The sequence below is a fragment of the Brumimicrobium sp. genome (assembly GCA_023957385.1).
In the GTDB taxonomy this organism is placed as follows: Bacteria; Bacteroidota; Bacteroidia; order Flavobacteriales_D; family Crocinitomicaceae; genus Brumimicrobium.
On record JAMLGZ010000001.1, the window covers coordinates 1,384,115 to 1,441,785 of the forward strand.

A 57,671-nucleotide genomic window follows, 5' to 3' on the forward strand; every position below is an offset into this window, starting at 1 on the left:
GTAATATGCTCCTTGTGCTAAACATCCTGTATATATTTGTTCTATCTTCATCATCACATTTTTAAATCAGTACAAAGCTACACTTTTTGTAAATTTAACCACACCTCATTTCCACTTCTTGGTTTAATTGAATTATAACATTCTTCCAATTTGTCTATATTGAACAATTGAAGTGGAATCATAGCACGATATTCTTCGATGTCTCCACCAAAAGGAGGACCCGATTCAAAGTGAACGTTAAATAAAACTCCACAAAGTCTTCCTTTTTCTTTTAGCAATTCAGCTATTTTTTTAAAATATTTAGGGCGAAATGAGAGTGGGAGTGTACAAAAGAATGTTTGTTCAAAGATTAGATCAAATTGACCTTCAAATTCCCAGAAATCTCCCTCAATTACCTTCACTTCAGGATTATTTTTAAATAATTCTTTATTTTTTTCTACAACTAAAGGGGCAATATCTAATATCGTTATAGACTTAAATCCTTGCTCCAGTAGATAATGAGCTTCGTGAGCATTTCCAGCACCTGGTATGAGTATGTCAATATTCTTATTAGTGAGTTGATCAATGTAAGTTTTAATCGGTGTAGATGGATAGCCAATATCCCATCCGATATGATTCATCTCATAGCGTTTATTCCAAAATTCTTTGTCTAATATACGTTCTTCTTCCATTCGATTTCTCTTTAATTTTTAAAGTTAACAATTAAATTTTTAAAAGAAAACTTAGAGATAACTGGAAAAATTTGAGTTAACAAAATTTAAATTTTTATAAAAAGAATATTTCACTTAAATTTGAGGGCTAAATAAACTACTATTTAATATAATATGATAAAAAAAACGTTTTTCCGTATTGCACTGATTTCCTTTTTATTACAAGGATATTCAGTCAAAGCTCAAGAATCTATTGTAGAGCAGATTTCTTTGCTAACAACTTTAGAAGCAGATGAAATTTTAGCTGTTTCTCCTCATTTTCCATTAAGAACAATGGATAATGAGCAGTTTAAGGCTGAATTAAAAACTTGGTATAATGATTATAGAGCTGAATATGAGCAGTTCATTAAACTTGAAAAGTTCCAGCAAAATCCTTTTTATTGGAATTCTTTTGGATTGGAAGTAGAAGAAGAAGTTGTGAACGAATATTTAAATGATGATTTACTTACTTGGATAGCTATAAACTCCATTTCGAATGAAGAGTTAAGACAGGCTGCGCCACATTTTCCGTCTATACCTAATTCAGGAAATAAACGTGAAGATGCTAATCAATTTTCTTATCTGAAAGTGACTTGGTTGAAAGAGTATAGAGAAGAATTTGATGCTATCATTCGAATAGTAGATCCGAATTATAACATGGAGCCAATGGTGGGTCCTTATTTTACGAGCTACAGACCAGGAACAGAAAAGCCCATGTTATCTTTAGATGATGCAAATAATCCTGACAGAAAATTGATATACGATATGAAATTACAGCACTGGTATTATATGCATAATCAAACGAAATACCGTGAACTTTATGGTGAGCCACCTGCTTTACCAGAACAATATGGTTCTATGGAAGAGTATATTAAGGAAAACACTAAAAACGACAATTAAACACACTACTATGAAAAAGATTTTAACAATTTATACGTGCCTATTCACTTTATTCCTTTTTTATGGAATAGATGCCCGAGCACAGCAATATACTGATGGTTCAGTAACTTTGAAATTATGGGTATATCAACTATGGCGTAGAACTTATGGTGATGCTGGTTTTGGTGACTCAGAAGATTCTTATCGAATCCAACTGCAAGACAATGCTAATTTAGATGGACAAGCTTGGTTGCTTGCTACTAATACTGGAGATGGTAATAATGGTTGGTGTTTTCATGATGGTGGGGGTTCGGGCTCTTACCCGAGAACTCCCTTGTATGATCGACTTATGTTAAATCATTCGTACGGAACAAATAATCCTATGTATTATGATATCTCCTTTGATACTTGGGAGGATGATATGGGTGATCGCTGTAAATACGAAACGGGAGGACTCTTTTCTGATGATGATGATGATAGATGTGGTCCTGGTACGGTAAATAATTTACCTATTCGCTCGCTTGGTGCTCCTTGTGTAGATAATATGGCAGGGTGGCAGTATTTCTGCGGTCAAACAAGCAATAATTCAACAGGAGCACGTATTAAGGTGAATTATTCAACACCAATTCCTCAAGTGTCATCTTCTGTTAATCCATGTGATGCAAATCTTTCATCTTCTTTGAATGGTGTAGGTAGTTATTCAGGATGTTCTTATACTTGGGAGAGACAAGGAGATGGAACAGTTGGATCAGGACAAACTTTTACAGCCACTGAACCAGGATCTTATCGTGTAACCTACAATTGTAATGGATGTTCAAGCACAAGTGCGTGGACTGTAATTGTAGCTCCAGGTAGTGCCCCTACAGCAGGTGCCATCTCTGCAAATCAAACTATATGTGCCAATTCTACACCTGCGACTTTGAATAATGTTACTTTAGGTACTGGTTCAGGTTCAATTACTTATCAATGGCAACAAAGTACAGTTGGATGTGGTTCTGGATGGAGTGATATTCCAGGAGCAACTGGTTCTAGTTATTCTCCTTCAGCTTTGACACAAACCACTTATTATAGAAGGGGTGCAATTGATTGCTGGGGAAGAACTACTTATTCAGCTTGTATCACGATAACAGTAGAGACTCCACCAACAGCAGCAACTATTGGTGGTACTTTTGGTTATTGTATTGGAGATAATGGAACAGTGACTGCCTCACAAACAGGAGGAAATTGGAATAGTACTAATTCAAGTATTTTCACAGTAGATAACATGGGAAATATTAGTGCCCTCACTGCTGGTTCAACAAATGTTGAATACATAATTCCAGGAGGATCTTGCCCAGATGCTACAAGTACACAATTAATTACTGTAACAGCACCTCCAATAGCAGCGACTTTGAATGGTGTGTTTACGTATTGTGTAGGGAATTCTGATGTATTAACAGCATCTCAATTAGGGGGTAGTTGGACAAGTTCAAACTCTTCAGTATTTCAGATTGATAACTCAGGAAATTTAATAGCTACGGGTGGAGGAACAGCTCAAGTGACTTATACAATCCCAGGAAATGGAGCATGTGCTGACGCAGTAACTACTCAAACCATTACTGTAAGTGTTGCACCAATTGTAGCTACGATTACTGGAGATTTTGGTTATTGTGTTGGTGACAATGGAACAGTTAATGCTTCACAAACTGGCGGTACTTGGAGTTCTTCTAATTCAAGTATATTCACTGTAGATAATATGGGGAATATTAGTGCCGTGAGCGCAGGTACTGCACAAGTGACTTATACTATCCCTGGAGGAGGTGTTTGTCCGGATGCTGTTTCTTCACAAACAATTACTATTTCTGCTCCTAATACGCCAGCTAGCATTACGGGGAACTTTAATTATTGCGTAGGTGGAAGTGCTACATTAGTAGCAAGTATCTCAGGTGGATCATGGAATAGTACAAACCCATCTATTTTCCAAATAGATAACCTTGGAAATGTGATTGCAGTTGGACCGGGTTCTGCTCAAGTTGAATATACAATAGCAGGTAGTGGTGCTTGTGGAAATTCGGTTTCAACTCAAACAATCACTGTAAGTGTAACACCTACAGCCGCTATCCTTACAGGAGATTTCTTATATTGCTTAGGAGGTACAAATGGAACAGTAAATGCATCACAGACTGGTGGTAACTGGAGTAGTTCTGATCCAAGTGTATTTACAGTAGATAACTCAGGAAATATTACTGTAGTTGGAGCAGGTACAGCTCAAGTAACTTATACTATAGCTGGGGGTGTTTGTCCTGATGCTATTACTAATCAAACAATTACAGTATCGACTCCATTGAGCCCAATTACATTGACAGGTGGTACAGCATTATGTGTAGGTGGTACAGACCAATTGGTGGCATCCATTCCTAATGGTACATGGTCAAGCAATGACGCTTCTGTAACTGTGGATGCTAATGGAAATCTTTTGGGTGTTTCAGCCGGACAAGCAGATATCACTTACCTCGTAGATGGAGGAGGTTGTCCTGACGTTTCAGAAACAGTTACGGTAGTTGTAACAAATATGGTTACACCAAGTGTTGCAATTACAGGAGATGCTGTTACGGAAATTTGTAGCAATGAAACAATTAGTCTAACAGCTGTTCCATCTAATGGTGGGGCTAATCCAACGTACCAATGGCAAATCAATGGAGTAAATGTGACTGGTGCTACAAATTCAACTTTTAGTACGACAGGATCAGGGTTAAATAACGGAGATGTGATTACTGTTGTCATGGTCTCTAGTTCTAGCTGTGCAAATCCAACAACGGTTTCTGAAAGTACAATCGCTATTACATTAGACAGCCAAGCTCCAGTTATTACTAACTGTGTCAATGATACTACCTTGTATCTAGGACCAACCGCTTGTGATGTAAGTATTGGTGATTATACAAGTTTGCCATCTCTGCAAGCTACAGATAATTGTGGAACTATATTAGATGGTGGCTTGACAGTTATTCAAAGCATTGCTTCATCCACACATGTTGGAGTAGGTGTTCATCCAGTTATTCTTACTGTAGCTGATGGCGTTGGAAATAATGTTACTTGTAGTTTTAATGTGACAGTTTTAGATACGATTTCTCCAAGCGTATCGGTTCAATTAGTCAACACTGTTAATTGTGCAGGAGTTGCAGTAGATTGGAATGAAATCATTACAGATAATTGTGGAATTGATAATATCAGTTCTACCCATCAAAGTGGTGAGTTATTACCTTTAGGTATCACAACTGTTACTTATACTGTGACAGATGAGAATGGTAATGTTACTACTTACTCTTTTGATGTTTCAGTGGTGCAAGCAACAGATACTCCAGAAATTATAGGAGGTGAAGATATATCAGAGTGTATAGGTAAAGATGTTGTTTTAACTATTCAAAATATAGATGCAGCTAACCAATATAATTGGTATTTTAATGGTGATTTGATTGGTAATGGAACAAGTTATACGATACATTCTACCACTGAAAATAATGCTGGAGTTTATACAGTTTCTGCTGAAACGAGTGATGGATGTATTGTTTCCGCTGATATTCATCTTGATTTAGAATACTGTTTACTAAATATTGTTGAAGCATTCTCTCCAAATGGAGATGGTATAAATGATTATTTTGTGATTGAAAATATCGAAGCATATCCAAATACCAAAGTATGGATTTATGACCGTTGGGGAGCTGAAGTTTACCATAGTGATAATTATAAAAATGATTGGAATGGAGTTTCCTTTGCTAAACTGACTCTAGGTAAGGAGCAGTTACCTGAAGGAACGTATTATTATTATGTTGAAATAGGTGGTAAGAAAGGACAAGCAGAAACAGGGAAAATTCAAAAAGGTTTTGTTTACCTAAAGAGATAAGGTTTAAACAAAAATAAATATGAAATGTTACTAAGAGGTTATCTGTATGGATAGCCTCTTTTTATTTATAAAAAAATAAGAAACATATAAATAAAACGGATTTTAAACATGAAATTACAATCCGATTATTATATTTAGCAATTGTAAAAAAACAACAGTAAGATATGTACAATAAAGACGAATTTAGAAAATATGCTACTAAGCATATGGGCATAAACAGTATGCATTTAGGACATTATATTGAATCATCTTTAACCCCATACATCATTGAGGAACGTCAAATGAATATGACACAAATGGATGTATTTTCTCGTTTAATGATGGATCGTATTATTTTCTTAGGAACAGGAATTGACGATACTGTAGCTAATATTATCAATGCGCAACTTTTATTCCTAGAATCGGTAGATGCAAAGAAAGATATTCAAATTTATTTAAATTCTCCTGGTGGTGGAGTATATGCTGGTCTAGGTATCTATGACACCATGCAATATATTAGTCCTGATGTTGCAACAATTTGTACTGGTTTAGCAGCTTCTATGGGGGCGGTTCTACTTTGCGCAGGTGCTGATGGAAAAAGAACAGCATTAAAACATTCTCGTATCATGATTCACCAACCTCTTGGAGGAGCTCAAGGTCAGGCTTCTGATATTGAGATTACTGCTCGTGAGATTCTAAAATTAAAAAAGGAATTATACGATATCATTTCACATCATACTAAAAAACCATTTAAAACTGTTGAGACTGATTCTGACAGAGATTACTGGATGACAGCAGAAGAAGCTAAGAACTATGGAATGGTAGATGAGGTTTTAATTAGAAAATCTTAAAAATTAGAATGCTAAAAATGTAAGTGACTACTTTTAGGTGGTCACTTTATTTTTTATTAATTTAGATGTAATATTCAAACGGTAATGAATTAATTATCGTTAAAGTAACTGATAATATGGCAAAAAACGAAACAACATGTTCTTTCTGTGGACGACCACGTAGTCAGGTGAGATTATTGATAGCAGGAATCTCAGGACATATTTGTGATCATTGTGTGGTTCAAGCTCAATCTATTATTAATGAAGAGGTAGAGAATGGAAATCTTGCAGAAGATGATTTATTTCTAGATTTACTAAAACCTATTGAGATTAAAGGAAAATTGGATGAATATGTAATCGGTCAAGATGCTGCAAAGAAAACGCTATCTGTAGCTGTATACAATCATTATAAGCGACTGCAACAGAAAATTGGGAAAGATGAGATAGAGATTGATAAGTCAAATGTTGTCATGGTGGGAAGAACAGGAACAGGGAAAACCTTATTAGCTAAAACAATTGCTAAAATGTTAAATGTTCCTTTTTGTATTGCTGATGCTACTGTTCTTACTGAAGCTGGATATGTAGGGGAAGACGTTGAAAGTATTCTATCTCGTTTACTTCAGGCTGCAGACTATAATGTGAAAGCTGCAGAAAGAGGTATCATCTTTATCGATGAAATAGATAAAATTGCACGTAAAAGCGATAATCCTTCTATTACCCGTGATGTTTCGGGGGAAGGAGTACAACAAGCTTTACTTAAATTGTTAGAAGGAGCAGAAATTAATGTGCCACCGCAAGGAGGAAGAAAACACCCAGAACAAAAGATGATTAAAGTAGATACTCGTCATATTTTATTTATTTGTGGAGGTGCTTTTGATGGAATTGAAAAAATTATCGCACGTAGAGTAAATCGTCAAACGATTGGTTTTGCTAGTGAGGAAAAAGAAAGAGTAGAACAAGATAATCTGTTAGAGTTTATTAATCCTACTGATTTGAAGACTTTTGGATTAATTCCTGAATTAATTGGACGTTTCCCTGTTTATACTTACTTACGTCCTCTCGATAAAGCTGCTTTAAGAAATATCTTAACAGAACCTAAAAATGCTTTAGTAAAGCAGTACACAAAGTTGTTTGAGATTGATGGTGTCGCTTTAACTTTCGAGGATGCTGTACTTGATTTCATTGTAGAGAAAGCAATTGAATTCAAACTAGGAGCACGAGGTTTACGTTCTATCTGTGAAGCTATTTTAACTGATGCTATGTTTGAGCTTCCTTCTGCAAAAGGAAAAAAGGAGTTTAAGGTAACAATGGATTATGCACAAAAGCAATTTTCTCAATCGAAGATTGCAACAATGAAAGTAGCTTAAAAGATTTATTTGGAATTTTTACGGAGTGTAAAGACCACGATTTCAGGCCACATTCCAATTCTTCCAGGAAAGCCAAGGAATCCAAAGCCTTTGCTGACAAAAAGGTAGCGCTTGTCTTCTTTGTAAAGACCTAGCCAACGCTTGTATCGGTATTTTACTGGACTCCATTTCCAACCGGGAATTTCTACCCCCATTTGAGCTCCATGTGTATGTCCGCTCAAGGTTAGATCAAAAAACTTGGGATGCTTGCGTATAATATATTCCCAATGATCAGGATCGTGACTCAATAGTATATTAAATCTAGTATCATTTGTGCCTACAGAAGCTTTATCTATATCACCATATTTTGGAAAAGGGCCTGTTCCCCAATTTTCAACACCAATAATATCAAGAATATCAGAACCATTATCTAACTGAAAATTCTCATTTTTTAATAGTTTAAAGCCTGTTCGTTGAAAAATAGCTTCTAATTCTTCTAAATTTTGCTGTCTTTCTTCTGGATTATCAAATGCGATATAATCTCCGTAATCGTGATTTCCTAAAATAGCTAGTTTGGCATATTTAGCAGGAATAGTCTTTAAGATGTCTTCATACGGATGAGCTTCTATGGCACGATTATTTACTAAATCACCGGTGAAAAGTACTACATCCGGATTTTCTTCCCGTATCAAGGCTAACCCTTGCTTAACTTGGTTGTGATCGTCAAAACTACCAGCATGAAAATCAGAAAACTGAACAACTCTTAGTCCATCAAAAGAGGAGGGAAGTCTATCTAAAAATAACTCCACTCGTTTTACATGGTAATTGTACTTTCCTTTAGTTACCGCATAAATGGAACCTAATAGAGGTATGGAAGCAGCAGATAGGGAAAGTGTTTTCATAAAATTTCTTCTACTGGGGAAGTCGGCCTTTCTTTGTTTGGAAATAGATTTTCCTGCCCAATATCCAATTCTCACAAAATCTTCTATCAAGAAGAAGATAGACATAACTAATTTTGTAAAGAAAAATCCAATTGAAAGTCCGAAAGTAACATTAATAAATGTATTTGCATTATAAATATGCTGACTGCCACGAATGATTTGTAATACAAAATCAAATAAAAATAAAAAGGTAGTAAGTGGAATAAACCATTTTAAGATAAGATATGCTTTTTTAGAAAGTGTGGATTTAAGAGATTTTACCAAGTAAACATCTAATACACCTAAAACAAGCAAAGTAAATGTGAATAAGATTATATATCTATAGCTCATGAAAAAGAATATTAATCATAGTCTTCGGTTGTTTCTTCAGAAACATCATCCCATCTTTCAACACGTTTGACTCCTTCAATCATTTCAAACTTTTCTATTAATTCATCAAGGTGCATTTTATCAAAGACCAATACTTGGATTTTTCCTTCAAAGATTCCATCTTTTGATTCAAAACTGATAGAACGCATGTTGACGTTGTGCTGAAAGGATATAATTTCAGTAATCTTATTTACAATTCCAATTCCATCTATTCCAATAATCTTAAGCTTAGCAAGGTGTTCTCTAGTTTCTTGATTTTTCCATCTAGCCTTGATACATCGATAATTCATGCGCGACATTAAGTTAGCAGCATTAGGACAGTCAGTTCGATGTATTTTTATACCACTACTTTGTGTAATAAATCCAAATACAGAATCTCCTGGCAACGGATTACAGCATTTTCCAAATTCGTAATCAATATCCTTAAATCCCTCACCAATAACGATTGTATCTTTCTTATTATCAACCTTTTTATAAATATCAGAAGCAATCCTTGTTTTTTCTTTTGTTTCTTTTTCTATTGTTAAAACTCCTGCTTCATTCTTGATGCTTCGTAGTTTTGTGAGATCAATCTTGCTCTTTGCTACACGGATATACAAATCAGTGGTAGAAACAACATTGTAATATTTTTCTAATACGGCCAAGTTTTCACTTGTAAAGGTGATGTTATGTTGTTTAAATTTACGCATTAAGATTTCTTTACCATCTTCTGCAATTTTATTTTTCTCTTCGTTTAAAGAAGCTTTAATTTTTTGTTTAGCTCTACTAGTTACAACCATTTTGAGCCATTCTTCACTTGGCTTTTGTTTACTGGAAGTAATGATTTCTACCTGATTTCCATTATTCAATTGATAACTAAGTGGGACCAAGCGTTTATTCACTTTCGCACCAATGCACTTCATACCAATATCTGTATGAATATCAAATGCAAAATCTAAGACAGTCCCGCCTGTAGGTAAGACGCGTAAATCACCCTTTGGTGTAAATACATAGATTTCATCATTGAATAAGTTGAGTTTAAACTCATTTACAAATTCCATGGCATCTGCATCAGAAAAGTGACTATCTATTAAATCTCTAATTTCACCAATCCATCTATCAAATTTAGAAGCACCATTTTTAGATTCCTTGTAATTATAGTGTGCAGCTAATCCTTTTTCTGCAATTTGATCCATTCTTTTCGAGCGAATCTGAACTTCTACCCAACGTCCTTGAGGACTCATCACAGTTGTATGTAAAGATTCATATCCATTTGCTCGTGGTATAGAAATCCAGTCGCGCAAACGATTCGGATTAGGTTGATAAAAGTCAGTAACAATGCTATACACTTTCCAACTATCCGGTTTTTCCATTTCCTCAGGAGTATCGAGGATAATTCGGATAGCAAATAAGTCAAACACTTCTTCGAAAGGAACTTCTTTGGTTTTCATCTTATTCCAGATAGAAGCTATTGACTTAGTTCGTGCTTTTATTTCAAAATTAAAACCTTCTTTTTTAAGTGCTTCTTTGATAGGCTGTACAAATTGACGAATAAATCGCTGTCTGGCTGCATGAGTGGATTTTAATTTAATTGAAATACTTTTATATGCCTCAGGATTGAGGTATTTCATACAAATATCTTCCAACTCGCTTTTGATACTATATAATCCTAAACGGTGGGCTAGTGGGGCATATAAAAAACTTGTTTCTGATGCAATCTTTAACTGTTTATCAGGACGCATTCCATCTAAGGTTCGCATATTGTGTAAACGATCCGCAATTTTAATCAAGACAACACGCAAATCCTCAGAAATGGTGAGTATCATCTTACGAAAATTTTCAGCTTGAACAGAAACATTTTCGTCAAAAACTTCAGGGATTTTCGTTAGTCCATCGATGATGACACGTACTTTCTCTCCAAATAATTCTTCAATGTCTTCGAGTGTAATATATGTGTCTTCAACAGTGTCATGCAAAAGAGCTGCAATTATAGCTGTAGGACCTAATTCCATTTCTTCAGCACAGATTCGGGCAACAGCAATAGGATGATAAATATAAGGCTCTCCAGATTTCCTTCGCATATCTTTATGTGCCTCTACGGCTACGTCAAAGGCTTTACGAATAAGTCGAGTCTCTTCTTTTGTGCGTTTGTTTTTTGTAATCTTTAATAAACTCCTAAACGCATTTAATATCTCCCCACGTTCCTTTTCTAAATCAATCTTAGGAAGCAATTCATTTTCTTCTGGATTATCTGAATTCTCAATTAATTCTTGCATACACCATTAACATTTTATTGTCACCAAAGTTTATTAAATTTCCTAAAATATAAAGATAAGGTATAAAAAGTAATCAACAATAAGCTATTTAAAAATCGTTTTACTCTATCATTTCTTCCTTTCTTTTTGCCACTTATCCTTTTTTAATTTCTTGTTTTTTATATTTAACTATATTAGTATTCAAATCATCTATTATGAAACAAAGATTAAATTTACTACTTACAGGCTTGACCTTCTTTACCTATTTTCTATTCAATAGTTTTTCTTTGGCACAGTATCAGCGCCCTTTTGGTCCGTATGCACCTTGGAATATTGAAACTAAATATTTAGGAGTCCATCCTAATTCTGCCTATTATTCTCAATTGCTTTGGGATAATGCCACCCAGAATACACCGGGTGTTTTTAAGTTAAGTTTAGATCAATATACATATCCAGTTTATGAAGTAACCAGTGGATTACAACAATATTTAGTTCAGTCTGGAAATCCATCTTGGGGAAATTTACATGGTAAGTATATTCCATTTGACCCGAATTGGTTACCCGCTACAGGAACAGATGGGCAAATAATAATTCTTGACCCTGCTACGGGTAGAGAATGGGATTTATGGCAAGTGAATTTTGAAAATGATATTGTTCAAATTAGTAATGGAAATCTTGTTCAAAATGGAGTTGGACCTGGTGATGGATCAGATCCGGGAAATTATTGGACCAAAGAAAATGGTTTTTCTTCCTCCAGAGGTTGTGGTATTCAGTATTTAGCAATGCTGGTAAGGCCTGAAGAAATAGAAGAAGGGATTATTCGTCATGCACTCTCCATGCCTATACGCAATACAGATGGAACTGAATACGTATATCCTGCCACCAAATTGGAACATCCAGGTGCACCAGCAGGAGTGCCTGAAGGAATGCGTTTTGCGATTGATATTACAGATGAAGAGATTGAGGAGTGGTTACTTACAGTTTCTCCTCATATTCGAAATGTAGCTAGAATTATTGCTGTTGCGCTTCGTGATTATGGTTGGTTTATTACGGATACAAGTGGCGATGCGCATTTGCAATTTGAACTTCGCTTTTCTGCACCAGAATGGGATGATTTTGATATGCAGCACGTAGTGGTTGGTTCCCGACAATACCCACGAGATTTATTATGGGGCTTAATGACAGAAGATAATGTATATGCTCTAACCTATGATTATAATGGGATTAACCAAGTATGTGGTGGAGAGGAAGTTACACCGATTTTCACTCATGTTGGTAGTAAGTGTTCTGGTGAAGTTTTTAGCTTACCTACTGTTTCTGAAAATGGCATTTCTGGTTCTTGGTCTCCAGCTCCTGATTTCTTTAATTCTACTGAATATACGTTCACTCCTGATGATATGACTTGTAAGAAGATAGCAAAGATGACTGTATTAATCGACCAAAACTTTACATATAGTGTATCCAGCAATAATCCTACTTCCTGTAACTCTTCTAGTGGTTCAATCACTTTTACTGGATTAAGTCCTAATACCTCTTATTATGTTACTAGTAGTCAAGGCGATGCAACAGCTTCATCCAATGGAAGTGGTGTTATCAATGTAACAAATCTTCCTGTAGGAGTTTATAGTGGAATTTCTCTTACAAAGGTAGGTGCAGGTGCTTGTACGGTGAATTATCCAAACATCATTACCTTGATAGCAAATAATTCACCTGCACTAACAGTAAGTTCTGACGTAACAATTTGTAAAGGAAATTCGACAACTATTACAGCTAGTAATTATGGAGGAGCTTCTGTTTCTTGGGATAATGGCTTAGGAAGCGGTGCTTCACATTCAGTTTCACCTAATCATACTACTATTTATACAGCCTCAGCTACGTCAGGTTCTTGTACGACGGAAAAGGCAGTTACAGTAACTGTGGAAAACGTGGTGACACCAACATTCACAATAGATTCAGAAATTTGTCAAGGAGTAACTCCAAATTTACCAACGAATTCAGAAAATGGTATATCAGGTAGTTGGGCTTTACTAACAGATAATGGAACTCAGTTGACTTATGAGTTCACCCCAACAGCAGGAATGTGCGCATCAACTGTTACGCAAACTATAAATCGTATAAATGTAAATATGGATTTGACTGTTTCTCAGAATGGGAATATTTTAGAAGCAAATGAAGTTGATGCTACTTATCAATGGGTGGATTGTAGTGATAATTCTGATGTAGTAGGTGCAACTTCACAACACTTTGAACCTCTAACTAGTGGTTCGTATAAGGTGATTTTAACATCTACTGTTTGTCCTAATATTACAGATGAAAGTAATTGTATCACTGTGGCTACGAGTGGATTGCAGAATGATTTACTCAATCACGTGTTTATTTATCCAAATCCTACAAAAAATACGGTCTATATTTCTATACCAAAAGGATTAGCTATAACTTCTTGGATTATGAAAGATATACAAGGAAAAGTAGTTATGGATGAAAGTACCTCTGTCACTGAAATACATGTAGAATTATTGAGCAAAGGAATGTACTATCTTGAGCTTACTACAACACAAGGAGTTCTAGTTAAGAAATTAGTAAAAGAATGATTATGAGTTGAATGCCGATAGCTATCGGTATGAAAATGATAGCTTTCAATTTTACAAAGCTGGCAATACTTTCCCTGTTACTTCTCCAAAACCAATGCGTACACCATTTGCATTGCAATAACCGCGCATTGTAACAGTATCGTAGTCTTCGATGAAAGTACGTTGCTGTCCGTCATTTAATTGAATAGGTTCTTTTCCACTCCAAGAAATTTCTAACATGGAACCAAAAGACCCTTTTTCAGGTCCAGAAATAGTCCCTGATGCAAGCATATCACCACAACGAATATTACATCCGTTTACAGTATGATGAGCTAATTGTTGAGCCATATTCCAGTACATGTGCTTGTAATTACTTTTAGATACAATGGATTCTGTACTATCTTTTGGAGTAATGGTAACTTCTAAAGCTATATCGTAATGACTACTTTCTTTATATTCTAAATAGGATAGTACTTTAGGTTCTTGAACGGGGCCTTCTGTTTTAAAAGGTTCTAAAGCATCCATTGTTACAATCCAAGGAGAAATAGATGTTCCCATATTTTTACCTAGGAATGGTCCAAGTGGTACATATTCCCAGCTTTGAATATCACGAGCTGACCAATCATTCATAACACACATTCCAAAAATGTAGTCCATTGCTTCATCGGTAGAGATTGGGTGACCAAGAGGTTTGCCATCGTAGGTGATAAAAGCCATTTCAAGTTCGAAATCCATTCTTCGACAAGCTCCATAAATTGGATCTTGATCAGGGGCAGGCTTAATTTGCCCTTTTGGTCTGTAAATATCTTGTCCACTAACTATGATTGAACTTGCTCTACCATGATATCCAACAGGAAGCCATAGCCAGTTAGGTTGTAAGGCATTTTCTTTCCCTCTAAACATGATTCCTACGTTTTCGGCATGATCGCGTGAAGAATAGAAATCAGTATAATCGCCTACTTGTACTGGAAGCAGCATTTCTACTTCAGAAATATCATGTAAAATTTGCTCCACATGATGTTGATTATTTGATAAGTCTTTATTTTCTGTACTAAATAGTTTGGACAATCTATTTCGTAAATCGCGTGTAGCAGATTTTCCTTTTTTCATGATGTTATTTAAAGCATTAGCTTTAAAATCATTCTCCTCAAATGGTAGATTTTGAAAGTAACCCAATACATATAAAGCATGTAGGTCAATTACTTTGTCGCCAATACGTGTCGCTACACGAGCGCTGTTCTTATCAGTTTTAAATATACCAAAAGGAATATTCTGTATTGGGAAGTCAGAATTATTATCTACGTCTATCCATGATTTTAAGGAAGGATCATTTGCTTTTAACATGTTGTCTTTTTAAATTTTATGCTTACAAATTTACAAAATATTTATGAATAGCAGGCTTAGGAATTAATTCCATCATTATTGTTTGTTTAGTTTCTGACTCCATTGCTTTCCATTGGAAGAAGTTACTGTAACAAAGTAAACTCCGCTTGATAAAGAAGAAACATCTATAAAGAACTGACGCTCATCTTCATAGATTTTGCCATCATAAAGAGGTTTTACTAATTCACCGGTGATAGCATAAATATCGATTTTAACTTGTTCACCTTTTAAGTGATTAATCTTTAGAGAAGTAATGTCATGAGCAGGGTTTGGATAGAGAGAACTCAAGATGGTTTCTTCTTTTTCAGTTAAGGCAGCACTTGTAGAACCATCCCCAGTTACCACAAAATAATAATAACCATCAGGTGCTGTAATAGGGCGACTTTGTTGTTTGCCATTATTAGCTTCTGCATGGATGTAATAATATACAGTATCTCCTGGATTCAAATTCAGTAATTGTGCTTCCCAGATATGTTGTGCTGGGTCTATTAAACTCATAGTTTGCGTTATAAATGGAAGAGAAGTATTTGTTGTATAATAGATTGTTGCTTGTGAGATCCCTGATTTATGCTGAATTCTAGCATCTAAAAATGCAGTATTTACTTCCGCCGAATCAATAGGCTGGTGAACTATCCATAAAGGATCTTGTACACCAATGGAATTAGTGATACAATGAATAGCTCCACCCAGTGAAATAATATTACTTCCTGAATTATCACAGTCAATTGGCACTATGTTGTACCCAGGCAGGTGCTCTTGTAAAATGCGCAAAGCAATGGTGTCATACTCTTGGCGATACGTAGGAACAATATATGTTTTATTTACAAACACACCATTGGCATAAGTTCTATACGAAGCTCCTTGAGAAGGGTGTGTTCCATTGGTAGCTGGTGGCATCGGAATTCTAACTACTTTGTATGGTGTTCCAAATGGAGTTGTAAAATTAGTTAGTACATACGCTAAATTATCTTCAATTTGTGGTCCATCGGATACGCCTAATGGATATTCACCAACAAGTAACGTTTCCTCATCCAATAATTTCATGTGCATATCAATGTGATGAATACCATCATAAGGTAGTACGGTCATTTTAACAAACTCCGAAACTCCCATAAAATCATGCATGATTTGATCGATGTCATTTTCAGATTTGACAGTTACATTATATGGATTTCCAGGTTCATTTTCACTTAAGATTAGTTTAGAAGCCATAGCACGATTTAACCCATCCACCATAAAGTTTCCACCTGTATTAACTAAGTCAGTAGGTGCAGCTGTAGTTGAATACAGCGGAATATTGTATTGCTGTGCATAGAATTGTGGCATTACATCATCTTTAGGTCTTGGACGATTATATATCCATTCGACTAAGTAGAGAGAATCTACATCGTTTTTATAGACAGAAAAAGCACCAAAATCACGTATCCAGATTGAATTATTACCGGGTGCATAAAATTCTACATGCGTCAAATCGATACCTTGATTACTTAGATAATTTTGTGCTGAAGTTACATCGTTATTTGTATTGCAGAAGATAGCAACCTTACATTCATCTTTGGCAGCGTCAACTATTTGTGCAAGAATTGAAGAATAACCACTCCAACTAATAACCAAATATTCTATCTCTTCCCATTCTGCCTGAGTTCTAACATTATCTGTTGGGGCAGTGGTGTTTCCATAGGCTCGTTGAGTTCTACTTGGACTTACATAATTAGGTAATGCTAATTTTTCTTCGGGAGTTAAACCTCTTGGAAGTTCTGTTTGTGAAAATGCGCTTGAAACAAATAGTAAAAGAGAAAAATAGAATAGCTGTTTCATCATGGTTTCTTGTTTAGAGAATAAATGTAGAAATTTTTTATAAGACCTCAAAATAGAGAATAAAAATATGTTTGAAGAACTTTTTTACTCATTCGTTTAGACAATCCAATGAAACTCTATACCTTTGCACCATGAAAACAAAAACGCTGAAAAAAAATAAGGTAAACGTAGTTACTTTAGGATGTTCTAAGAATGTGTTTGATTCAGAGGTGTTGATGGCACAATTGAAGGCTAATAAATTTGAAGTGGAACACGAAGCGAAACAAGATGATTCAGAAATAGTAATCATCAATACGTGTGGTTTTATCGATAATGCTAAACAAGAATCTATAGATACTATCTTACGCTTTGTAGAAGCAAAAAAAGATGGTCAAGTGGATAAACTCTATGTGATGGGGTGTTTGTCTCAACGTTATAGAGATGATTTAGAAAAAGAAATTCCTGAAGTGGATGCCTTTTTTGGAACGCGTGAATTGCAGCGTATCTTAAAAACCTTAAAAGCTGATTATAAACATGAATTGGTTGGTGAACGTTTGTTAACTACTCCTTCGCATTTTGCTTATTTTAAGATTTCAGAAGGATGTAGCCGTCACTGCTCTTTTTGTGCAATTCCTTTGATGAGAGGAAAACATGAATCTGTTCCAATGGAAGATTTAGTTACTCGCGCAAAAGGATTGGCTGCACAAGGCGTAAAAGAATTAATTTTAATTGCGCAAGACCTTACTTTTTACGGCTTGGATCTATATAAGAAGCGTAATCTTGCTGAATTACTTGAGAAATTAGTAGAGGTTGAAGGAATTGATTGGATACGTTTACACTATGCCTTCCCAACAGGGTTCCCTATGGATGTTTTAGATGTAATTAACAAGCATCCTAAAATTTGCAAATATTTGGACATGCCTTTGCAACATGCTTCTACTAAAATACTAACAGCAATGCGTCGTGGTACTACGCGTGAAAAAACAGATAAATTGGTAGATGAAATAAGAGCAAAAGTTCCTGGAATTGCTATACGCTCTACTTTAATCGTTGGGTATCCGGGCGAAACAGAAGAGGATTTCCAAGAGATGTATGACTGGGTAGCAGAGAAGAAATTTGAACGCTTGGGTGTTTTTACATATTCCCATGAAGAAGATACGCATGCGCATCAATTTGAAGATGATGTTCCTGCTAAAGTTAAACAAGATCGTGCAGATGCCATTATGGAACTACAAGCAGGTATCAGTTACGAATTGAATCAGAGATATGTTGGAAAAGTAATGAATGTGTTGTTTGATAGAGTAGAAAGTGGATATTTTATAGGTAGAACAGAATTTGACTCACCCGAAGTTGATAATGAAGTATTGGTTACTGTGAAAGATAATTATGTGCGTATCGGAGATTTTGCACCTATCCTTATCACTCATGCAGATCACTATGATTTGTATGGAAAAGTAGCAGAGTAACTTAATTACTTTTTTTTCTTTTTATTTCCTAAGTTGGTATAGCTTACACCCTTATATTTTGTAGGCTTTGTCTTCTTTTTAGACTTTTCTTTTTCTTGTGTTGCTGGCGTATTTCCTTGGTCATTAGGAAGAGCAACTTTGTGTTGGTTGCTTCCAGCAGGAGTGTTTACATCAGAAGGATCTTCCCATTTATCTTTTACAGGTATATTTATGACTGTATCATTTTCAGCATCATACGCTTTTAGGTTAAGATTTTTTGATTTTTCATCGTTGATTGCAACGACATCTTCTTCTAATTCCCATTGTGAACCATTCCATTTATATGCGTCGTATGATAAATCAGGAACATAAAATTCTCGAAATTCTTTAAATTTTGGGACTTCGGGAGTAAGATGGTCCATAATAATTTTATTTCGACTTTTGTCATAACGCATAGACATGGTAGCGCGTGCTGAATATTCGAATAAAACACGTTTGGCGCTCGTGTTTTCATTCTTAAAAAGAGGAAAGCCAAGGCTAGGTATTTTTCCTGTAAAATAAAGTACGTCTAAGAATTTGATAGCACTCTTGGCATTATTAGCATCATAACCTAATAAGGTATAATAAGTTTTATTTCCTTTCTTTACATCAACAATATCATAATACAAGGCGCCATACCAATTATTCGGACCAACGGTTTCATACATAAGCATTTTGAGAGGGTCTCCACCTTTTTGCAGTTCTGTAATAGTGATAGTTCCTCTTTTGTTATCCTTTTTTAAAATAAACGCACAATAATTGTTGGTTAAGTCAGCTTGATATTGAATGTTCCAAGAAAAGATACGTACTAATTTGTCTTGAGAATATATTTTCCCAATAGAGGTAAGAGAGGTAAAAGGATAGTAGAAAGCACTATCAATGGCGATAGTTTTTGCAAATTCTGCACGAAAAATTTCATTTGCTTCATCAATTTTAGTATCATCTTTCGTATTTCGTAAATCAGTTAAAAGAGAAGACAATACTTCTTCTTGTTGAGCCAATAGCTGAGAATTACTTTGCGTAAATCCAGGTAAGACCACAAAAAATGAAATGATAAATGCAAACAATACTTTCATACCTATAATAACGTTAAGAAGCCTTGGATGTTACGTGCTTCTCTAGTTTTATTTTCAAATACCGCACCAAAGAGAATCTTTAGTTGAACCATTCTTCAACCAATTGTTTCTCTTTTTGTGTATCATCTTTATGCTTAAACTCGTTGCTGTGAGGATTGTGAATGTAGTCCTTTCCCCATTCGGCATGATGTTCAGATATTTCGTTTAATGCATGTATGATATGATCTACTTCTTCATCAGTTGTGGTTGGGTGTATTGAAATACGAATCCAACCTGGTTTATTGACCAAATTTCCCTGATCAATCTGATTAGTTATTTGATGGGATTTATTTTGTTCCATCTCAAATAAGATATGTCCATACGTACCAGCACAAGAGCAACCTCCACGACTTTGAATTCCAAACTTGTCATTTAATAATTTAACACCTAAGTTATAATGTAAACCGTCTATATTAAAAGACAAAACACCTAGGCGATGCTCGATATTCCCAGCTAATAAATGCAGTCCTTTTACAGCTTTCATTTTTGGTATTAGGGTATGAAGAATTTCTTCTTCTCGGTGGAGTATATTTTCAATACCCATTTCCTCTTTTAGTTTTATGCAAAGTGCAGTTTGAATAGTTTGTAGGAAAGGGGGAGTACCACCATCTTCTCGATCTTCAATATCATCTACATAATGATGCTCTTTCCAAGGATTTGTCCACTTTACCGTACCTCCTCCAGGATTGTCTGGAACGCTGTTGTGATAAAGATTTGCATTAAAAACTACTACTCCAGCCGTTCCTGGTCCACCCAAAAATTTATGCGGTGCAAGGAAAATAGCATCCAAATATTGCAGCGGATTCTCAGGGTGCATATCAATTTTCACATAAGGACCCGAGCAAGCAAAATCTACAAAGCAATATCCACCATTTTGATGCATTAACTCTGCAATTTGATGGTAGGGAGTAGTTATGCCTGTAACGTTTGAACAAGCAGTTACAGAAGCGTATTTTACTTTTCTGTCTTTGTATTTCACCAATAAAGATTTTAGACTTTCTAAATCTACCAAACCTTCGCTTGTTGGTTGTATCCATTCTAAATCACAGATGGTTTCTAGCCAAGAGGTTTGGTTAGAATGATGTTCCATGTGTGTGATAAATACAATGGGTTTATCATTTGACTCAAGTTTTATAAATTTTGACAATTGTTCAGGGGCGCGCAAGCCCAAGATACGTTGGAACTTTGTGATTACTCCAGTCATGCCTGAACCGAATGAAATGATTCGATCATCTGAACAAGCATTCACATGGTCTTTAATGATGTGACGTGCTTTGTGATACGCTAAGGTCATCATGGTGCCTGTAACGGAGGTCTCCGTGTGTGGATTTGCTACAAACGCGCCAAATTGATGACTTAATTTGTCTTCGATAGGTTTATACAATCTACCACTGGCAGTCCAATCTGTATAAACAATACGTTTTTCTTCAGTACCATTATGAAATTTCTGATTGATTCCTATGATGTTGTTTCTAAACGGTTCAAAATATTTTTCTAACTCTGATTTCATACTAATATAACAGCCCTTTAGGGTGATATTTGTTATTTAAAGTTTTTTGCTACAACTAAATCTTTTGTTCCATGAGTCCAATCGTAGAATCCTTCTCCTGATTTAACTCCTTTCTTACCAGCTGTAACCATATTCACTAACAATGGACATGGAGCATATTTTGGGTTTCCTAATCCATCATAGAGTACTTGCATAATAGCAAGGCAAACATCCAATCCAATAAAGTCAGCTAATTGAAGAGGTCCCATCGGATGCGCCATTCCTAATTTCATAACGGTATCGATTTCAGCTACGCCGGCAACACCTTCATGAAGGGTAATGATGGCTTCATTAATCATAGGCATTAATATTCTGTTGGCTACAAATCCAGGATAATCATTGACTTCTACAGGAACTTTATCAAGCGCTTTAGATGTTTCTACGATAACTTTCATTACTTCGTCTGAAGTAGAATAACCGCGGATGATTTCAACTAACTTCATCATAGGAACTGGATTCATAAAGTGCATACCAATTACTTTATCCGGGCGAGAGGTATGTGCTGCTATTTTTGTAATAGAGATAGAAGAAGTATTAGAAGCTAAGATAGCATCAGCTTTTGCAGCTTTATCCATTTGTTCAAATATCTTAAATTTTAATGCTTCATTTTCTGTTGCAGCTTCTACGATTAGGTCAGCATTTTTTACCCCCTCATCAATACTTGTATATGTTGTTAAGCGAGATAAAGTAGCAGTTTTATCAGTTTCTGTGATTTTTTCTTTAGCCACCATTCTATCTAGATTTTTCTCAATAGTAGAAAGACCTCTTTTTAATGCATCCTCAGATACATCAATTAAAGAAACTTGATATCCATATTGTGCAAATACGTGTGCAATTCCATTACCCATTGTTCCGGCACCAATTACTGCTACATCCTTTATCATACTGTAAGATTTTAACGTTAATAATAAAGCCCTAAAGTTAGCTATTATCTGTAATTTGGAAAGAAATTATAAGGAAATATTTATGAAATAATATTCTTTAGAAAGGTACTGGTTTGTGCAGTACAATTTGATATTGAGATAATTAGGGGTGATTTTCTATTCTGAACTATTCCAATCTTTCCCATTGATGTTTTATGAGCGAATTGAATAATCAGTTCTTACTATTTCAATATATCATTATAAATATGATCAAATGCTTCTCCTACTGCTCTGTAGCTGTATTTTTTTAATGCTTCTTGTTTGATTTTAGCATTGTCAAAGCAAGTTTCTTTATTTATAAATAGAAGCATAGCTTCTAATAATTTTTCTTCATCCCTAGGCTCTATTAGTATGCCATTTGATTCATCTATGCATTCAGGAATTCCATTCACATTTGTTGTGATGACAGGTTTTCCAACGGTCAGTGATTCCAAAATAACACATGGCAAATTCTCATAATTGCTAAATAATACGAAGGCTGTACTCTCATTCATGGCTTCTGCAATTTCTGACGTAGTTTTTGTTCCTTCGAAAGTGATTAGGTCTTTAGATAAATTCAACTGATTATATGCCATTTCAATGAATGGCTGTATCTTCCCATCACTAATTATTCTAAAATGAAAGTTAGTGGTAATTTCACTTAACTTTTTAATAGTCCTTAGTATTCCAGAAATGTTTTTATGGGCATCATCTGCTGTCGAAACATGTAGGAAACTAGTTTTTTCAGGAATTTCAATTTGTAAATCTCCAAATATATGCTCATTGACAACATTTGGGACTATTTCCATCGGGACATTGACTCCTAGTTTGGTTAATGATTTTTGCAAATCTTTGCTTACCGGCAATATTCTTTCTGCCTTTTTCATACATGAAATAGCATGCTTTAGTCCTAAATACGGCAGACGGTTACTCCCCATATGATAAGCGGTAGAATTCTCTGTCACAACAAAAGGAATCTTAAATTTCTTCTTTAAATGTACAGCAAATCTACCTATAGGGAAAACCTGATTTAAATGAACAAGCTGAGGAACTCCTTGATTTTTAACCATTTCTTTGTATGCAAGATTAAAAGCTTTCTTTGTTCTATATAATTGAAGAAGTCTCTTCATAATAAAAAAAGGAAAGGTAACTTTTGGATAATAAACGATGTAGGTGTGTACCCCATTTTCTAACTTATTCTCCAATAAATATCCTTTCTCATTATGAGAGAAAACACCGATAACTGAGATTTGATTGACTAATGCTGCAGACTCTGCATGTTTCTGAACAAAATTCCCTAATGTAGGCGCATTTTTATTGGGATACCATGAACATAGGAATAATATTCTCTTGCGATTTGCCATTAGTTTATTTTCGTTTCTTAATATTTCGAACAAAGATAGTATAGAATAAATATCAATTCAATCACAACTTATATTTCTTTTTCTGATAGAGGGGTAGTAGGGTCAAATTCCTTCTTTGCACTTAATGAATCATGAATCAGAGAATCTTTTTTTCATAAAACAAAAAAGCCGTCTAAAAATCAGACGGCTTCCTAAATATCATTTCAATAAATTATTTTACACGTTCAACGTATTCACCTTTACGTGTGTCAACTTTGATTTTCTCTCCTGTTGTAATGAATAAAGGAACACGAATTTCAGCACCTGTATCAATGGTAGCAGGTTTCATAGCGTTGGTAGCTGTATCTCCTTTGATTCCTGGCTCTGTATAAGTTATTTCTGCCTCAATGTAAGTAGGAAGTTCAACTACCAATGGCGTTTCTTCTTCTGCATGGAATGTAATGTCACACATCATTCCTTCTCTCAGATATTCAGGACTATCAATTAACTTGCTAGGAATTAAAACTTGTTCATAGTTTTCAGTATTCATGAAGTGGTAGCCTTCTCCTTCTTCATAAAGATATTGGTATTGTCTTTTTTCAATACGTACTTCTTCAATTTTATGACCTGCTGAAAAAGTATTATCTAATACTCTTCCTGTTTCAATATCTCTCATCTTTGTTCTTACGAAAGCAGGACCTTTTCCTGGTTTTACGTGTAAGAATTCAATAATGGTGTATAATTTTCCATTGTGTCTAATGCACAATCCATTTCTGATATCTGCTGTAGTTGCCATACGATTTTTAATTGAGGTGCGAATATAAGAAAAATTTCAAAAATGATAAAAGAAGGTGGGATTTATTGCTTAAAACTCGAATTTTAAGTGTGATTTTCAATACACAGTATTTCTAATTCAAAAGAAAAAGCCACTCCATTTGGAACGGCTTTTCTTACATTTTAAATCTAAATTATGAAAACGAATAGTATTTCCGAATTTAATGAGCAGTCAAATAATCAGCTACTCCTTTGCTGTCTGCTTTCATAGCATCTTTTCCTTCTTGCCAGTTAGCGGGACAAACTTCGCCATATTGCTGAACATGTGTATAAGCATCAATTAATCTTAAATACTCATCCACATTTCTTCCAAGTGGCATGTGATTGATACTTTCGTGGAAAACGGTACCTTCTTCATCAATTAGGTATGTTGCACGATAAGTTACATTATCACCTTCATAGATGATATCGTCTAAATCTTCATTAAAAACTTCTGAAATATCGAGAATATTCAAGATTTCAGAAAGATTTCTGTTGGAGTCTGCAATCAAGTTGTATTTAACTCCTTCAATTCCTCCTTTGTTTTTTGGTGTGTTTAACCAAGCAAAATGTACCTCAGGTGTGTCACAAGAAGCACCGATAACAATAGTGTTTCTCTTTTCAAATTCTGCTAATTTTGCTTGAAATGCGTGTAGTTCAGTAGGACATACATAAGTAAAGTCCTTTGGATACCAGAATAACACAACTTTTTTCTTGTTTTTTTTGGCCTCCTCTAACACGTTTAATTTAAAAGTTGTTCCCATATTGTTTGTTGCATCTACTGCGATATTTGGGAATTTTCTACCAACGATTGACATATTGTTTTATTTAATAGTTATTATTTTCCTTTTAGTTAAACAAATCTACTACTTATGTGCTTATTGTTTTTATCAATTATTTTTATATTTACATAAATTTAATTTATATGATTTCTCCGATTCAAATTGAATATATTTTGGCCTTGTTGAAACACCAAAATTTTCAACGCGCTGCAGATGCTTGCCACGTTACGCAACCTACACTTTCTATGCAGTTGAAAAAAGCAGAAGATGATGTAGGATATAAGATCATAGATCGAGATAGCCAACCTATCAAATTAACCAAAGCAGGAGAAATGCTTCTTCCTTTTCTATTGGATATCAATGAGAGTTATAGAGATATGGATGTACAAATTCAGAAATTGAAAGGAGTATATAAGTCAGAAATTCGTATAGGTATTATTCCAACAATTGCAAATTACTTGGTTCCTGAATTGTATTCCAAATGGCAGTCTAAATTAGGTGATGTGCATCTTGATATTACGGAGTTAACAACCGCTAATTTATTAGATGCTATTCGGGAAAAGGCAATTGATTTTGGTATTATGGCTGGTCCATTAAACGATCCTTCTTTAGATCAACAAATCCTTTATAATGAAGATATTTTGGTATATGCTCCAGGAATTCAAGGAAGCACTATTAGTTTGTCCCAACTGGAAAATAAACATCCTTGGTTGTTAAGCCCAGGAAATTGCCTGCGTACACAGATGATTAATTTTTGTCAGTTAAAGGAGAAGCAAACAATTAGTTGGAATTATGAGGGCGGAAATTTGACATTATTAGTCAATATGGTAGAGCAGGAGGGAGGATATACTTTAATTCCTTCCAATTATGTCCCACTTTTGAATATCGATAAAAAACATCTTAAACGAGTAGAAATACATGAACCTTTTCGTCAGATAATAGGTGTATTTATGAAACGTAATACCAAACGAGATGAGTTTACTAAAATCATACGCAGTATTCAACACAATAAAAATTTAGATTATCAGCCTAATAAGAATTCGGAGTTGTTGCCTTGGATAAGTTAGAAAATGATGGGGAATTCTCTGCTTTTACTTATGTAATAGAATATCCAATGTATAGTTATTCTAAACACAACCCGTTGTGCATTTATAAAAAGTTAAAAAACCAAATAATTGTTCATGTACTTAAGTGTAAAGTTTTAAAAAATGAAAAATAATTTACAAATAGACCCCAATCTTGCGTCACACACAGTCTGACAATTAAAACTCTAAATAACAATTAAGGCAAAATGAATAGATTCCGTTCGCTTTGCTTCGGAATGACATTTAAGCCTTAAATAAAAAAGGAGAGGGGGGCGGCGAAGCCGACCTCCCTCTCCCTCTAACTACGTTGACGCTTGTCATTCCGAAGCGAACGGAATCTGACGTTTCTTTTTAGCCCTATAATGACAATGAAACCTGTCGACCGAGTGATTTTTCGAAGAAAAATAACCTGCACTGAATGTCCAAAGACTATCGAACGCTGACATCATAATCTGCATCTTATTCTAAATGCACAACAGATTTATTCAATCATTTTTTTCTATTTTATTTGGTATTTCATTAAAAATAAAATACTTTAGTTCTGTACATAAATTTAAACACTATGAAAAAGAATTACACTCTACTTCAGGGCATAAGCTATAATTTATGCTCTAAACTCTCAAAATCCTTGTCACTTTTAATAATACTTTTGTGTTTGCATGGAAGTTTAAAAGCCCAAATAGGAATCCCTTCAATACCTATCAAAACAACAACGTGTCCAAACACTTCATGGAAATCCATCAAATACTCGGATATACCAATTGTATATTTAGATGAATCTCAATGTAAGGGGAGAGTAGGGATAGGAACGCAACAGCCAAAAGCCAAGCTAGATATAAAAGGATACCCTACATTATCTGAAAATTTTGCTTTAAATATTAGCAGATTACATAATAATAATGAGAATTCTTTACTTTCTGTCGATTATTCAGGAAAATTTATGCTCAATTCCTATACGCAGGGAGGTTTGCCTATATTAACTGTATTTCCTAATGGAACGCTAGAGTTAAAAAATCAAGCTGGAAATTCCATACTAAAAGTAAATAGCCAAAATAGCACAACATATACCCGAGAAGTGATCGTGGATTTAGCCTCTTGGCCGGACTATGTGTTTCATTCGGATTATAAACTTCCATCTCTGAATAAAGTAGAAGAGTATATACAACTAAATAAGCGCCTTCCTGGATTTCCCAGTGCAGTAAATATTGAAACTAATGGACTCCCTTTAGGAGAAATGAATAAATTATTAACTGAAAAAGTAGAGGAATTAACCCTTTATATCATTGCGCAGCAAAAAGAAATGAATGTTCTCAAAGAGGAACAGGATAACCTAAAAGAGTTGCTAGAAACATTACGGAATGAAATAAGCGAATTAAGTAAAAAGAACAACTAAAGAATCTTCTTTATAACATAAAAGAATTAAAAGTGATGAAAAACTTGCAACACTATACAGTAACTTTCTTTTTGCTTAGCTTTGTCTATATGGTATTCCCTCAAAACACTCCGGTAAACGTGTTTGATTGCGAGGCTTATGCTTTACAACCAAGTCAACAAGAGTTGGATAACAATTCATATATTTATGGTTCGTGTATAGAACTTGGTGGAGACCACACCAGCGCTATGACTGCTAATCAAAATAAAACCATGAAAGCATATCAGCGTATTCATTTAAAATCGGGTACTCACCTGAAGAGTATAGAAAACGGAGGAAAAAACCATCTACTAATACAAGAAGATTTTGGAAATGGATCTGTAGATGTTCAACCTGGAGAAATTGGACAACTCACAGGCGTTTCGGTGATGAATTACCCCGATTTGAATCATGTTTTGCGTTATAAAAAATTGGAATTTGGTATCGGGAATTTACAAAACCAAGCGTTTGAATTATGGAATGATGTACGTAAGTTTATAAAAAATACGACTGACCCTACTGCTCCTTATGACCCAACTGCGCTCAACCCATTTTTAGCATGGGATATTCAGGTTCAAGCTATTTTCAACTGTCTGGATGTACCTTGGTATGAAATAGTAGAAGGTTATTTTACAAGGGATTATGTGGAGAATGAAAGTGAAAATGCTTGGAATGAAATCAAAGGAAATGATGGAGTGATGTCTGCGTTTCCGTTTAGAGTTCGTTTTGCACCTCCACAAAATGGAAAATGGTATGGCAAGATTCAAATAAAGGTTAAAGGTGTGCTAAAATACGAGAGTCCCTTGTTCTATTTTTATGTAGTGGAAAGTGGCGACCCCGGTTATGTACATATTCACGAAAACAGAAGAAATTTAAAACTAGGTTCACGTATGATTTTTCCTGTAGGGCAAAATTTTCCTGCACCTAGTGATGAAAATTGCAATGAAAGACATTGGGAGATTATTCCCCATACAGAAGATTGTGCTACATTAGAAGAATGGGATGAATATTTACAAAAAGTAGAAACATATTTTGCCTATGGCAACCAGTATGGTGATCCGGCAAAACCCAAGTATTTTAGGATGGTATCTTGTCCTTGGTCTAATTCTATTGAGTTTGAGAAAAAAGGAAATTACTACAAACGCTTGCACTATGCTTATGAAATTGATAAATTGTTGGATCTTTGTGAGGATTATAACGGTCTGATGATATATAACCTCATGATGCAAGACCATTTTATGTACCGCAATTTTTGGTGGCAATGGTCATGGGAACATAAAAATGAGGATGGTACCCATATTGATTATGCAGGACCTAACAGTAACTACCCATTTTATTGTTACAACGATGACCCATGGGTGAATGGTGGAAGTAAAACGCCCGACAAGATGTTTACAAATACGACGGATTTGCTCTACCACAAGCAGCGTACGCGCTACCTGATTGCACGCTATGGCTACTCTACCAAAATAGCCGAATGGGAACTGTTGAGTGAACCGTGGCATTTAAACAGCCATCTAAACGATGAAGACAATATTCCATATAATTTTCCAAATGCATATCCCGAAGTTAGGGATGCCATATATAACTATCAAAAGGTGATGATAAGCTATATCAAAGATTCTTTAAATTGGAACAGGCAATTGATTGGAATAAACATAAAGCCACCTGAAGCAGAAAAAACAGGAAATCATCTTGACTCAAGTATTTACATTCAAAATGTTGATGTGATTGGGTTTAATCCGTACTATGTTGTTCCTAATGCTCTATTGAAATCAGAAAGCAATAATATGTATCTGACTGATGTTGGCTCAGTAAGGATTTTAAGAGCCTTTAAGAATTTACCTGGAGTTCCTGTCATCATCTCCGAAGGAGGTATAGACAACGTATACAGCCCTTGCTCCAACTACAACCTCCGCCCAGTGGATGAAATGACACTCGGCTTTACAGGTATTGCAGGTTTCTTATTTTGGGATGGCAGAGGAAAAAATGCCGATAGCATCAACAATCTGTACCTAAGTTTATGGAAAAAAACCTTCCGTGCCCTCAACCACATGAACGGCGATGATGTGATTGGAACGCTGAGCCAAGGGTGGGGACAGTGGAATCATTACAGCTCAAGTATAGTCCCAAAGAGTAAAAAATATGAAATAGAATTACAAAGTTATATCTCAAATAACAAAACAAAGGCAGTTGGCTATATTAAAAATAATACATATAATATTAAAACGAGAGGAGGAGAGAGCGATCCTTGTAAAAATGTGCCTTTGGAAAAAAAACATAAAGATCCCTACTCTAAACAATGGAATATGCCACTATTTAATAAGAGGTTGCGAATTGAAGACTTAGACTCAAAAACAGATTATAAAATTGAATGGTATTCAACTTTTGGTAGTTATCCAAATGGATATATTAAATCGGATTGTCAAAAAACCAATAAGAAAAAAGGAAAATGGGGAATTACATTAGAACATCCAAAATTAACAGTAAGCTACGCTGGAAATAATGATTTACCTGTTGTTTGGTTTGTAATACATAAAGGAAGTTGCTCCAATAGTATGAATATTCCAGATAGTAATAGCGAAGAGTTATTAACAAATAAAAATATTACTAAAAATGCAATCTCTTCATCTAAAGAATCCTTAGTTAAAGTATATCCTAACCCATTTGACAATAAAATTACAATAGAATCATCTGTAGAAGATTTGGTAAACTTAGAGTCCTTGGAAGGAAAAGTATTAGATTCATGGAAAATACCAAGTAATAGTTATGAAATCCATATCTCTAATCTCCAAAAAGGTATCTATATTTTACGATTTATAAATCAGAATATCATCTTTAAACTCATTAAGCTATGAGAAAATATCAATTACTATTTTTAATACTAACCTCTTGTGTGAGTGTCTTTTCCCAAGAATCTCTAAGATTGAATATCCAACTTTCTGAAATGCCATATTATCGGCTTCATAAGATAGATGGAAATATATCTGCACGTTGGTACAACTTTATCACTACAGGAATTGGGTTGGAAATGAATACCCAGTCAAATCGAATGACATGTTCTATATTATACGGTCTTAATTCTAATTTGAGTCCACGTCAATATGGTACTTTCTCCTTTCAGAGTCACCTTATGGGATTATCTTACAAATTCTATCTTAAAAAAGAAAATAGTTTATTTGTTGGGATAAGTTTATTTACAGAAGTAGCTACTAACTATAAAGACAATACGATGTGGAATTCTTTTAACCCTAGACCCCCCTTAACTTTACTCAAGCCATACAGTGGTCATAATGCACCTTTAAAATACTATCGTGAAAGCAATTTCTACCAATCCACACCCTTTATAGGTTTTGTACAAGCAGGGTATAATTTTAAAGTTACTCAAGCTTTTCATATTAGCCTTTCAGCAAGTTATGGTTTTCAGATTATGAAATATAAATATCTGAAATGGGATGAAGGAGAAGATTATCAAGAAGCATTGCGTTTAGCCCCCGTTCAGACGCAACTTTTTCATGCCATTGGGTTGGAATTAGGGTTGTTGTATTCCATTCCTATGAAATCAAAAAAAGAAAAATAAATTCCGTATGCTTATTTTTAATTTGCATATAACACCAAACAAAGTAAACATCATCTCCGAAGGTGGCATAGACAACGTATACAGCCCTTGCTCCAACTACAACCTCCGTCCAGTGGATGAAATGACACTCGGCTTTACAGGTATTGCAGGTTTCTTATTTTGGGATGGTAGAGGAAAAAATGCCGATAGCATCAACAATCTGTACCTAAGTTTATGGAAAAAAACCTTCCGTGCCCTCAACCACATGAACGGCGATGATGTAATTGGAACGCTGAGCCAAGGAGGTGGATATTGGGAGCACAAGGAACAAAAGCGATATTTAAAAAAGAAATTTTACAAAGACAATTTCAATGTATCAGATGCTGTAGCTAAAGCTGCTGATGCTCCTATTGAAATGCAGGCATTGGTTTCAAATAATAAAGAGATGGTGGTTGGTTACGTAAGAAATAGGACGTATAATACTTATACTATGCGTATAAATGATTCTTCAATATGTTTTACCGACAAAGGAGAGTTTCCGTATGATACCAAAATCAATTTAAGATGGGATTATAAGTATGCTAAAGAAGATAATAAAGATATTAGAGCCACTAATAGAATAAAAGTAGAGGGCCTTCCCAATTCAAAAAAGTATATGATTGATTTTTATACTTTAGATGGGTATATTAGTAGCACTGTTAAAAAGACCTCTTCCGGTAAACTTAGAATAGAGTTTCCAGAATTATACTTCATAGAGAACTGGCAAAAAAGACCAGTGATATGGTTTGTAGCTAAAAGATTAAATTCAAGTAATAAATCAGCATTAAATAATACGGAGAATGAGTTAGAAACCTTGTTTATGCAACAACGCAAATCGTTAGAATTAGACACGGCTATTATTGAACAAGAAGATAATCCCATCTCTATCTATCCCAACCCCTTTGAAAATGCACTTACTATTATTAGTCCAAAAGATGACGTAGTGCATATTCAAACAACCATGGGGAATACGTTGAAGAAATATAATATTCGAGCAGGAGAAAATAAAATTGAGTTAGTAGGACTAGCACATGGTATTTATTTTCTATCTTTTGAGAATCAAGGAATTAATTTTAAAATTATAAAGCTATGAAAAGGGTGTTAATATTATTTATTTTTATTTTTTTGTGCAACAATCTAAAAGCACAGGTTGAGGTACGTCCTATGGTAGGGGTTTCAGAGCAATTTTCAATGTATAATATAATAACTACATTGATCACGGATAAGATAGAAGAGCCAATACCTAGGCTTCAAACTTTTAAAAAAGTGGGAGTATTAATTTCTACAAAAAAAGTAAATCACCTTATTTCAGGAATCTATGGTTTTGAACTTATACCAGGAGATTGGAAATACTTGAGCCATTTATTAGGCATTAGCTATGGAACTCGATTCCAAAAAGATAAGAAATTTGGGTTTATTCTCTCTATTAATGGTTATAGTCAAATACACAATAACTATCATTTAACTTTTATGCGAAATGAGTATGATGGGTCTTTTATAATTAAACCCCAATCCTACAAACTAAATTTAGGCTCACACGGTGGACCTTATATTACCCATTATTATTCTCATTTCTACATAAGCACTCCTTTTGTAGGAGGTGTACTTGCAGGGGTAGATTACAAAGTGTTTGATGGTTTTCACATCAATCTTTCAGTAGGATTTGGAATGAGAATAATGAAAACGAAATATGCAGAGTGGAATGAGGGGGATGATTACTATAAAAAACTCGAAACAACTCCTGAAAAAACTCATTATTTAAGTACGATGGATTTTGAGTTAGGCGTTAGTTATGCAATACCTATGAAATCTGGAGGGGGATCCAAGGAATAGTTTTTATGAGTACTGGCTCAACCCATATAACACCAAATAAAGTAAACATCATCTCCGAAGGTGGTATAGATGAGGAATACAGCCCACGGGGATGGCGCCTGCTATTTTCGATGGTCAATTACCCATTTAGGTTTCCTGCTGTTTGTGGAAATAACTAGGTTATTAAGAGTTTCAGGAGTAATAAACTCGATATTTGGTATAACACGAATTTTTGCTTGAAATTGCTCTTTTAAGCGTTTTAAGAAGTTTTCAGTAGTATTGGAACTAACTATTTTAACGCTTACCTCGTCATTTCCTATTTCATTCGTTTGCAAAATAATCATGTGCCCTGTGATTTCATCAAAATGATTAATAACATCATCTATCGCTGGAGGGAAGAGAGTGGTTCCTTTATATTTAATCATTTGTTGCGCCCTTCCAAGAACAGGGCCTACACGATAAGTATTCCTTCCACAGGAACAAGAGTCACTATGTATTTGCACTAAATCTCCTGTTTTAAAACGAACCAAAGGTAAACCTTCTACTCCCAATGTCGTAATGGTTAGCTCTCCAATTTCTCCTTTCTTTACGGGCTGGTTATTTTCATCCAATACTTCAGTGATAATTAACTCTGGATGATGATGCCCTCCATGTTGAAATTCACATTCGGTAAAAGCAGTACTCATCTCAGTGGAGGCATAAGTAGAGTAGAGTTTGATATCCCATTTCTCATTGATACGCTTTGCTAATGTTGATGGAGTTAAATCTTGATTTCTCAATGGTTCCCCAATGCAAATAGCACCTTTCACACTCGTACTATTAAGGTTGATACCGTTTATTTCGGCATAACTGATCATTTTGAGTAAAAATGAAGGAACTACAATTAGGTAAGTAGGTTTATTGGTAATAATAGACTCCCACTGTAAGGCTGGAATTCCAGAACCTGTACGAATGACAGACGCCCCAAGCTTTCGTAAACCTAAAAAATAGGCAAGACCTGCCATAAAGCGGCGATCCATAGTTGTCATGAGTTGTACGACATCATTTTTGGTAATTCCTGCACAAGCAAAAGAAATAGCTTCGTTGTATGCTAACCGCTCCAAATCATGCTCGGTCACACCAAAATTAACAGGCTTACCCGTAGTTCCTGAAGTACTTGCCAAATCGATTAACTCTACTTGATTTACGCAAAAAAAATCATTGTTAAATTGTTGTAAATCAGATTTAGTAGTTACTGGTATCCGAACCAAATCTTCAAGGCATTGAATATGCTCAATATGTATTCCTTTTTCTGCAAAAAGCCTTTTGTAGAAGGGGGAATGCTGACTAATATATTGTAATTGTTCCCGAAGTTTTTCTTCCTGAAAAGCCTTGATTTGTTCTTTGCTTTTAAACTCTATTTCGGGTGTCATTGTATATTATTCAAATTAATCCATCAAAGAAGGATATTGCGTTGGATTTACTTCATGCATCATGTTATATGCTGCCGTATAGATATCGTCAAAATTTGGTTTAGAGAAATAATCTCCATCAGATCCATACGCAGGACGGTGATCTTTTGAACTCACTGTTACAGGTTCACTATCCAAGAAGTAATATCCCTTTTGCTTAACCAATACTTTATCTAAAATGTATGCAGTTGCACCGCTTTCCACATCTTCGTCAACTATCATTAAACGATTTGTTTTCTCTAATGATTTTACAATATCATGATTTAAGTCAAATGGCATTAATGTCTGAATATCTATTAATTCTACACTAATACCAGACTTTTCTAATTCTTTCACAGCCTCATTAGCGATGTTAAAAGTTGAACCGTAACTAACCATAGTTAAATCAGTTCCTTCTTTTACTACATCTACCTTTCCAAGTGGAATTCGGTATTCGCCAAGATTAGAAGGAATTCTTTCTTTTACACGATATCCATTTAATGGTTCAATCACTAAAGCTGGCTCATCTGCTTGCATAAGAGTGTTGTACATACCTGCTGCTTGCGTCATGTTACGCGGAACGCAAATATGAACTCCTTTAGAACTATTGATAATCATTCCCATTGGACTTCCTGAGTGCCAAACACCTTCCAGTCTGTGACCTCTTGTACGAATAATTAATGGTGCTTTCTGACCACCTTTTGTTCTCCATTGTATAGTTGCCAAGTCGTCAGAAATTACTTGAATAGCATACAATAAATAGTCTAAATATTGAATCTCGGCAATTGGTCGTAAACCACGTAGTGCCATTCCGATTCCTTGACCGATAATTGTATTTTCTCGAATCCCTGTATCAGAAACACGTAATTCTCCAAACTTTTCTTGCATACCTTCCATGGATTGGTTTACACCACCAATTTTTCCAGTATCCTCACCAAAAGTGATAGTTTCCGGGAATTTTTTAAAAATTTGTTCAAAATTATCGCGTAGAATGATTCGTCCATCATCAATTCTTTCTTCGCCTTCGTATTTCGGAGCTATTGGTTCAATGTTTCCAATAGCATATTTAGACTCCGAATAGAGGTGGGAACTGTAAGAATCATATAATTCTTCCATTCTTACTTTGTACCAATTAAGTAATTGTTTTCTGGCTGCTCCATTTTCCCCTCTAACCAGGCGTAAAACTTTATTTATGGTATTGAATATGGATTTTCTATCTGGATCCATAGCTTTCTCCAGATTTTCAATCTCTTTAGTGATAAATGTTTCATTAGCACTTTCATTAGCCACTGATTTTAACAATGGCAAAACAGAATTCTTATCTTTATCGATTCCTTCTCTATATTCTTTCCAAGCTTCTTTTTGTTCAGCCCTTACACTGCTTTTTGTTTCTTTTTCAAGCTCTTCAATTTCTTCAGCAGTAGCAATTGTTTCTCCATTTTTTCCTTTAAAATTTAAAATGAATTCTTTGAATTTAGCTACGGAATCAAAATCTTTTTCCCATTGTAAACGATCAGCTGATTTATAACGCTCGTGTGAACCAGATGTAGAGTGACCTTGTGGTTGATTCACTTCTTGCACGTGGACTAATACAGGAATGTGTTCTTCTCTTGCTATCTTAACAGCTTTCTCATAAGTAGTGCAAAGACTAGGGTAGTCCCATCCTTTAACTGTAAATATTTCAATGCCCGCTTCATCCTTTGTGCGTTGAAAACCAGATAATGCTTTAGAAATACTTTCTTTTGTAGTTTGAAATTTTCGAGGAACAGAAATTCCATATCCGTCGTCCCAAACAGACATAACCATGGGAACTTGTAATACAGTGGCGGCATTCATAGCTTCCCAGAATTGACCTTCAGAAGTAGAAGCATCACCAATGGTACCAAAAGCAACCTCATTTCCTTTGTTTGAGAATGATTTAAATTTTTCAATATCGTGTAATTCTGTATTGTTTCGATAAATTTTAGAGGCTAAAGCTAAACCTAGAAGTCGAGACATTTGTCCACCTGTTGGAGAAATATCGGAAGAACTATTTTTTTGTTCCATCAAGTTTATCCACTCTCCATTTTCATCCAAATTACGCGTAGAAAAGTGTCCTCCCATTTGACGACCGGCAGACGCTGGCTCTTTTTTTACATCCGTTTCAGCATAAAGTCCTGCAAAATATTCTTTTACCGTTAGTTTATCAATAGCCATTAATAAGGTTTGATCACGGTAATATCCAGATCTGAAATCTCCATTTTTAAATTGTTTTGCTAAGGCAATTTGCGCTACTTCCTTTCCATCTCCAAAGATTCCAAATTTTGCTTTTCCGGTAAGTACTTCTTTCCTTCCTAATAGTGATGCTTCGCGTGAAGCGTATGCGAGTCTATAATCAGCTAATACTTCTTTCTTGAATGCATCAAAATCTATCTTAGTTCCTGCTTCCATTACGTCTGTACTTTTTGCCATAATCTATTTTTTTGGTAGACAAATATAATCATTTTATTTCAAAAGCTAGTGTAGAAAAGGTCTAATGGTAATAAATCATCTTTAGCGTAATACTTTCTTTTTTAAAGAGAGTATATTGTTTCTTTAGAATGTTAAAGTGTACTTTGCTTCTCCTGTATTTCCACAATGGTCTCTTGCACGGATTATCACGAATTTGGTGCCATTCAAACTTTTAGGAGGAATAAAGAAATAGCTAGCTTGTTTGGGTTCATATTCCAATAAATACCACGTTTCATCGATGAAAATATCATAGTCAACAATTCCTGAGCCTTCATCATTTATATTCCAGGTTAATTTTCGGTGTCCAACGGTAGAATTGTTGCTGAAATTACGTCCAAAAATCTTTGGAGGAAGCGTATCTATTTGCACTGAGAAAGTACCGAAACTTTTTACACGGGAAGTAATCCAACCGTCTTTTACTGTTCCTTTTTCTGAAGATGAATTGCGTTGAATAAAGAACTTATTTGGTTTGACCTCATTATTGGTAATAGGGAGCATTATTTTAAAAGTAGATTGTAGTGGAATAGCGGGATTTCCAAAGCTTATATTGTTTTCATTAGCTTGTAGTAATAAAGGAGTCGGTTCATACAATATTCCGGAAGGAAACATGATGTAGTAATTTTTGTCGTAGCTTAAGAATGAACTGTCTGGGGTGAGGGTTTGTTTTCCGGGATATAGGATTTGTTTTTGAGTGATTTCTCCCTCTTCTACTTTTAGGCTAAAGAAGAGATTACTTTCATTGCCGTGTACATCTTTTACGATATATCGTATGTCGTACGTTTTTCCTGGAATGGCTTTGATAATGCCGTTGTTTATATTTTTTCTATATATAGGTAGTGGATTATGAATGGTTTTAAAAGCTTTATGGTAATATTTGTGACCATTTTTAAATTCTTCATAATCAACATGAGTATTGACTTGACGGAAGGAATAAAAACTAATTTCAGTCATGTTTTGCGTAAAAACAGTATCTCCATTTACCAATAAGAAAGCTTCAAAAATCCCACAAATATTAGGAGCGCCATTTAATCGATCATAAACATCAAAAGCAAATCCGATTCCGCCTTCTTCCGAGCAATAAGAGGAATTGATAGTTGCGGTGTTAGTGCCAATACGGTAATTTCCTAAACTCCCTGTAACGGTGTATTTTTTTGCTTTTCCTGGAACACGGTAGCCTTCTTTAGTTAGGCCATAAATTTTTAAGCTGCGTATGGTTGGAGTAATTGTATCTTTGATATCAAATCCATACAATAGTGGGTTGACAGCATTTTCTGTTTTGGTGTCCCTTAACTCAAAGTGTAGGTGAGGAGCAGAACTACCCCCAGTATTTCCTGAAATAGCAATGAGATCACCCTTCTTAACTTTTAGTGAATCTTTAGTAGGTTGATAATCAATCTCAAAGTTTTGCTGTTTCTTCTGTTGAGAATAGGCTAATTTTTGAACTTCTCCAGAAAAACCCTTGCAGTGTGCATATACAGAAGTTAAACCATTGTAATGCGTCACATAAACCGCATGACCATAGCCGTACGGGGATACACGTATTCTGGAAATATAACCGTCTTCTACTGAATAGATATTGAGTCCTTCCACTCCCTTTGTTTTGATATCTATTCCTGTATGAAAGTGGTTAGGACGAATTTCACCACAGTTACCAGCTAATAAGAGAGGAATATCTAGGGGAGAACCAAAATTATAGTGTTGTTGTGCGCGAGTTTGGGTAATAATACTAAAAAGGATACTGAATAAAATGAGTTTGTTAAGCATGATTTATTTGAGGGTTATATCAATTTACATTCAATGTTTAATTTTTGTAGTTCTTTGATGAGTTGGTGATGAATGTCTAATTTGTAGCTGCGTGATGATAGTTCAATTTCAAACTGATTCTCCGTGTCATATACTTTAAAGCGAACATTGTAATCACCTTTGTATTCATTGAAAAGGTGTTCTGTGGAGCGAATTAAATCCTGATTTATTTGTGACAAACTTAGGTTAATTTCTAAACCATTTGCTTTTTGTTGCTTTAGATCAGAAAGGAAACCAATTTTAGTAGTTTTAAATTCATATTCATCTTTTTTAAATCGTTTCAACTGTATTCTACCTACGACATATATGAAGGTGTTGTCAATCATAAAGTCACGGAATTTACCATAATCTTCTTTAAATAAAAAAAGTTTGTATGAATCGTTGTAATCATCTATTGTGATGCTACCAAAAGGGTCACCAAATTGGGTTGTGCGGTGTTCAGTATATGTTATAACGCCTGCGACAGTGAATTCTCTATTTTTATTTCTATCAACATCCTTTAACTGGCTAAGAGTTCCATTACAAAAGGAATCAATTTCCAATTTGTAGTCGTCCAATGGGTGCCCCGAAATATAAATACCTACAACCTCTTTCTCACGATTGAGTTTCTGAATAGAAGACCATTCTCTTGCTTGCGGAATAGTAGGGGCGGGAGTTTCAACACCAGAATCTCCACCAAATAAACTCACTTGATTTGAATTCGTTCTCTCTTGCTGGTCATTCCCAAATTTAATTGCATTGGAAAGAAATGAATTTCTGTTATCCTCTACAAAATATTGTGCTCTGTGCATATGTGAAAAAGAGTCAAGCGCACCTGCTAAAATAAGTCCTTCAAAGGCTTTTTTGTTACATTTCCTAAGATCAACTCTTTTTGTCATATCAAAAATATCTGTGAAAGGACCGTTTTTAATTCTTTCTTCTACGATAGTTTCTACGGGGCTCGCACCTACGCCTTTAATTCCACCTAACCCAAAACGAATGGCGCCTTGTTTGTTTACTGTAAACTTGTAGTTAGATTCGTTTACATCAGGACCCAACACTTCAACGCCCATTCTACGACATTCTTCCATAAAGAAAGTCACCTGTTTGATATCGTTCATGTTGTTACTCAACACAGAAGCCATGTATTGGGCAGGATAGTGGGCTTTCAAATAAGCAGTTTGATAGGCTACCCAAGCATAACAAGTGGAATGAGATTTATTGAATGCATAAGATGCAAAAGCTTCCCAGTCATGCCAAATTTTTTCTAATACTTTAGGGTCATGTCCTTTTTCAGCTCCTTGTTTTAAGAACTGAGGTTTTAGTTTTGCCAGTAAGTCAAATTTCTTCTTACCCATAGCTTTACGTAGGGTATCAGCTTCACCTTTGGTAAATCCTGCTAATTTTTGGGACAGCAACATAACTTGCTCCTGATAAACAGTGATTCCATAAGTTTCTTCCAAATATTCCTTAGAATCTTCAATATCGTATGTAATCTCCTGCTCTCCATTTTTTCGCTTAATAAAATCAGGAATATATTCGATAGGCCCAGGTCTATATAAAGCATTCATGGCAATCAAATCTGCAAAGACTGTAGGCTTTAATTCACGCAAATATTTTTGCATTCCGGGAGATTCGTATTGGAATATTCCAACAGTTTCACCACGTTGGAATAATTGGTATGTCAATTCATCGTCAACAGGAAAATCGTCAGGAACTAATTCTTCTCCTGTAGTTTCTTTTACTAGCTGTACTGCATCTTTGATGAGGGTAAGTGTTTTTAATCCCAAAAAGTCCATCTTTAGCAACCCTGCTTCTTCAACAACTTTGTTGTCGTACTGGGTACAATACATATCACTATCTTTTGCTAAAGCTACTGGAACAATTTCAGTGATATCAGTAGGAGTTATAATCACTCCACAAGCATGAATCCCCGTATTTCTTAGAGAGCCTTCAATTTCTTTTGCCTTATTGATAACTTCGGATTGTAGGGAATTCTCTTTTGCTATAGCGATTAGTCGTTGAGCCTTGTTAATCTCATCTTGGTTGGCTTTGAGTTTCTCTCTCAGTTCATCGTCATTAGCCTTGAGTAATTTGTTTAGTGAGATATCTGGCATTAATTTAGCCAATATATCCGCCTCGAATAAGGGTAAATCTAATACACGGGCAGTATCTCGAATGGATGACTTAGCTGCCATAGTACCATAGGTAATAATTTGCGCTACTTGATTTGCACCATATTTTTGAATAACCCAATCGATAACACGCCCACGTCCTTCATCGTCAAAGTCAATATCAATATCTGGTAAGGAAACCCTATCAGGATTCAAGAAACGTTCGAATAGTAAATCGTACTTAATAGGATCCACATTCGTAATTCCTATACAATAAGCAACGGCAGAACCAGCGGCGGAACCACGTCCTGGACCAACCATTACACCCATTTCTCGTGCAGCCTGACAAAAATCCTGTACAATCAAGAAATAGCCAGGATATCCTGTTTTTTCAATGATGCTTAATTCGTAATCTAAACGTTCTTTAATTTCATCTGTTAGTTCAGGATAACGTTTTTTTGCGCCCTCATAGGTGAGAAAACGAAGATAACTATTTTCACCACGTTTACCACCATCGTGTTGGTCTTCCGAATTCTGAAATTCTTCGGGAATATCAAATGCGGGAAGTAGGATATCACTTGCTAAGGTATATCCCTCACATTTATTTGCTATCTCAATAGTATTTTCAATAGCTTCTGGAAGATCGGCAAATAACTCCTTCATCTCTTTAGGAGATTTGAAGTAGTAATTGCTATTTGGAAATCCATATCTAAATCCACGACCTTTTCCTATAGGTGTATTTTTTAATTCTCCATCCTTAATACACAACATGATGTCGTGAACTGTAGCGTCTTTCTTTTCTGTGTAGAAAGTATTGTTGGAAGCGACAAGTTTAACCTTATGTTTTTTAGCTAGGCTAATGAGTGTCGTATTAACACTGTCTTCATCATCCTGTTTATGTCGCATGATTTCTAGGTAAAAATCATCTTGGAATTGGTCTTTCCACCAAATCAAAGCTTCTTCGGCTTGTTTCTCACCGATATTTAAAATCTTAGAAGGGATTTCACCATACAAGTTACCAGAAAGTACAATGATATCTTCTTTATATTTCTCAATGATTTTTTTATCGATACGAGGAACATAATATTTTCCTTCTGTAAAAGCGATAGATGCCATTTTTGCAAGATTGTGGTATCCTTTTTTATTCTTGGCTAACAGCACAATTTGATATCCATTGTCCTTTATCTCTTTGTTTGTATGATCCTCACATACATAAAATTCACAACCAATAATGGGGGTAATTTCAGTTTTATGAAAAGGAATTCCTTCAGCCAATGCAGCTTCTCGTTCTTCTCTTATTTTTTTATTGTGGGAAGAAATATGTTTTTCAAATACAAAAGCCCCCATCATATTTCCCATATCCGTTAGCGCCAAGGCAGGCATTTGATAGTCAATTGCTTTTTGGATAAGTTCGTCAATATCACTTGTTGCCTGAAGAACAGAGAATTGTGTGTGAACATGTAAATGCACAAACGGAATATCCTCCATTTGTTCTAGTCCTTCTTGTATGTCCTGTTTAGATAAGACTATCTCTTCTTGTTGCTTTTCCTTGAGTTGTTTACTTCTTTCTTTTAAATTGATATGTTCTAAACCAATTGGAGCAATGATATCCGGATTTGCAATAAGAAATTCTTGGAAGAACTGTTCATTATTTTGTAATTCTTGTGCAGTAAAAACACGTCTCCTGATTAACTCAAAGAAGGCACGGGTAGTTGCTTCTACATCGGCTGTGGCATTGTGCGCTTCTCCAAAAGGGGTGTGAAATAAAAATTGGTGAAGTTCAGTTAGGGTAGGTAACTTAAAACGACCTCCTTTCCCTCCTGTTAGTTGACATAGCTGGGCGGTATTCTCGGAGCATGTGTTTAATACAGGCATATCATGCATGCGTGTTGTCATGTTTCCACGGATAAATTCCGCGCCCATAATGTTTATATCAAAATCTACATTGTGTCCTACGATAAAATCAGCTTGCTCAAGTGCTTGATTAAATTCATGTAGCATAAAAGAAAGTTCAACTCCTTCTTTCTCTGCTAATAAGGTAGATATACCGTGAATTCTTTCTGCATCAAAAGGTATATTAAACCCATTGGGACGAACGAGGTAATTTTTAGCCTCAATAAGTTGCCCATTTTTGTCGTGTACCTGCCACGCAATCTGCACACATCTCGGCCAATTGTCGAGATCCGTGTACGGTGCCCTAAAATTTCTAGGTAACCCCGTTGTTTCGGTGTCAAATATGATAAACATGTCTGCAGATTTTGCTTCAAATATACGAAATGATGAAAGGGAATTTTTTAGGTATTAGAAATAGTTTTTAACAATTCTTTTGTATAATAGTTAAGTTTCTGAAACTCACTAATCTTCAACTATTGGAAACTTTTTGGGTGTCCATAATAGAATAAGTATTGTTAATACAAGAATAATAGAAGTTCCGACATATACCCAATGCGTAGCTTCGAAGAATGCTTCTCGTAAGAAATTTAATAAAGCGGGATTATTTCCAGAACCTTTCATTGCATCTACAATCTCATTTACTTGAGGTAGTTGATTTTGTAAAGACGCAGGAGCTTGTGCTAATTTATGTTCAATTTGGTTGTTAAAAACAACAGCTAAGATAGCAGAGCCAAGACTCTGACCAAAATAACGACCAAACATATTGGTGCCAGTAACCACACCACGTTGCTCATACCCAACTGTTGATTGAACACCTACTAGGAGAGGGGTTGCAATCAAACCAAATCCTGCCCCCATTAGCATTTGCACACTGACTAGACCAACAATATTTCCAGGAAATTGTATAAAAAGAAAACCAATGGACCCAATTAAAACTAAAACAGTACCAATTAAAGCAGTATTTCTAAATCCTATTCGAAGATAAAAAAATCCGGATAAGCCTGAAGATAAAGGCCAAGTAAAACTCATGCTAGTCAGAATAAAACCAGCTGAAATGGCCCCAACACCTAACACGTATTGAGCAAAAACAGGAATATACATATTAGGGCCTATCATTACCATTCCCATTCCTATGATCCCTAAGTTGGCTCCAATTAAAACACGTCGTTGCCATATCCACCCAGGCATGATAGGTTCTTTTGCTTTACGTTCAATCTTAAGTACTAGTATGAATAGAAGTAATAATATAGTACTTAAGATGAGTGTTGTATATGATAACCAAGGCCATGATTGCCCGCTTTGAAGTAAAATATACATTAAAAGTGTTCCTGTTATCAGCATAAATATCGCACCTAACCAATCAATACTAGGTTTTTTACTTGGTTTGGGTTCGTGAAGGTATTTGACTATAAGAATAATAGAAATAATCCCAAATGGGATATTAATAAAAAATATCCATCTCCAGGTCATATATTCAGCAAAGAACCCACCAATGGCAGGACCAATAACCGCAGAAATTCCCCAAACACTTGATAGCCAACCTTGGATTTTAGCCCTTTCTTGAATGGTGTAAATGTCTCCAGCAATAGTGTTTACTGTAGCTAGTATAGCACCTGCACCGATTGCTTGTAAACCTCTAAATACGATTAGGGAAAGCATATTCCAAGCAGCGCCACATAAGGCTGAACCTATTAAAAAAGCAATAATTCCAAAAATAATAATAGGCTTTCTACCAACTAAATCAGGAAGTTTACCAAATGCAAAGAGAGAGGTGGAAAATATTTCTAAGAAAGTATCCGCGGAGAAATTAATTTTAATTGGTCAACAAGCAAAAACAAGTATGTTCAAATCGGAGTGTAAAAATAAAAACATTATCCACTTAGCTACTCATGGATATTTGGATAAAGAATCGATAAAAAACAGTTGGATTTTATTTGCCGATAAAAAGTTGAAACTGCCAGAATTGTATGAACTAAAATTGGAAAAAACAAATCTCGTTATTTTAAGTGCCTGTGAGACAGGATTAGGAAAAGATGGTATTGAGACTACGTCATTAGCTCGTGCATTTTCTGATGCAGGAGTTCGAAATATAATTGCTTCTCTATGGCCAGTTGAAGATGAATCAACTCGACTTATAATGGAAGAATTTTATGATAATGTTTTAGTAGGAGAAAGTTATAGAGTTGCTTTAAGAAACGCAAAATTAAAGCTAATAGCAGAGGGTGGTAAATTTTCTGCTCCCGAATATTGGGCACCATTTATTCTTCAAGGAAAAACGGATTAATTCATATCTAAAGTTTCGGAGATAAAATTAGTCAAAATTTTATTGTTATGATGAATATATATTGAATAAAAATATTGTACGTACAACAAACTTGGTAAAAAATGAAGTTGAACTAAACCGACCAAGTCGGTAATTCCCAAAACATTCCATAACTTTTAGATTTCATTTAAAAAATCAAAAAGTTATGGAGAATAAATTTTCCCCAGCCATAGCGCTGTTAAAACGAGAAATGGAGATTCGCAATTACAGCGATTGCTCTGTGAGAAGCTACTGTGAGACGATGCAGGTCTTCGAGTCGTATGCAAACAAGACCTTGGATAAACTGACCATCGAGGATTTGAAACAATACTTGCATCATTTAGTAAAGTCAAAAAAAGTTTCGCCATCTTATATCAATCAAAAGATTAGTGCGTTTAAAATCTACACCGAAGACGTATTAAAAAAAGAATGGGAACCCATTGCAATAAAACGTCCTAGATTGCCGCGAGAACTACCCGAAATTCTTTCCTTGGAAGAAGTTAAATTGATGATTGAGCGTACTCAAAACATCAAACATCGGGTGATGATTATGACCATGTACACGGCAGGATTGCGCAAAATGGAATTATTGCAGTTAAAACCGAAGGACATTGACTCAGAAAACGGTTTTATTATCGTGCGTCAAGGTAAAGGAAAGAAAGACCGAAGAACGATTCTTTCAAAGCAAACCCTAGAGGAATTACGCTATTATTACAAGTGTTTTAGACCAAAAGTTTACTTGTTTGAACCAAATGGGCATCCAGGGAAGAAGATGAGTGTCCGAACTTTTGATAAAGTAATTCATGATGCTGCACAAAGAGCGGGCATCAAAAGAAGAGTAACCCCTCATTTGCTACGACATAGTTTTGCTACCCATCTCTTGGACAAAGGAATTAACCTAAAGATTATTCAATCTTTTATGGGGCATAGTTCTATCCGAACTACTTCGATTTACCTGCATCTTTCAAATGCTAGCTTAAAAAACATTGTCTCACCTTTTGATGATCTTCGCTTATGAAAACAAAGCAAAATAAACGACAAAAAGTAGAGTTGTCCGATATTTTTAGTGAAGTACTCAACAAAGGACTGAATCTGAATGACTTGCATCCTTTTCAAGAAAAAGCATTTCAGGCTATTTTAGCTTGTCGAACAGTAAAACTAGGAGGACATGTTGCAGAGTGCAATCACTGTCATCATTACAGAAACGCCTACAACTCATGTAGAGACAGACATTGCCCGAAGTGTCAAATGACACGAAAAATACAGTGGGTGGATAAACTGAAAAGCAATTTACCAGAAGTGAAGCATTTTCATTTGGTTTTTACCATTCCAGAATCACTCAACAAGTTGTTTTACATCAATCAGCGCATTGCTTATGATAGTTTGTTTAAGGCTGCCAGTCAAGCACTTATGCAATGCGGAGAAAACAACGAGTATCTTGGTGCTAAAATGGGAGGCGTAGCAGTGCTACACACCTGGGGACAAACTATGTCCTACCACCCACACATTCACATGATTGTTCCCTCGGGAGGTTTAACAGAAGACGGCTTTGAATGGGTGCCATCCCATAAAAAGTTCTTTCTGCCAGTGAAAGTTTTAAGTGCTATTTTTCGAGGACTATTGATGAAAACGTTAGAAAAAGAGTATGCTATCGGCAAATTAAAGCTGCCGGATGATATTCAAAATTTTAAGCAAATTAAAGATACTTGTTATCAGAAAAAGTGGGTTGTTTACAGTGAAAAACCTTTTACTACTCCTGATAACATCATCAAATATCTTGGCAATTACACACATCGAGTTGCGATTTCCAATCAACGAATTATCAGTCATAAAAATGGGAAAGTCACTTTTTATTACAAAAACTACAAGAAAGCAGGACTTAAAAGTGTAATGACATTGGATGAATCAGAATTTGTCCGACGATTTTTACAGCACATTCTGCCTTCAGGTCTTTGCAAGGTAAGGTACATTGGTTTTTTAGCTTTGCGACATCTAAAAGAAAACGTAGAGTTATGTGCCACCATAAACAAAAGTGAACGTTTCTTTCCGAAGTATGAAGGCTTAAATGCCTATGAGGTATATCGAGAAATCAAACAGCAAGATCCTTTGCTATGCCCGAAGTGTAAGAAGGGGCACATGGTCATTCGAAAGCCGATAGAAAGGGCGCCTTCGTGACAGTATATTTAGTGAAACGCTCTTTGACTCAAGATAGTTTTTTTTTTAAAACGGGACAAAACCGTAACGGGATAGGTATGTCTTATCGGTAACATATTGTAAAAATAAACGATATGAATGAATGGGGTTTATTCTTTTCAGAGCCCAAAAAAGCAATTAAAAACGCTTTTTCATCATCGAAATATTATTCGAGAGAATACCATGCCCATAGCTCCTAAAACCATCTCAAGCTCAATTATTACTCAGGCTTCGTTCAACTTCATTGTATCATCAATTTTCTTTATTTTAGCTTTATTGGCTTCATTTTCAAAAAAATGGGGATGGGTATTTTTTGTTCCTGATTTTATGTATATTTGAAAGAAAAATAACGATACAATCGTATAGAGTTATCAATTCTAAACTCATTGAATGAAATTTAGATTATCTGTTATCATATTAATTTTATGTATTTTAAATACTGGATTTACCCAAGAGAATGATAATATTCGTGGGCTAAAACCAATAGCAAATAATGTTATTGGTGAACCTGGTAATACTTATGCTGTGATTGTAGGAATTTCTACTTATCCGAATCTTTCAACCCTTAATTTTGCAGATAAAGATGCATTATTATTTGCGGATTTCTTACAATCCAATTCTGGTGGGAATGTGCCTGCTCAAAATATAAAATTACTTCTCAATGAAGAAGCAACTTCAGGGCGGTTTTGGGGTGATGTTATGGATTGGGTGAATGAATTAGATCTAAAAAAAGGGGATAGAATTTATTTTTATTTTGCGGGTCATGGTGATGGAATTAGTGCTAGCCAATATTTTTTCTTGATGTATGATTGTAATGCAAAAAATAAGAGCCTTTATAGAGCTTCAGGAACGATTAACATTTATAATCTTAAAGAAGATATTTCAGATTTAATTAATACCAAAGGAGCAGATGTCATATTAATTATGGATGCTTGTCGTACGGGTGACCTAGCAGGAGGAAGAGAAGGGCTAAATGTTTTTACAGAAAGTCTTGTTGAAACACGGAAAGGAGAAAAGTTAATGTTGTCTGCTAGTTCAAACCAAGTTTCTTATGAGGGTGGTAACTTTTGGGATGGACATGGATTATTTACTTACTATTTAATTAAAGGTTTGAGTGGTAATGCCGATCAGGATGGGGACCAAATAATCGACTTTTATGAATTAGAAGAATATGTGAAGAGAGAGGTGCGAAATTATTCTAAACAGAATTTCCCAACTATTCAAATCCCTACCTTTGATTGCTCAAAAAATTGTGATGTAACATTAAGTTATCACGATAAGTTCTATCAAGAGAAGCTTGATTTAATTGGTGTTCTTGGCGGAGGAGAAGTGGCTGATACAAGGGGGGGGGATAATCGACGTTTCTCAGATACCACTCAATATTATAGGTATCAAAACCTCCTTTTTGCAATTAAACAAGATCATTTCAAAGGCTCAAATAGTGCTCATTCAATTCTTGAAGAGATGATTCAAAATTGTCCAGTTTGTGAAACGACTCTTGCAGGAAAAGTCGAATTGGCTGTTGCTTATTTGAATTATGGTCAGGCTAAAATTAATCTTTATGTGAGTGGTATAAATTCAGAACCGGCGTTGAATTCTTTTAAAAAGAAAATGTCTGAGAATAATCAAGGAAGGGGAGATACGTATTTCTCGGAGAATATTTCACGATTGGAAAAGTTGCAGCAAGTCGAGTTTCAAGAAGCGGCACAATGGATGCATGATGCGATTAAATTGTTAGGGACTGATTCGGCATTATATGAAATCTATAAAGGTAAGATGTTATTTCTCGATCTTTATAGTCAAAGGTTGGAGATTAATCCTAACGAAAAAGAGATGTGGATTAATAAAATTGATTATGCACTAAAGATTGATTCATCTGCCTATATGTTAAATTTAGCAGGATTGGTGTATAGTCGTTTAGATGAGAAGGAAAAAGCAATACAGTTCTATAAATCAGCCATTGAACAAGCGAATGATTGGGTAGTTCCAATCAATAATTTAGGAGTTCAATATTTTAATTCTCAAGACTATAAAAATGCAGAAACGCAATTCTTAAAATGTATAGAAATAAATTCATCTTATGAACTTGCTTTGCAGAATTTAACCCAATTATACATCGAATTAAAAGAAGTTGAAGCGGCTGAATCACTCCTTCTAAAAAGATTCGAGAATAATAAGGCTAGTACAACGATTTATAGTGAGATAGCTGACTTTTATCGTTCGCAAAAAGAGTATAAAAATGCCGAAACTTGGTATTTGAAAGGTATTGAAATAAATCCTTCATCAGTGAATCTATACAACAATTTAGGGTCGATTTACACCATTCAAAAAGATTATGAATCTGCTAAAACCTATTTCAACAAAGTGATTGCTATTGACTCTAACTATCTTAAACCTTATCTCAATTTAGGAATCATTGCCAAAAAAGAAAAAGATTATGTAGAAGCATTAAATCAATTCTATAAAGTAATTGAGATGGATAGCTCCGAAACGAGTGTTCTTTACCATCTCGGGATGGTTTATTTTGAGCAAAAAGATTATAAAAATGCGGAAGATTATTTTCTGAAATTTTTAGCAAAAAACCCAAGTAGTAATGCCGGAATGTTTGAATTAATACGTTTATACCACGAAGAAGAACGATATCAAGAAGAAATTGAAGTAACTGAAAAACTACTGCCAACATTGCAAGGGCAAAAACAAGCCAACTATAAGAGTAGGATTGGTTGGAATTATTATCTGTTAGGAGATTTAGATAGCGCATTATCCTATTGCTATATGTCGGTTTTAGAATCAGCGAAATATTTAGTTTATCCTTATGAGAATCTATGTGCAATTTATTTTCTAAAAAATCAAATGGATAGTGTTGAATATTACATTCAAAAGGTTGAGGCAAATTATGAAGAAGGGTCTGATATTCATTTTAGGTCATTGTTGTATAAGGCAATGAGTACGAAAGATGAAACTATAAGGACAGAACAATTGAATGAAGCAATGCAATTGATAACTCAAAAGAATGATGATGAATTTATCAAGAAGTTTAAAATTGAACTCATAAAGAGTTTACAAGCATGTCCTGAAATAGAAGACCAAACGGCGTTAATTGCATCCATTTCTAAAGAGCATATATGTTATGAGTTCATTATGGATTATAAACCATTTTTAAAATTATTAAGTTCCTCGGAAAACTCTGAATTAGAAGATTATTTAAGAAAAATTTATAACTTGTGGAACTAAACTTAAGTTGAACTAAAAATTAAAAACATGAAAACAACCAAAATTAATTACAAATCATTCTATTTTGCAATAATCCTATTGCTTATAATTTCATTAGCTTCATGTGGCGTAAATTCGGCAAATGAATCCGATAGCCAAGACGCAGTAGAGGATATTTATGACGATGGCGTTTATTCTAATTTGGATGAAGGAGATAGTGCTACTCCACCTGAAGATGATATCATTGATGAACCACAGTTTGATGATGGTGAAAATAATGGTGAATTAGGCGAAGAATAAAAACGATTTCTCAAAAAGAACACAGTAAAAGAGGAATTTTGTAATTGTAGAAAAAGTAATTATTATGTTACTTTTTCTTTAATACCAAGAATACGACAAAGAAATCATTGTGAAAGGAATTATCCTACTATTACTCGTCCTATTTTTATCGCCTGTCCTATATGGGCAGATGTTTCAAGATGTATTAAATCAATATGAGATGAAAATTGAACAACTTGAGAGGACGAGAGGGGTCTTTAAAGAAACCCCCTCAAAAGTCACTGAATATAGAATTATGTCTTTTCTAAATCGATATAATCGAAATGCAGGCATGGTATTTTACGGTTTTTTCGATGATACACTAAGCGTTTTTTTTTGTACTAAAAACGGTTTGATTCATCCACACAATACAAAGATTAACTCAATAGAATTGAGCGAGAAAATTACTGAATTTAATTCCATTTTTATTCAAGGAGGTTATCTTGCAGAAAAACGAGGACTCGAGGTGATTTCTGAAAAAAAGACTGAACATTCTTCATCTTCTTTGAGTCGGGAACTTTGTGAAATTTTATTACCTCCTTTGGATGATTTGAATAAAATCCAACATTTAATAGTCGTTCCTATCCTAGATATTGCCACTGTTCCTTTTTATGCACTCGAATTCGATGATAATGAATATTTGGTTGACAAAATGAGTTATTCCATTATCCCTTCATTAAATGGTGTGATTTTCGATAACAATCAAAATCCGTTGTATAAAAAAGAAAGACTCACAGGTGTAAAATATAACTTCGAAAGTGCTTTGTTTGTCGCTAATCCAGACTATACCAACAGTAAGGTTAAACTGATACAATTACCAGGTACAGAAAAAGAAGTCTTGGCTGTATCAACTTTACTTTCTTCTCCAGAAAATAGAATCCTACAGGGTAAAGATGCTACTTATCAAAATATTATTTCAACTTTGAATGAAAATGAATTTGAATTGCTCTACTTTGCAACTCATGGGATTTTAAATGCGGATAATGCTTTGGATGAGAGTTATTTATTAGTGGCCGAAGATAACGTCCAACAATTAACAGCTCGAACGATTCAGAGTTTGTCTTTAAAAAACACGTGGTTGGTAGTTCTTTCCGCCTGCGAAACAGGGTTAGGAACTATTCATGAAGGTGGCGTGATAGGGCTTTCACGTGCTTTTCACCTTGCCGGCGTACCTCATGTTGTTTCAAGTCTTTGGCAAATTGCAGATGATGAAACGGCAATATTAATGACCTATTTCTTTGAATTTTTAGGAGAAGGCGGCGAACTTTTCCCTCAGGAGGCTTTAAGGCAAGCCATTTTAAAGTATAGAGAAGAGAACATTGATAATCCCTATTATTGGGGGGCGTTTGTGATTTCTGGAGTGCCGTTTTAATTTGATTTAAAATTCTTATTACTTTTATGAGTCTAAACTCAATCGGATGAGAAAGATAGTTCTGCTAATTCATCTTTTAACAATACCATTTATAATCTTTAGTCAAGATAAGGATTATAATTTAAGGTATGTAGATTATCATTCAACAACGATTACGGCGACTCGATTAAGCCAAGACGGAAAGTATATTTTTACTAGTGATGAGGATGGAAAAATCATTCAAACAGATGCTCAATCTTATGAATATGTAAAAACAATAAAAAATCCATCAGGAGTTCCTATTGCAAACTTTATCCAAGTGAATGATAGGTTAATGGTCTCTGAAAAATATGAATTTAGCACTGATCCAAGTCTTGATTCAATTGGAATGATTGATATACAAACTGGAAAAACAATATTTAAAGTAGGACTAAGCGCTGATTTTATAGATTTGAATAATCCGAATTATTACGCAGTGTTTAGTTTTTCCGGTGATTATTTCAAGAAAGCATTCTCCTTTTTTAATTTAAATCATGAAATGGTTAAATCTATTCAGATTCCTCGAGGAGCAACTCATTTTGCTGTCACGGATAACCTAGAAAAACTATGCATGTATGAAGATTGGAACAAAGAATTAACAATCTATGACTTAAACACCAATGCCGTTTTAAAACAATCTAAAGTCTCAGAAAATTTATCAATCATTGCATCCTTTACAGATGAAGGTGAATTTTATGTTGTTGCCAATAATAGCAAAAATGAGAATTTAGAAATCTATAACTTTACGAATGATGAATCGCTTAGTAAAGTGTTGTTTAGTTATACCGATAAAAAAGATGTGAAGTATTCCAATAAGAAGGTGGTTATAAAAAAGAATAAAGGAAAAATTTATCTCAGTCTCTCGCAAGGCTATTCATCGTATATTTCTGTTAACCCACTTGTGATAGTCAAGAATAAAGGGAAATTTTCATCGTTTAATTTACTAGCACAAAGTATATCGTATAGCAATTCTGAAATAAACTTTGAAAGGGATGAAATCTACTTTGTAAGAGAGGGGCAACAATATGGCGATAATCGATTTAATGATAACTTTTCTTCTTTTGATATCTTTAGTTTAAAAGGTGGAAAATTTATTCGTAATAGTTCATCTTTTTCAGGTCGTAGTGAAGGAGCACTTTTCTTTCCTGATGGAAGTTGGCTGGTTTCTCCTAACGGTTCCTATAATGATTTGACGAATGCCCATGTTAAATTTTATGAATCGGGGACTTTTAACAATCGGTTTTATCCCCTAAGTTTTAGGAATTACTTAGAGTCGAAATTTCAATTAAAGCTGCTTAGTGCAAAATTAATTGATGATACAGGTATTGCAATTATTTATGCCTTACAGTACGATGATTATGAATCGAAATCTGTTTTTCTTAGGTATAATTTTATGACCGATGAAATGAGTGAGATTACATCGAATAAGGATGCTTTCCCTAAAATTAAAGTTTTAGATTATCACCAAGAAAATGATTATTTATTGGTTAGCGATCAGGAGTATTTTAATCGGGGTTATACTAAAAGTATAAAAATAGGATATTATCATAATAGTACTTTAACAGACATTCCGGGTGATTATAAATTTGCTAAGTTTTCAAATGATGGAAATTATTTGTTAAGTATTGACGCTAAAGATGTGCTTAAAATTAGAACTTTTCCGAAATTAAAAGTGCTTTTTGAGGAAGAATTAAAAGAAGGAGATTATGAAGCCTCGAAAATAGATCGTTCTCAGTTTATCATAGTTAATCGCTTTCGTGAAATAAATTTTAAAGAATGCAATTGGTATACATGGTATTTAGAAGCAAGCCCGGATTCTGTGAGTGAACTCGGTAAATTTGATTGTGTGGTAATAAATCGTGCTGCTCAAAGAGGAGAGATGGTAGGAATGATTATGAATGAACAGTTTGTTACAGTAGGGAATCAAAAACTATCGTTTACAAAGTCGAATGAACCGATTAATTTGAGTTTTAATTCCGACGGTTCTCGTTTTATGGTCTTTTTTAAAAATGGACAATCCGTTATTTATGATACAAAAACAATGCAGCCTTTGGTTACGATGTTCCACCCTGATGAATCTTCACATGTTTTTATAGACAATGAAGGACATTATTTTAGTAATTTCGATGCTAGTGAATTGCTTTATGTAAGCAAAAATGGAGAACGGATTTCATTAAAAGATATTGAACAAAATGCTTTTCAACCTTTATTAATATTGGAAAAGTTTGGAAATGTAAACCTAGACTATGCGAAAACTTTGAAGAAGGCAACTAACTATCAACAAACGGTTAAGACTGAGGAAGATGAAAACAAGGAAAAGTCTCCAGTTAAAGGGGAGAAATCCAATACGTTTAAAGAAGATGGTTCTTCTAATCTCTATGTTTTGGGAGTTGGTGTTTCGGCTTATAAAGACAAACACTATACATTAACCTTTCCTGAAAAAGATGCTTACGATATTGCACGATTGTATGGACAATTATCTAAACCTCAATTAGACGATTATAATGATCGATTTTATGGTCAAACATATACTTTAATTCAAAATAAAGAACAAAAAGCGAAAGTTCATAAATACTGGGGGAAATTTTCTAGCAGTTTTGTTGAGGTATATTCTCTCAACCCAGAAGGTACACAATGGCTTTTCGTGAATGATTCTGTTTATCTTGCAGATTTTACATCACAGAGCGTAAAATATTTGCCTCTACCTTTGGAAATAGAAGATTTTTATAATACGGGATGGGATAAAAAATTAAATATCTACCCAAGTTCAAATGCAAATTCTTTTTTTCTAAGGGCAAAAGACCGATTATATGAGTATAATCCTAGTAAAAATGATTTTATCCTTCATTCATTGCCATCCAACTTAAATCAAGATTTTCTTAAGCCGATAAGCAATAATTTGTGGGCAAGTGTGTCAATCAACTCTGAGGAAAATGCCTTAATTACAATTAGTGAATTAAATGGAAAAGAAGAAACTTCAAAAGAGATTCCATTGCAAAACTTAAGGGGAGAGATGTTGAAATACAGAACATTGAACGAAAGAGGAGAGTGGCGTGTAAATACAGATTATCCAACCTTCGGCACAGAAAATATTATGGATATCTCTATGGATGGACATTATTTGATGATGAGCACATATTTAGATGGTGAAAACAATCTGTTGATTTATAATTTACAAGATGAAGACTCCCTTCCGATTCGAATTAAAGCGGACATATCTTATGGGGATAAAATTAATTTTGATGGCAATACAACAAATGTATTTGCCTATCATTTTGATTACGAAAATAATCGAATTGTTCAAAGTTCATTTAATATCAATGGAGAATCAATTCAGCCTGATGTGTCTTATAATATGGATCAATTACATCCCCAAAATCCTCGAATTTTCCTAAAAGAATATGCTTATATTCAGGAAAAAGGGTCAGATGATATTCGAGACTTTGGGTTGTTCGATGATGAATCTTTGATAGAAAAAGCAAAACCATATTCATTTAAAGAGGTAAAAGTTCAGATTTTAATTAATGAAGAAGCGACTTTAAAGAACATTAAAAATCAATTTAAGACCTTTCTGAGTCAATCTAAACCAAATGATGAAGTGATTTTGTTTTTTGCCGGACATGGTGTGTTGGATAAAGACAATACTTATTATTTCGCTCCTTACGACATGGATTTTGGTAATTTTAAAACGAATGGTTTGGCATTTAAAGAGCTGATAACTTTAATTCAGAAGATTCCTTCAACTCATAAATTAGTCTTGATGGATGCATGTCATTCAGGGCGAACTTTAGATATTGCAACGACGACAGAAGGAGAAGCTGGAACTACTGTCAATGGTGATGCAAGAGGTTTGGTGCCAGTTAAAGCGAGCCAACCTAAGTTTAAACTCTCCTCGACTGTTTCTTCTTTGTTTGAGACCATTTCATCATACGAAGGCGTAACTTTTCTATCCGCTGCTTCGGGTGGAGACTTGGCTATAGAACATCCGGATTGGGGTGGGGGTGCCTTTACGCAATCCTATATCAAAACTGTAAAAGACTATTTGTTAAAAGATGAAAACAGTCTTTTCGGTACTTCTTTGGTACTAGATGAAGAATCATTTAAGCAACCCATTGTCTTCAGTAATGACTTTTTGAATGATTTATTTCGAAAAGTGAATGAATTGACAAAGGGAATGCAAGAGCCTGATATCCGAGAGAGGGATAAAGGAGTTGAGATTAGGGTGTGGTAGGTATCTATATTTTTTGTATTTTTAACCAAGAGATTTAATTATTTACCATGAGAATATTTTTAGCCACATTTATTTTTATTTTTGTTTCGATGTTTGTGGTAGCGCAAAAAAACAGCTTAAGACTGGGATTGCTAAATACTATTATAGAAGAAAAATGTATTTTTGTGTTAAAATATGAAAAAATGCTAGGATTAAGATTGCCAACAGACCCAAGATGGGTGAATATTGTAGAGAAAAATATTCAAGAAATTTTGACAGATCATGCTTACTGTGAACAAAAAGCAGCTTCTAATGCCATAACAGTGATTGTGAAATTTCCAGAATTCCCTGAGGTTGTTACGGCTATGAGTGAATTGGCAAAAGAAGAATTAGAGCATTTTCAGATGGTACATAATGAAATGCTTAAACGGAATTTAACATTAGGATTTGAACGGAAAGATGAATATGTCAATGATTTGTATCAATTTCAATTAAAAGGAGGTAGCAAAGAGCAACAATTTGTCGAAAAAATGCTTTTCGGAGCAATGATAGAAGCAAGAAGTTGCGAACGTTTTAAAATCTTATCCGAAGAAATTAATGATCCCGATTTACGTGTTTTCTATCGTGATTTAATGGAAAGTGAAGCGCGACATTATACCTTATTCATTAATTTTGCTAGAAAATATGCACCTTCGGTAGATGTTAACAAGCGTTGGCAAGAATATTTAGCGTTTGAGGCGGAACTCATGAAGAAATACGGTAAGAAAGAAACGATGCATGGCTAGCCTTATAATTTCTATTCGACATCATTTTTTATATCAAATTTATCTATATTTAGCCTTTTATTTGAAGCACTAAACTTTCAACAATGAGTAAAATTAACTTTTCAAGCATTTTCAAGAAAAACTGGATACATATTTTAGCATTTGGTTTATTTATTCTTTCCACTGTATTGTATTTCAGACCTCAATTTTCAGGGTATGGATTGAAACAGCATGATATTGAACAATTTAAAGGTGCTTCCAATGAAATTAATTATTTTAGAGATACACAGGGGAAAGAACCTTTATGGACTAATTCCATGTTTGGAGGCATGCCCACTTACCAGATTTCAACTAAATATGATGGTAATTTACTTGTAAAAACGTATAAGGCTATGAAACTTTGGATGGATTCCCCCGCTGGAATGTTTTTCATGTTTCTTATTGGATTTTATATCATGCTGTTATGCATGAAAGTTGACCCTAAAGTTGCCATTTTAGGTGCTTTTGCTTTTGCCTTTTCTTCTTATTTTATTATTGTTTTACAAGCGGGACACAATACTAAAGCAGCTGCTATTGGGATGGCTCCGCCTGTCATAGGGGCTTTTTATATGGCATATCGTGGAAGTATTAAATGGGGACTCTTACTATCAGCTTTTTTTATGGGAATGGAAATAGCCACTAACCATATTCAAATTACCTATTATTTGGGCATTGTGTTGTTATTTTTCGGCTTGGAAGAGTTGATACGTCATATTGCAAATAAAGAAATTGTTAAATTCTT

At 34.8% G+C, this 57,671-nt stretch carries 39 protein-coding genes (2 of these 39 running past the window's edge); 22 read left to right on the plus strand and 17 right to left on the minus strand.

What is annotated here, in order from left to right:
- Together M9897_06110 and M9897_06115 are read right to left on the minus strand one after the other, a co-directional pair.
- On the minus strand, positions 1-51 hold the start of the coding sequence (locus M9897_06110) for an MBL fold metallo-hydrolase (protein MCO5268449.1). The gene continues 1,335 nt to the left of window position 1, outside the view; the window shows 51 of its 1,386 coding nt (coding positions 1-51); it begins with the start codon at positions 49-51; the stop codon falls past the left edge of the window.
- 26 nt (positions 52-77) lie between these two features.
- Positions 78-671, minus strand: coding sequence for a TPMT family class I SAM-dependent methyltransferase (locus M9897_06115; GenBank protein MCO5268450.1), 594 nt, complete (start codon positions 669-671; stop codon positions 78-80).
- Positions 672-824: 153 nt separating this feature from the next.
- Between M9897_06115 and M9897_06120 the strand changes: the two genes are divergently transcribed.
- The 4 genes from M9897_06120 to clpX all read left to right on the plus strand — a co-directional run bounded on the left by M9897_06120 (position 825) and on the right by clpX (position 7,624).
- On the plus strand, positions 825-1,589 hold the full coding sequence (locus tag M9897_06120) for a hypothetical protein (GenBank protein ID MCO5268451.1): 765 nt from the start codon (positions 825-827) through the stop codon (positions 1,587-1,589).
- Between the two features lie 10 nt (positions 1,590-1,599).
- Positions 1,600-5,448 (plus strand): gliding motility-associated C-terminal domain-containing protein, encoded by a 3,849-nt coding sequence (locus M9897_06125; protein ID MCO5268452.1) that lies wholly within the window; start codon positions 1,600-1,602, stop codon positions 5,446-5,448.
- Positions 5,449-5,612: 164 nt separating this feature from the next.
- Positions 5,613-6,278 (plus strand): ATP-dependent Clp endopeptidase proteolytic subunit ClpP, encoded by a 666-nt coding sequence (gene clpP, locus M9897_06130; protein ID MCO5268453.1) that lies wholly within the window; start codon positions 5,613-5,615, stop codon positions 6,276-6,278.
- A gap of 116 nt (positions 6,279-6,394) precedes the next feature.
- Positions 6,395-7,624: an ATP-dependent Clp protease ATP-binding subunit ClpX gene (gene clpX, locus M9897_06135; GenBank protein ID MCO5268454.1), complete on the plus strand. Its 1,230-nt coding sequence runs from the start codon at positions 6,395-6,397 to the stop codon at positions 7,622-7,624.
- A gap of 5 nt (positions 7,625-7,629) precedes the next feature.
- Here clpX and M9897_06140 read toward each other — a convergent pair whose 3' ends face one another.
- Together M9897_06140 and M9897_06145 are read right to left on the minus strand one after the other, a co-directional pair.
- Positions 7,630-8,874 carry a metallophosphoesterase gene (locus tag M9897_06140; protein MCO5268455.1) on the minus strand — a complete coding sequence of 415 codons (1,245 nt, stop codon included), beginning with the start codon at positions 8,872-8,874 and terminating at the stop codon, positions 7,630-7,632.
- Between the two features lie 11 nt (positions 8,875-8,885).
- Positions 8,886-11,168: a RelA/SpoT family protein gene (locus M9897_06145; protein ID MCO5268456.1), complete on the minus strand. Its 2,283-nt coding sequence runs from the start codon at positions 11,166-11,168 to the stop codon at positions 8,886-8,888.
- Positions 11,169-11,362: 194 nt separating this feature from the next.
- On the opposite strand from M9897_06145, the gene M9897_06150 reads away from it, so the two are divergent.
- Complete coding sequence (locus M9897_06150; protein MCO5268457.1) at positions 11,363-13,738, plus strand: T9SS type A sorting domain-containing protein; 2,376 nt, start codon at positions 11,363-11,365, stop codon at positions 13,736-13,738.
- Positions 13,739-13,789: 51 nt separating this feature from the next.
- Here M9897_06150 and fahA read toward each other — a convergent pair whose 3' ends face one another.
- Both fahA and M9897_06160 read right to left on the minus strand, forming a co-directional pair.
- Entirely contained in the window at positions 13,790-15,061 is a 1,272-nt protein-coding gene (gene fahA, locus M9897_06155) for a fumarylacetoacetase (protein MCO5268458.1), read from the minus strand.
- A gap of 75 nt (positions 15,062-15,136) precedes the next feature.
- The gene (locus M9897_06160; GenBank protein ID MCO5268459.1) at positions 15,137-16,921 is read right to left on the minus strand and encodes an agmatine deiminase family protein; all 1,785 of its coding nucleotides are present in this window, start codon (positions 16,919-16,921) and stop codon (positions 15,137-15,139) included.
- A 128-nt stretch (positions 16,922-17,049) separates the two neighbouring features.
- Between M9897_06160 and rimO the strand changes: the two genes are divergently transcribed.
- The gene (rimO, locus tag M9897_06165; GenBank protein MCO5268460.1) at positions 17,050-18,363 is read left to right on the plus strand and encodes a 30S ribosomal protein S12 methylthiotransferase RimO; all 1,314 of its coding nucleotides are present in this window, start codon (positions 17,050-17,052) and stop codon (positions 18,361-18,363) included.
- A gap of 5 nt (positions 18,364-18,368) precedes the next feature.
- On the opposite strand, the gene M9897_06170 is transcribed toward rimO, so the two are convergent.
- From M9897_06170 to M9897_06195, 6 genes are all read right to left on the minus strand, one after another.
- Positions 18,369-19,457: a hypothetical protein gene (locus M9897_06170; protein MCO5268461.1), complete on the minus strand. Its 1,089-nt coding sequence runs from the start codon at positions 19,455-19,457 to the stop codon at positions 18,369-18,371.
- 79 nt (positions 19,458-19,536) lie between these two features.
- The gene (locus M9897_06175) at positions 19,537-21,006 is read right to left on the minus strand and encodes an aminotransferase class V-fold PLP-dependent enzyme (protein ID MCO5268462.1); all 1,470 of its coding nucleotides are present in this window, start codon (positions 21,004-21,006) and stop codon (positions 19,537-19,539) included.
- Between the two features lie 32 nt (positions 21,007-21,038).
- Complete coding sequence (locus M9897_06180; GenBank protein ID MCO5268463.1) at positions 21,039-21,926, minus strand: 3-hydroxybutyryl-CoA dehydrogenase; 888 nt, start codon at positions 21,924-21,926, stop codon at positions 21,039-21,041.
- A 224-nt stretch (positions 21,927-22,150) separates the two neighbouring features.
- On the minus strand, positions 22,151-23,311 hold the full coding sequence (locus tag M9897_06185; protein MCO5268464.1) for a glycosyltransferase: 1,161 nt from the start codon (positions 23,309-23,311) through the stop codon (positions 22,151-22,153).
- A gap of 211 nt (positions 23,312-23,522) precedes the next feature.
- Positions 23,523-24,086: an elongation factor P gene (gene efp, locus M9897_06190; GenBank protein MCO5268465.1), complete on the minus strand. Its 564-nt coding sequence runs from the start codon at positions 24,084-24,086 to the stop codon at positions 23,523-23,525.
- A 199-nt stretch (positions 24,087-24,285) separates the two neighbouring features.
- Positions 24,286-24,921, minus strand: coding sequence for a peroxiredoxin (locus tag M9897_06195; GenBank protein ID MCO5268466.1), 636 nt, complete (start codon positions 24,919-24,921; stop codon positions 24,286-24,288).
- Between the two features lie 107 nt (positions 24,922-25,028).
- On the opposite strand from M9897_06195, the gene M9897_06200 reads away from it, so the two are divergent.
- From M9897_06200 to M9897_06225, 6 genes are all read left to right on the plus strand, one after another.
- Complete coding sequence (locus M9897_06200; protein MCO5268467.1) at positions 25,029-25,952, plus strand: LysR family transcriptional regulator; 924 nt, start codon at positions 25,029-25,031, stop codon at positions 25,950-25,952.
- Between the two features lie 580 nt (positions 25,953-26,532).
- Entirely contained in the window at positions 26,533-27,363 is an 831-nt protein-coding gene (locus M9897_06205; protein MCO5268468.1) for a hypothetical protein, read from the plus strand.
- Positions 27,364-27,398: 35 nt separating this feature from the next.
- A complete protein-coding gene (locus M9897_06210; GenBank protein MCO5268469.1) occupies positions 27,399-30,239 on the plus strand; it encodes a T9SS type A sorting domain-containing protein in 2,841 nt (946 codons plus the stop codon).
- Positions 30,236-30,961, plus strand: a complete 726-nt coding sequence (locus M9897_06215; GenBank protein ID MCO5268470.1) for a hypothetical protein — start codon at positions 30,236-30,238, stop codon at positions 30,959-30,961. Before M9897_06210 ends, M9897_06215 begins: the two co-directional genes overlap by 4 nt.
- A gap of 7 nt (positions 30,962-30,968) precedes the next feature.
- Complete coding sequence (locus M9897_06220; protein ID MCO5268471.1) at positions 30,969-32,072, plus strand: T9SS type A sorting domain-containing protein; 1,104 nt, start codon at positions 30,969-30,971, stop codon at positions 32,070-32,072.
- Positions 32,069-32,812 (plus strand): hypothetical protein, encoded by a 744-nt coding sequence (locus M9897_06225; GenBank protein ID MCO5268472.1) that lies wholly within the window; start codon positions 32,069-32,071, stop codon positions 32,810-32,812. Before M9897_06220 ends, M9897_06225 begins: the two co-directional genes overlap by 4 nt.
- A gap of 101 nt (positions 32,813-32,913) precedes the next feature.
- On the opposite strand, the gene M9897_06230 is transcribed toward M9897_06225, so the two are convergent.
- From M9897_06230 to M9897_06250, 5 genes are all read right to left on the minus strand, one after another.
- Complete coding sequence (locus M9897_06230; GenBank protein ID MCO5268473.1) at positions 32,914-34,203, minus strand: AMP-binding protein; 1,290 nt, start codon at positions 34,201-34,203, stop codon at positions 32,914-32,916.
- A 15-nt stretch (positions 34,204-34,218) separates the two neighbouring features.
- Entirely contained in the window at positions 34,219-36,672 is a 2,454-nt protein-coding gene (locus tag M9897_06235; GenBank protein ID MCO5268474.1) for a thiamine pyrophosphate-dependent enzyme, read from the minus strand.
- Between the two features lie 123 nt (positions 36,673-36,795).
- Positions 36,796-38,475 (minus strand): M23 family metallopeptidase, encoded by a 1,680-nt coding sequence (locus M9897_06240; GenBank protein ID MCO5268475.1) that lies wholly within the window; start codon positions 38,473-38,475, stop codon positions 36,796-36,798.
- A gap of 14 nt (positions 38,476-38,489) precedes the next feature.
- Complete coding sequence (dnaE, locus tag M9897_06245; GenBank protein ID MCO5268476.1) at positions 38,490-42,854, minus strand: DNA polymerase III subunit alpha; 4,365 nt, start codon at positions 42,852-42,854, stop codon at positions 38,490-38,492.
- A 108-nt stretch (positions 42,855-42,962) separates the two neighbouring features.
- Complete coding sequence (locus tag M9897_06250) at positions 42,963-44,216, minus strand: MFS transporter (protein MCO5268477.1); 1,254 nt, start codon at positions 44,214-44,216, stop codon at positions 42,963-42,965.
- 55 nt (positions 44,217-44,271) lie between these two features.
- Here M9897_06250 and M9897_06255 point away from each other — a divergent pair, with 55 nt between their 5' ends.
- From M9897_06255 to M9897_06300, 10 genes are all read left to right on the plus strand, one after another.
- Entirely contained in the window at positions 44,272-44,784 is a 513-nt protein-coding gene (locus tag M9897_06255; GenBank protein ID MCO5268478.1) for a CHAT domain-containing protein, read from the plus strand.
- A gap of 184 nt (positions 44,785-44,968) precedes the next feature.
- Entirely contained in the window at positions 44,969-45,820 is an 852-nt protein-coding gene (locus M9897_06260) for a site-specific integrase (protein ID MCO5268479.1), read from the plus strand.
- Positions 45,817-46,977 carry an IS91 family transposase gene (locus M9897_06265; GenBank protein MCO5268480.1) on the plus strand — a complete coding sequence of 387 codons (1,161 nt, stop codon included), beginning with the start codon at positions 45,817-45,819 and terminating at the stop codon, positions 46,975-46,977. The genes M9897_06260 and M9897_06265 overlap by 4 nt, the downstream gene beginning before the upstream one ends.
- Positions 46,978-47,094: 117 nt before the next feature.
- A complete protein-coding gene (locus M9897_06270; GenBank protein ID MCO5268481.1) occupies positions 47,095-47,334 on the plus strand; it encodes a hypothetical protein in 240 nt (79 codons plus the stop codon).
- Positions 47,335-47,385: 51 nt separating this feature from the next.
- A complete protein-coding gene (locus tag M9897_06275; protein ID MCO5268482.1) occupies positions 47,386-50,229 on the plus strand; it encodes a tetratricopeptide repeat protein in 2,844 nt (947 codons plus the stop codon).
- 27 nt (positions 50,230-50,256) lie between these two features.
- Positions 50,257-50,508, plus strand: coding sequence for a hypothetical protein (locus M9897_06280; protein MCO5268483.1), 252 nt, complete (start codon positions 50,257-50,259; stop codon positions 50,506-50,508).
- A 199-nt stretch (positions 50,509-50,707) separates the two neighbouring features.
- Positions 50,708-51,898, plus strand: coding sequence for a CHAT domain-containing protein (locus tag M9897_06285; GenBank protein MCO5268484.1), 1,191 nt, complete (start codon positions 50,708-50,710; stop codon positions 51,896-51,898).
- 46 nt (positions 51,899-51,944) lie between these two features.
- Positions 51,945-56,147 carry a caspase family protein gene (locus M9897_06290; GenBank protein ID MCO5268485.1) on the plus strand — a complete coding sequence of 1,401 codons (4,203 nt, stop codon included), beginning with the start codon at positions 51,945-51,947 and terminating at the stop codon, positions 56,145-56,147.
- A 182-nt stretch (positions 56,148-56,329) separates the two neighbouring features.
- The gene (locus tag M9897_06295; protein ID MCO5268486.1) at positions 56,330-56,911 is read left to right on the plus strand and encodes a tRNA-(ms[2]io[6]A)-hydroxylase; all 582 of its coding nucleotides are present in this window, start codon (positions 56,330-56,332) and stop codon (positions 56,909-56,911) included.
- 83 nt (positions 56,912-56,994) lie between these two features.
- Positions 56,995-57,671, plus strand: the 5' end (the start) of a protein-coding gene (locus M9897_06300) for a YfhO family protein (protein MCO5268487.1). The gene runs 2,293 nt beyond the window's last position; the window shows 677 of its 2,970 coding nt (coding positions 1-677); its start codon is at positions 56,995-56,997; the stop codon falls past the right edge of the window.

What these genes read in the sequence shown, in the direction of transcription:
- M9897_06115 (MCO5268450.1), bottom strand. Translation starts at nt 671, where the DNA reads ATGGAAGAAGAACGTATATTAGACAAAGAATTTTGGAATAAACGCTAT.
- M9897_06120 (MCO5268451.1), top strand. Translation starts at nt 825, where the DNA reads ATGATAAAAAAAACGTTTTTCCGTATTGCACTGATTTCCTTTTTATTA.
- M9897_06125 (MCO5268452.1), top strand. Translation starts at nt 1,600, where the DNA reads ATGAAAAAGATTTTAACAATTTATACGTGCCTATTCACTTTATTCCTT.
- clpP (MCO5268453.1), top strand. Translation starts at nt 5,613, where the DNA reads ATGTACAATAAAGACGAATTTAGAAAATATGCTACTAAGCATATGGGC.
- clpX (MCO5268454.1), top strand. Translation starts at nt 6,395, where the DNA reads ATGGCAAAAAACGAAACAACATGTTCTTTCTGTGGACGACCACGTAGT.
- M9897_06140 (MCO5268455.1), bottom strand. Translation starts at nt 8,874, where the DNA reads ATGAGCTATAGATATATAATCTTATTCACATTTACTTTGCTTGTTTTA.
- M9897_06145 (MCO5268456.1), bottom strand. Translation starts at nt 11,168, where the DNA reads ATGCAAGAATTAATTGAGAATTCAGATAATCCAGAAGAAAATGAATTG.
- M9897_06150 (MCO5268457.1), top strand. Translation starts at nt 11,363, where the DNA reads ATGAAACAAAGATTAAATTTACTACTTACAGGCTTGACCTTCTTTACC.
- fahA (MCO5268458.1), bottom strand. Translation starts at nt 15,061, where the DNA reads ATGTTAAAAGCAAATGATCCTTCCTTAAAATCATGGATAGACGTAGAT.
- M9897_06160 (MCO5268459.1), bottom strand. Translation starts at nt 16,921, where the DNA reads ATGATGAAACAGCTATTCTATTTTTCTCTTTTACTATTTGTTTCAAGC.
- rimO (MCO5268460.1), top strand. Translation starts at nt 17,050, where the DNA reads ATGAAAACAAAAACGCTGAAAAAAAATAAGGTAAACGTAGTTACTTTA.
- M9897_06170 (MCO5268461.1), bottom strand. Translation starts at nt 19,457, where the DNA reads ATGAAAGTATTGTTTGCATTTATCATTTCATTTTTTGTGGTCTTACCT.
- M9897_06175 (MCO5268462.1), bottom strand. Translation starts at nt 21,006, where the DNA reads ATGAAATCAGAGTTAGAAAAATATTTTGAACCGTTTAGAAACAACATC.
- M9897_06185 (MCO5268464.1), bottom strand. Translation starts at nt 23,311, where the DNA reads ATGGCAAATCGCAAGAGAATATTATTCCTATGTTCATGGTATCCCAAT.
- efp (MCO5268465.1), bottom strand. Translation starts at nt 24,086, where the DNA reads ATGGCAACTACAGCAGATATCAGAAATGGATTGTGCATTAGACACAAT.
- M9897_06195 (MCO5268466.1), bottom strand. Translation starts at nt 24,921, where the DNA reads ATGTCAATCGTTGGTAGAAAATTCCCAAATATCGCAGTAGATGCAACA.
- M9897_06200 (MCO5268467.1), top strand. Translation starts at nt 25,029, where the DNA reads ATGATTTCTCCGATTCAAATTGAATATATTTTGGCCTTGTTGAAACAC.
- M9897_06205 (MCO5268468.1), top strand. Translation starts at nt 26,533, where the DNA reads ATGAAAAAGAATTACACTCTACTTCAGGGCATAAGCTATAATTTATGC.
- M9897_06210 (MCO5268469.1), top strand. Translation starts at nt 27,399, where the DNA reads ATGAAAAACTTGCAACACTATACAGTAACTTTCTTTTTGCTTAGCTTT.
- M9897_06215 (MCO5268470.1), top strand. Translation starts at nt 30,236, where the DNA reads ATGAGAAAATATCAATTACTATTTTTAATACTAACCTCTTGTGTGAGT.
- M9897_06220 (MCO5268471.1), top strand. Translation starts at nt 30,969, where the DNA reads ATGCTTATTTTTAATTTGCATATAACACCAAACAAAGTAAACATCATC.
- M9897_06225 (MCO5268472.1), top strand. Translation starts at nt 32,069, where the DNA reads ATGAAAAGGGTGTTAATATTATTTATTTTTATTTTTTTGTGCAACAAT.
- M9897_06230 (MCO5268473.1), bottom strand. Translation starts at nt 34,203, where the DNA reads ATGACACCCGAAATAGAGTTTAAAAGCAAAGAACAAATCAAGGCTTTT.
- M9897_06235 (MCO5268474.1), bottom strand. Translation starts at nt 36,672, where the DNA reads ATGGCAAAAAGTACAGACGTAATGGAAGCAGGAACTAAGATAGATTTT.
- M9897_06240 (MCO5268475.1), bottom strand. Translation starts at nt 38,475, where the DNA reads ATGCTTAACAAACTCATTTTATTCAGTATCCTTTTTAGTATTATTACC.
- dnaE (MCO5268476.1), bottom strand. Translation starts at nt 42,854, where the DNA reads ATGTTTATCATATTTGACACCGAAACAACGGGGTTACCTAGAAATTTT.
- M9897_06260 (MCO5268479.1), top strand. Translation starts at nt 44,969, where the DNA reads ATGGAGAATAAATTTTCCCCAGCCATAGCGCTGTTAAAACGAGAAATG.
- M9897_06265 (MCO5268480.1), top strand. Translation starts at nt 45,817, where the DNA reads ATGAAAACAAAGCAAAATAAACGACAAAAAGTAGAGTTGTCCGATATT.
- M9897_06270 (MCO5268481.1), top strand. Translation starts at nt 47,095, where the DNA reads ATGAATGGGGTTTATTCTTTTCAGAGCCCAAAAAAGCAATTAAAAACG.
- M9897_06275 (MCO5268482.1), top strand. Translation starts at nt 47,386, where the DNA reads ATGAAATTTAGATTATCTGTTATCATATTAATTTTATGTATTTTAAAT.
- M9897_06280 (MCO5268483.1), top strand. Translation starts at nt 50,257, where the DNA reads ATGAAAACAACCAAAATTAATTACAAATCATTCTATTTTGCAATAATC.
- M9897_06285 (MCO5268484.1), top strand. Translation starts at nt 50,708, where the DNA reads ATGAAAATTGAACAACTTGAGAGGACGAGAGGGGTCTTTAAAGAAACC.
- M9897_06290 (MCO5268485.1), top strand. Translation starts at nt 51,945, where the DNA reads ATGAGAAAGATAGTTCTGCTAATTCATCTTTTAACAATACCATTTATA.
- M9897_06295 (MCO5268486.1), top strand. Translation starts at nt 56,330, where the DNA reads ATGCTAGGATTAAGATTGCCAACAGACCCAAGATGGGTGAATATTGTA.